This is a genomic window from Pseudomonas fluorescens, assembly GCF_902498065.1.
Classification (GTDB): Bacteria; Pseudomonadota; Gammaproteobacteria; order Pseudomonadales; family Pseudomonadaceae; genus Aquipseudomonas; species Aquipseudomonas fluorescens_BJ.
The window spans coordinates 1-57295 of the sequence record NZ_CABVIR010000012.1 but is presented as its reverse complement, the minus strand read 5'-3'; the positions used below and the strand labels follow the sequence as shown (position 1 = coordinate 57295).

General features: G+C 59.2%; 54 protein-coding genes (1 of these 54 cut by a window edge). 24 read left to right on the top strand and 30 right to left on the bottom strand.

Annotation, left to right across the window (positions count from 1 at the left end):
- The 4 genes from F8N43_RS28370 to F8N43_RS28355 all read left to right on the top strand — a co-directional run.
- On the top strand, positions 1-74 hold the 3' end of the coding sequence (locus F8N43_RS28370) for a DUF1328 domain-containing protein (protein ID WP_003177151.1). Its footprint begins 91 nt before the window's first position; 74 of the gene's 165 nt are visible here — the last part of the coding sequence; the start codon falls outside the window, past its left edge; its stop codon occupies positions 72-74.
- A 2-nt stretch (positions 75-76) separates the two neighbouring features.
- Positions 77-541, top strand: a complete 465-nt coding sequence (locus F8N43_RS28365) for an inhibitor of vertebrate lysozyme family protein (protein ID WP_150630677.1) — start codon at positions 77-79, stop codon at positions 539-541.
- Positions 542-1258: 717 nt separating this feature from the next.
- On the top strand, positions 1259-2590 hold the full coding sequence (gene gltP, locus F8N43_RS28360) for a glutamate/aspartate:proton symporter GltP (protein WP_084317807.1): 1332 nt from the start codon (positions 1259-1261) through the stop codon (positions 2588-2590).
- A 225-nt stretch (positions 2591-2815) separates the two neighbouring features.
- Positions 2816-4045, top strand: a complete 1230-nt coding sequence (locus F8N43_RS28355) for a nucleoside recognition domain-containing protein (RefSeq protein WP_150630676.1) — start codon at positions 2816-2818, stop codon at positions 4043-4045.
- Positions 4046-4101: 56 nt separating this feature from the next.
- On the opposite strand, the gene F8N43_RS28350 is transcribed toward F8N43_RS28355, so the two are convergent.
- From F8N43_RS28350 to F8N43_RS28305, 9 genes are all read right to left on the bottom strand, one after another.
- Complete coding sequence (locus tag F8N43_RS28350; RefSeq protein WP_150639390.1) at positions 4102-4725, bottom strand: ABC-type transport auxiliary lipoprotein family protein; 624 nt, start codon at positions 4723-4725, stop codon at positions 4102-4104.
- Positions 4722-5660: an MlaD family protein gene (locus tag F8N43_RS28345; protein ID WP_150639391.1), complete on the bottom strand. Its 939-nt coding sequence runs from the start codon at positions 5658-5660 to the stop codon at positions 4722-4724. The genes F8N43_RS28350 and F8N43_RS28345 overlap by 4 nt, the downstream gene beginning before the upstream one ends.
- Position 5661: 1 nt before the next feature.
- Complete coding sequence (locus F8N43_RS28340; RefSeq protein ID WP_150630673.1) at positions 5662-6465, bottom strand: ABC transporter ATP-binding protein; 804 nt, start codon at positions 6463-6465, stop codon at positions 5662-5664.
- Complete coding sequence (locus tag F8N43_RS28335; protein ID WP_150654674.1) at positions 6462-7610, bottom strand: ABC transporter permease; 1149 nt, start codon at positions 7608-7610, stop codon at positions 6462-6464. The genes F8N43_RS28340 and F8N43_RS28335 overlap by 4 nt, the downstream gene beginning before the upstream one ends.
- Before the next feature lie 54 nt (positions 7611-7664).
- Positions 7665-8693: a DUF5924 family protein gene (locus F8N43_RS28330; RefSeq protein ID WP_150654673.1), complete on the bottom strand. Its 1029-nt coding sequence runs from the start codon at positions 8691-8693 to the stop codon at positions 7665-7667.
- A gap of 138 nt (positions 8694-8831) precedes the next feature.
- Positions 8832-10208, bottom strand: coding sequence for a M16 family metallopeptidase (locus F8N43_RS28325; RefSeq protein ID WP_150654672.1), 1377 nt, complete (start codon positions 10206-10208; stop codon positions 8832-8834).
- 193 nt (positions 10209-10401) lie between these two features.
- Positions 10402-12060 carry a Na/Pi cotransporter family protein gene (locus F8N43_RS28320; protein ID WP_150630669.1) on the bottom strand — a complete coding sequence of 553 codons (1659 nt, stop codon included), beginning with the start codon at positions 12058-12060 and terminating at the stop codon, positions 10402-10404.
- Positions 12061-12356: 296 nt separating this feature from the next.
- On the bottom strand, positions 12357-13124 hold the full coding sequence (locus tag F8N43_RS28310; protein ID WP_145306420.1) for a TerC family protein: 768 nt from the start codon (positions 13122-13124) through the stop codon (positions 12357-12359).
- Positions 13125-13209: 85 nt separating this feature from the next.
- Positions 13210-14517, bottom strand: a complete 1308-nt coding sequence (locus tag F8N43_RS28305; RefSeq protein WP_150630667.1) for a CitMHS family transporter — start codon at positions 14515-14517, stop codon at positions 13210-13212.
- A gap of 431 nt (positions 14518-14948) precedes the next feature.
- Between F8N43_RS28305 and F8N43_RS28300 the strand changes: the two genes are divergently transcribed.
- Positions 14949-15350, top strand: coding sequence for a GFA family protein (locus F8N43_RS28300; protein WP_150630666.1), 402 nt, complete (start codon positions 14949-14951; stop codon positions 15348-15350).
- On the opposite strand, the gene F8N43_RS28295 is transcribed toward F8N43_RS28300, so the two are convergent.
- Positions 15351-15677 (bottom strand): DOPA 4,5-dioxygenase family protein, encoded by a 327-nt coding sequence (locus F8N43_RS28295; RefSeq protein ID WP_150654671.1) that lies wholly within the window; start codon positions 15675-15677, stop codon positions 15351-15353.
- Positions 15678-15759: 82 nt separating this feature from the next.
- On the opposite strand from F8N43_RS28295, the gene F8N43_RS28290 reads away from it, so the two are divergent.
- The gene (locus F8N43_RS28290) at positions 15760-16422 is read left to right on the top strand and encodes an NAD(P)-dependent oxidoreductase (protein WP_150654670.1); all 663 of its coding nucleotides are present in this window, start codon (positions 15760-15762) and stop codon (positions 16420-16422) included.
- Positions 16423-16458: 36 nt separating this feature from the next.
- On the opposite strand, the gene F8N43_RS28285 is transcribed toward F8N43_RS28290, so the two are convergent.
- On the bottom strand, positions 16459-17409 hold the full coding sequence (locus tag F8N43_RS28285; protein WP_150630663.1) for a choline sulfate utilization transcriptional regulator: 951 nt from the start codon (positions 17407-17409) through the stop codon (positions 16459-16461).
- A 114-nt stretch (positions 17410-17523) separates the two neighbouring features.
- Between F8N43_RS28285 and betC the strand changes: the two genes are divergently transcribed.
- From betC to F8N43_RS28270, 3 genes are all read left to right on the top strand, one after another.
- Positions 17524-19038, top strand: a complete 1515-nt coding sequence (betC, locus tag F8N43_RS28280; RefSeq protein ID WP_150654669.1) for a choline-sulfatase — start codon at positions 17524-17526, stop codon at positions 19036-19038.
- A 16-nt stretch (positions 19039-19054) separates the two neighbouring features.
- A complete protein-coding gene (choX, locus tag F8N43_RS28275) occupies positions 19055-19975 on the top strand; it encodes a choline ABC transporter substrate-binding protein (protein WP_150630661.1) in 921 nt (306 codons plus the stop codon).
- Positions 19976-20079: 104 nt separating this feature from the next.
- A complete protein-coding gene (locus F8N43_RS28270; RefSeq protein WP_150654668.1) occupies positions 20080-21648 on the top strand; it encodes a SulP family inorganic anion transporter in 1569 nt (522 codons plus the stop codon).
- Positions 21649-21749: 101 nt separating this feature from the next.
- On the opposite strand, the gene aroE is transcribed toward F8N43_RS28270, so the two are convergent.
- Both aroE and hemF read right to left on the bottom strand, forming a co-directional pair.
- Entirely contained in the window at positions 21750-22571 is an 822-nt protein-coding gene (gene aroE / locus F8N43_RS28265; protein ID WP_150654667.1) for a shikimate dehydrogenase, read from the bottom strand.
- Between the two features lie 13 nt (positions 22572-22584).
- The gene (hemF, locus tag F8N43_RS28260; protein WP_150630658.1) at positions 22585-23499 is read right to left on the bottom strand and encodes an oxygen-dependent coproporphyrinogen oxidase; all 915 of its coding nucleotides are present in this window, start codon (positions 23497-23499) and stop codon (positions 22585-22587) included.
- Positions 23500-23678: 179 nt separating this feature from the next.
- Here hemF and F8N43_RS28255 point away from each other — a divergent pair, with 179 nt between their 5' ends.
- Positions 23679-24656: an NADPH:quinone reductase gene (locus F8N43_RS28255; RefSeq protein WP_150630657.1), complete on the top strand. Its 978-nt coding sequence runs from the start codon at positions 23679-23681 to the stop codon at positions 24654-24656.
- 110 nt (positions 24657-24766) lie between these two features.
- Here the strand turns inward: F8N43_RS28255 and F8N43_RS28250 are convergent, their stop codons facing one another.
- The 3 genes from F8N43_RS28250 to F8N43_RS28240 all read right to left on the bottom strand — a co-directional run bounded on the left by F8N43_RS28250 (position 24767) and on the right by F8N43_RS28240 (position 27585).
- Complete coding sequence (locus tag F8N43_RS28250) at positions 24767-25324, bottom strand: L-threonylcarbamoyladenylate synthase (RefSeq protein ID WP_150630656.1); 558 nt, start codon at positions 25322-25324, stop codon at positions 24767-24769.
- Positions 25325-25378: 54 nt separating this feature from the next.
- On the bottom strand, positions 25379-26479 hold the full coding sequence (dprA, locus tag F8N43_RS28245) for a DNA-processing protein DprA (RefSeq protein ID WP_150630655.1): 1101 nt from the start codon (positions 26477-26479) through the stop codon (positions 25379-25381).
- Between the two features lie 80 nt (positions 26480-26559).
- Entirely contained in the window at positions 26560-27585 is a 1026-nt protein-coding gene (locus F8N43_RS28240) for a LysM peptidoglycan-binding domain-containing protein (RefSeq protein ID WP_150630654.1), read from the bottom strand.
- Between the two features lie 171 nt (positions 27586-27756).
- Here F8N43_RS28240 and def point away from each other — a divergent pair, with 171 nt between their 5' ends.
- The 5 genes from def to F8N43_RS28215 all read left to right on the top strand — a co-directional run bounded on the left by def (position 27757) and on the right by F8N43_RS28215 (position 32472).
- Entirely contained in the window at positions 27757-28263 is a 507-nt protein-coding gene (gene def / locus F8N43_RS28235; RefSeq protein WP_109627010.1) for a peptide deformylase, read from the top strand.
- A 57-nt stretch (positions 28264-28320) separates the two neighbouring features.
- Positions 28321-29280: a methionyl-tRNA formyltransferase gene (gene fmt, locus F8N43_RS28230; protein ID WP_150639396.1), complete on the top strand. Its 960-nt coding sequence runs from the start codon at positions 28321-28323 to the stop codon at positions 29278-29280.
- Positions 29277-30587 (top strand): 16S rRNA (cytosine(967)-C(5))-methyltransferase RsmB, encoded by a 1311-nt coding sequence (rsmB, locus tag F8N43_RS28225; protein WP_150639397.1) that lies wholly within the window; start codon positions 29277-29279, stop codon positions 30585-30587. The genes fmt and rsmB overlap by 4 nt, the downstream gene beginning before the upstream one ends.
- Before the next feature lie 23 nt (positions 30588-30610).
- A complete protein-coding gene (gene trkA / locus F8N43_RS28220; protein WP_017341720.1) occupies positions 30611-31984 on the top strand; it encodes a Trk system potassium transporter TrkA in 1374 nt (457 codons plus the stop codon).
- A 173-nt stretch (positions 31985-32157) separates the two neighbouring features.
- Positions 32158-32472 (top strand): tetratricopeptide repeat protein, encoded by a 315-nt coding sequence (locus F8N43_RS28215; RefSeq protein WP_008027576.1) that lies wholly within the window; start codon positions 32158-32160, stop codon positions 32470-32472.
- Here F8N43_RS28215 and F8N43_RS28210 read toward each other — a convergent pair whose 3' ends face one another.
- The 3 genes from F8N43_RS28210 to tag form a co-directional block, all read right to left on the bottom strand.
- A complete protein-coding gene (locus F8N43_RS28210) occupies positions 32473-32712 on the bottom strand; it encodes a PilZ domain-containing protein (RefSeq protein ID WP_150630650.1) in 240 nt (79 codons plus the stop codon). It abuts the gene before it with no gap.
- Between the two features lie 72 nt (positions 32713-32784).
- On the bottom strand, positions 32785-33672 hold the full coding sequence (locus tag F8N43_RS28205) for a lysophospholipid acyltransferase (protein ID WP_084317555.1): 888 nt from the start codon (positions 33670-33672) through the stop codon (positions 32785-32787).
- A gap of 40 nt (positions 33673-33712) precedes the next feature.
- Positions 33713-34270 carry a DNA-3-methyladenine glycosylase I gene (gene tag, locus F8N43_RS28200; RefSeq protein WP_150630649.1) on the bottom strand — a complete coding sequence of 186 codons (558 nt, stop codon included), beginning with the start codon at positions 34268-34270 and terminating at the stop codon, positions 33713-33715.
- A gap of 81 nt (positions 34271-34351) precedes the next feature.
- On the opposite strand from tag, the gene glyQ reads away from it, so the two are divergent.
- The 4 genes from glyQ to F8N43_RS28180 all read left to right on the top strand — a co-directional run bounded on the left by glyQ (position 34352) and on the right by F8N43_RS28180 (position 38758).
- Positions 34352-35305, top strand: a complete 954-nt coding sequence (gene glyQ / locus F8N43_RS28195; protein WP_003213601.1) for a glycine--tRNA ligase subunit alpha — start codon at positions 34352-34354, stop codon at positions 35303-35305.
- Positions 35302-37356, top strand: a complete 2055-nt coding sequence (glyS, locus tag F8N43_RS28190; protein WP_150639398.1) for a glycine--tRNA ligase subunit beta — start codon at positions 35302-35304, stop codon at positions 37354-37356. The genes glyQ and glyS overlap by 4 nt, the downstream gene beginning before the upstream one ends.
- A gap of 6 nt (positions 37357-37362) precedes the next feature.
- Positions 37363-37896 carry a D-glycero-beta-D-manno-heptose 1,7-bisphosphate 7-phosphatase gene (gene gmhB, locus F8N43_RS28185; protein ID WP_150630647.1) on the top strand — a complete coding sequence of 178 codons (534 nt, stop codon included), beginning with the start codon at positions 37363-37365 and terminating at the stop codon, positions 37894-37896.
- Positions 37897-37978: 82 nt separating this feature from the next.
- Positions 37979-38758, top strand: a complete 780-nt coding sequence (locus F8N43_RS28180) for a lysophospholipid acyltransferase family protein (RefSeq protein ID WP_150630646.1) — start codon at positions 37979-37981, stop codon at positions 38756-38758.
- Positions 38759-38951: 193 nt separating this feature from the next.
- Here the strand turns inward: F8N43_RS28180 and F8N43_RS28175 are convergent, their stop codons facing one another.
- The 11 genes from F8N43_RS28175 to dnaA all read right to left on the bottom strand — a co-directional run bounded on the left by F8N43_RS28175 (position 38952) and on the right by dnaA (position 52456).
- The gene (locus F8N43_RS28175; RefSeq protein WP_145317791.1) at positions 38952-39923 is read right to left on the bottom strand and encodes an oligopeptide/dipeptide ABC transporter ATP-binding protein; all 972 of its coding nucleotides are present in this window, start codon (positions 39921-39923) and stop codon (positions 38952-38954) included.
- Positions 39923-40906 carry an ABC transporter ATP-binding protein gene (locus F8N43_RS28170; RefSeq protein WP_047535672.1) on the bottom strand — a complete coding sequence of 328 codons (984 nt, stop codon included), beginning with the start codon at positions 40904-40906 and terminating at the stop codon, positions 39923-39925. The genes F8N43_RS28175 and F8N43_RS28170 overlap by 1 nt, the downstream gene beginning before the upstream one ends.
- Positions 40907-40908: 2 nt before the next feature.
- Positions 40909-41790: a D,D-dipeptide ABC transporter permease gene (ddpC, locus tag F8N43_RS28165; RefSeq protein WP_150654666.1), complete on the bottom strand. Its 882-nt coding sequence runs from the start codon at positions 41788-41790 to the stop codon at positions 40909-40911.
- A 1-nt stretch (position 41791) separates the two neighbouring features.
- The gene (locus tag F8N43_RS28160; protein ID WP_047535659.1) at positions 41792-42808 is read right to left on the bottom strand and encodes an ABC transporter permease; all 1017 of its coding nucleotides are present in this window, start codon (positions 42806-42808) and stop codon (positions 41792-41794) included.
- A gap of 73 nt (positions 42809-42881) precedes the next feature.
- Positions 42882-44462: an ABC transporter substrate-binding protein gene (locus tag F8N43_RS28155; protein WP_150654665.1), complete on the bottom strand. Its 1581-nt coding sequence runs from the start codon at positions 44460-44462 to the stop codon at positions 42882-42884.
- Between the two features lie 157 nt (positions 44463-44619).
- Positions 44620-45180, bottom strand: a complete 561-nt coding sequence (gene ddpX, locus F8N43_RS28150; protein WP_145317778.1) for a D-alanyl-D-alanine dipeptidase — start codon at positions 45178-45180, stop codon at positions 44620-44622.
- A gap of 29 nt (positions 45181-45209) precedes the next feature.
- Positions 45210-46070: a MurR/RpiR family transcriptional regulator gene (locus F8N43_RS28145; RefSeq protein WP_145317775.1), complete on the bottom strand. Its 861-nt coding sequence runs from the start codon at positions 46068-46070 to the stop codon at positions 45210-45212.
- A gap of 181 nt (positions 46071-46251) precedes the next feature.
- Entirely contained in the window at positions 46252-48669 is a 2418-nt protein-coding gene (gene gyrB / locus F8N43_RS28140; protein ID WP_150630643.1) for a DNA topoisomerase (ATP-hydrolyzing) subunit B, read from the bottom strand.
- A 5-nt stretch (positions 48670-48674) separates the two neighbouring features.
- Positions 48675-49778: a DNA replication/repair protein RecF gene (gene recF, locus F8N43_RS28135; protein ID WP_150630642.1), complete on the bottom strand. Its 1104-nt coding sequence runs from the start codon at positions 49776-49778 to the stop codon at positions 48675-48677.
- Between the two features lie 20 nt (positions 49779-49798).
- Entirely contained in the window at positions 49799-50902 is a 1104-nt protein-coding gene (gene dnaN, locus F8N43_RS28130) for a DNA polymerase III subunit beta (protein ID WP_017341709.1), read from the bottom strand.
- A 39-nt stretch (positions 50903-50941) separates the two neighbouring features.
- Positions 50942-52456, bottom strand: a complete 1515-nt coding sequence (dnaA, locus tag F8N43_RS28125; RefSeq protein WP_150654664.1) for a chromosomal replication initiator protein DnaA — start codon at positions 52454-52456, stop codon at positions 50942-50944.
- A 566-nt stretch (positions 52457-53022) separates the two neighbouring features.
- On the opposite strand from dnaA, the gene rpmH reads away from it, so the two are divergent.
- The 5 genes from rpmH (at position 53023) to mnmE (ending at position 56951) form a co-directional block, all read left to right on the top strand.
- Entirely contained in the window at positions 53023-53157 is a 135-nt protein-coding gene (rpmH, locus tag F8N43_RS28120; protein ID WP_003213577.1) for a 50S ribosomal protein L34, read from the top strand.
- A gap of 16 nt (positions 53158-53173) precedes the next feature.
- Complete coding sequence (rnpA, locus tag F8N43_RS28115; RefSeq protein WP_028620331.1) at positions 53174-53575, top strand: ribonuclease P protein component; 402 nt, start codon at positions 53174-53176, stop codon at positions 53573-53575.
- Entirely contained in the window at positions 53568-53813 is a 246-nt protein-coding gene (yidD, locus tag F8N43_RS28110) for a membrane protein insertion efficiency factor YidD (RefSeq protein WP_010207715.1), read from the top strand. Before rnpA ends, yidD begins: the two co-directional genes overlap by 8 nt.
- 2 nt (positions 53814-53815) lie before the next feature.
- Positions 53816-55501, top strand: coding sequence for a membrane protein insertase YidC (gene yidC / locus F8N43_RS28105; RefSeq protein WP_150639399.1), 1686 nt, complete (start codon positions 53816-53818; stop codon positions 55499-55501).
- A 79-nt stretch (positions 55502-55580) separates the two neighbouring features.
- Positions 55581-56951, top strand: coding sequence for a tRNA uridine-5-carboxymethylaminomethyl(34) synthesis GTPase MnmE (mnmE, locus tag F8N43_RS28100; RefSeq protein WP_150630639.1), 1371 nt, complete (start codon positions 55581-55583; stop codon positions 56949-56951).
- Positions 56952-57295: the final 344 nt, after the last annotated feature.

The following is a 57295-nucleotide window of genomic DNA, read 5'->3' as shown; positions in this document are numbered from 1 at the left end:
CCAAGATTCTCTTTGTCGTGTTCCTGGTGATGTTCATTGCTTCGTTCTTCTTTGGCCGTCGCGGTCGAGGTTGAAGATGAACGTTTCACTGAAAACGATGGCAGCCGCCCTGCTTCTGGGCGGCAGTGCCACCGTGATGGCGGCCAATGATGGCCAGGCGCGGGTCAACGAGTTGTTAAGCGCAGACCCGCAGTTTCACGACACCTGGCAGGGCGTGGTGAAGAAGGAAGAACGCCTGCCGGAATGGGTAATGAACCTGTCCGGCGATGCCGAGCAAATGAATGCGGTGGAAGAAGATGGCGACAAGTATCTGGTGGGGCCGCTCTGCGAATCGCATGACACATGCCTCAACGAACGCCTGATCGTGGCCGTCAGCTTCGACAAGAAGGATGCGTATGCCATGCTGGTCGAAGTGCCTGCCGGGTTGCCGGCCGACAAGTCGCCGACTCGGCACGCCGATTACCGCTTCCTCGGCAAGCCTGACCAAGGTATGCAGGACCTGTTGATGGAACAACTGAAAAAAGATCCGAACTGGTACTGAATTTGTCACACGAAAGAAGCAGCATTGCTTCTCTCCAATGCGCTACCCGAGGAAGGTAGACGCATGACCAAGGGGTCGGGACGTTCTGCCTGTTTCAGGGGCGGAGTGACCTACGGGTACAGGGAGTACCTGCGAAAGGGCCGGGTCAGGAAAAAGCTGCGACGCAAGTTCGCCGAGCCTCCAGCGCTCGACGGGCTTGCGAAGAGCTTATCCGCGCAAAGCGTTGTATTAGAGCGATCCGCTCGGTTTCGCTTCTCTACCCTCACAGGGTTACTGAGGATCACTGGAAAATACTTTTCCCGGTGTTTCTTGCGTGACCGTACATCGAGAAAAAAACGCCTGTTTTCGTAGCGATTTCTCGCCTGTCATCGTCCGATTTTTCTGAAATACCCCTCCTGCACAACTGATCAAAAAACACTCGACAGGCCCTGAAATGGCCGGTTCACGGCACTTATGCCTGCCGAAATGTCACATTCGAACCGATTGCGACGTCGGTTTCAGTAAAAAAACCTCATGCCGATTCGGCATAGGGTAGGCGTTTACGGCATTAGACGTCGCATCCTTGCATCGGAATAGTTGCGCCTTTTTTCGCCTGCCAGAGAGCCATAAATACTCGCTCCGGGGCACCTTATACGGGGGCAGATGCACAAGACTTTTTCGCCGCCGGCGTTCCAGTTGCTGCATCTGCCTGAGTCAAACGCAAGTAAGGGTAAAGATATGAAGAAGGCAAAGCTCAGCCTCGCCTGGCAGATCCTCATCGGTCTGGTGTTGGGGATTGCAATCGGTGCGCTGCTCAACCATTTCAGTGCCGAGAAGGCCTGGTGGATCAGCAACGTTCTGCAACCGGCAGGCGATATCTTTATCCGTCTGATCAAGATGATCGTGATCCCGATCGTGATCTCGTCGTTGATCGTCGGCATTGCAGGCGTCGGTGACGCGAAGAAACTTGGCAGCATCGGCCTCAAGACCATCATCTACTTCGAGATCGTCACCACGATCGCCATCGTCGTTGGTCTGGTGCTGGCCAACGTGTTCCACCCGGGCGCCGGCATCGACATGAGCACGCTGGGTACGGTGGATATCTCCAAGTATCAGGCCACGGCCGCCGAGGTACAGCATGAACATGCGTTCATCGAAACCATCCTCAACCTGATCCCGTCGAACATCTTCGCGGCCATCGCTCGCGGTGAAATGCTGCCGATCATCTTCTTCTCGGTGCTGTTCGGTCTCGGCCTGTCGAGCCTCAAGCCCGAGTTGCGCGACCCGCTGGTAACGATGTTCCAGGGCGTTTCGGAAAGCATGTTCAAGGTCACCCACATGATCATGAACTACGCCCCGATCGGCGTTTTCGCCCTGATCGCGGTGACCGTCGCCAACTTCGGCTTCGCGTCCCTGCTGCCGCTGGCCAAACTGGTCATCCTGGTTTACTTCGCTATCGCCTTCTTCGCCTTCATGGTGCTGGGCCTGATCGCTCGCCTGTTCGGCTTCTCGGTGATCAAACTGATGCGCATCTTCAAGGATGAGCTGGTGCTGGCCTACTCCACCGCCTCCTCCGAAACCGTGCTGCCGCGTGTGATCGAGAAGATGGAAGCCTACGGCGCGCCGAAAGCCATTTGCAGCTTCGTGGTGCCGACCGGTTACTCGTTCAACCTCGACGGTTCGACGCTTTATCAGAGCATCGCGGCCATCTTCATTGCCCAGCTCTACGGCATCGACCTGTCGATCAGCCAGCAATTGCTGCTGGTACTGACGCTGATGGTCACCTCCAAAGGCATCGCCGGTGTTCCGGGTGTGTCCTTCGTGGTGCTGCTGGCGACCTTGGGCAGCGTGGGTATCCCGCTGGAAGGCCTGGCGTTCATCGCCGGTGTCGACCGCATCATGGACATGGCGCGTACCGCTCTGAACGTGATCGGCAACGCCCTCGCCGTACTGGTCATCTCCCGTTGGGAAGGCATGTACGACGATGCGAAGGGCCAGCGCTACTGGAACTCGCTGCCGCACTGGCGCAGCAAGGAAAAATTGCCGGCTGGCGAGATTTCCCGCAACTGATAGCTGAACCCTGTGGAATCTGGCTTTTATGTGGGAGCCAGCCTGCTGGCGATAGCGGTGTATCAAACAACAGAAATGTTGAACGTGCCTGCCTCATCGCCAGCAGGCTGGCTGGCTCCCACAGTGACCCGAGCCAGCCACACAAACAAACCCCGGAGAAATCCGGGGTTTGTCGTTTCTGGCTACCCCGCTATCATTCGCCGCATTCTTCGGGGGATTTAACTGATGCTCAATGGCCTGTGGCTTGGCTTCTTCATCGTCGCGGCCGTGTCGGCGCTGGCGCAGTGGCTGATCGGCGGGAATGCCGGGATCTTCGCGGCGATGGTGGAAAGCATTTTCGCCATGGCCAAGCTGTCGGTCGAGGTCATGGTCCTGCTGTTCGGCACCCTCACCCTCTGGCTGGGCTTTCTGCGGATTGCCGAGAAGGCCGGGATCGTCGAATGGCTGGCCAAGGCGCTGGGCCCGTTGTTCCTGCGCCTGATGCCGGAAGTGCCAGCCGGTCACCCCGCCATCGGCCTGATCACCCTGAACTTCGCTGCCAACGGCCTGGGCCTGGACAACGCCGCCACGCCGATCGGCCTTAAAGCCATGAAGGCGCTGCAAGAGCTGAATCCCAGCGCCACCATCGCCAGCAATGCGCAAATCCTCTTTCTGGTGCTCAACGCCTCCTCCCTGACCCTGCTGCCGGTGACGATCTTCATGTACCGCGCGCAGCAAGGTGCGCCGGATCCGACGCTGGTGTTCCTGCCGATCCTGCTGGCCACCAGTTGCTCGACGCTGGTGGGTTTGCTGTCGGTGGCCTTCATGCAGCGTCTGCGCCTGTGGGACCCCGTGGTGCTCGCCTATCTGATCCCCGGCGCCCTGGCGCTCGGCGGCTTCATGGCGCTGCTGGCGACGCTCTCGGCGACCGCGCTGGCCGGCCTGTCATCGATCCTCGGCAACCTGACGCTGTTCGGGCTGATCATGCTGTTCCTGGTGATCGGCGCGCTGCGCAAAGTGAAGGTTTACGAGGCCTTCGTCGAGGGTGCGAAAGAAGGCTTCGACGTGGCGAAGAATCTGCTGCCGTATCTGGTGGCGATGCTCTGTGCCGTCGGCGTATTACGGGCGTCCGGCGCGCTGGATTTCGGTCTCGACGGGATTCGTCATCTGGTGGAATGGGCTGGTTGGGACACGCGCTTCGTCGACGCGCTGCCGACGGCGATGGTCAAACCGTTCTCCGGCAGCGCCGCACGGGCGATGCTGATCGAAACCATGAAAACGTCTGGGGTCGACAGCTTCCCTGCGTTGGTGGCGGCGACGGTTCAGGGCAGTACAGAGACGACGTTCTATGTGTTGGCCGTGTACTTCGGCGCCGTAGGGATTCAGCGGGCACGGCATGCGGTGGGGTGTGCGTTGCTGGCTGAATTGGCCGGTGTACTGGGCGCGATCGGTGTCTGCTACTGGTTCTTCGGCTAACCGAAAACCCTTGTGGGAGCGGGCTTGCCCGCTCCCACATTGGGATTGTGTTGGCTTCAAGGCCTTGGTGGCGGCGCGAGTTTCTGTCCTTGTTCCACCGCCCAGCTCACCACCTGCGCGGTCAATTGATCACTGGCCAGGCCAAACCCGGCCACCACTGCCGGCACCTGCACATCGCTCAATGGCTGGCGCACTTCGAAGCGGCGGCTGGCGAGGATGCGCTGGTCATAACCGCGAACCAACAACGCATCCAGCCGCACGACCACGCTGGCAGCCGACCCCTGATACTCAGTCTGGAACGCCTGCAAACTCCCGCCCAATTCCAGGTCCGCCTGGAAATTACTGTCGTCGGTGCTCAACAACGCAACCCGACCGTCACGCTGAAAACCATCGAGCAGGCGATTGCGCAGCAGCACCGGCGCCGGATCACTCCAGCGGGAAGCCTTGTAGCTGCTGATCAGATCGCCTTGCGGAATTACGGCGATTTGCGGGCTGTTCAACGCCTCGCTGGCCTGCGGCTTGGTCAGGCGCAAGGACCAGCGCTGCGGCGTGCCGTGGCTGGGAGAAACGCTCTGGGCCGAGGGCAACCGATACACATCGGACGGCTCGGACTTGGGCAGGATCGAGCAGGCGCTGGTCAGCGCAAAAGCGCCGAGGAGGGCGATGTGAGTCAGCTTCATGGCGTGAACTCCTTGTTCTTGTCATTGCCCAGCAAGTAACCGCTCGGGTTGGCTTCCAGGCGCTGGGAAATCGCGCGCAACGAGGTCAAGGTATCGCGCAACTCACGTACAGCGGGGGCCAGACCATTGAGGCCTTGCATGCCGCTGTTGAGCGAATCCTGATTGTTGGTCAGCAATTTGTTGATCGTCGCGCTGCTTTGCTCGAGCGACTTCATCGCCTGCTCGGCGCTGCCGAACATGTGCTTGCCCTGGTCGTTGAGCAGACCGTTGGCGTTGCGCATCAGCGCCGACGTTTGTTCCAGCATCGCACCGGCCTGCTTGCCGACCGATGCCAGTTGCTGCATCGCCTGACGGAGGTCACCGCGCTGATCGGCGATGGTGCCGGTGGTTTGTTCCAGATGTTCGAGGGTCTTGCTGATGCGCTCGACGTTCTCCGTCGAAAACATCTGATTGGCGTTGTGCATCAACACGTTCACGCCGGCCATCAGATCGTTGCTGTCATTGAGCAACCGAGCGATGGGCGAGGGTGAAGCCACAATCGTCGGCAAGTTGCCATCCCGACCCTTGAGCGTCGGGCTCTGCGGTGTACCGCCACTGAGCTGAATGATCGACGTCCCGGTGATCCCGGTCAGCGCCAGTTTGGCTTGCGTGTCTTCCTTGATCGGCGTATCGCCGCCGAGACGAATCCGCGCCAACACCCGACGCGGGTCTTTCGGGTCCAGGCGCAACGTCACCACGTCACCGACCTTGATCCCGCTGTATTGCACGGCGCTGCCCTTGGACAGGCCGCTGACCGCCTCGTTGAAGACGATTTCGTAATCCTTGAACTCGGTGTCGACGCTGGACTTGGCCAGCCACAAGCCGAAGAGCAGGGCGCCTGCCACAACAATCACCGTGAACAGGCCGATCAATACATGATGGGCTCGGGTTTCCATGTCAGACCTCATTCAACTGTTGAGCGGCTGTCAGCGCCGCGCGGCCGCGAGGGCCATGGAAGTATTCGTGAATCCACGCGTCGTCGGTTTCCGAAACCTTGTCGATGGCGTCCGCCACCAGCACTTTCTTCTGCGCCAGTACCGCCACGCGGTCGGTGATGGTGTAGAGCGTGTCGAGGTCATGGGTCACCAGAAACACACTCAACCCCAACGCATCACGCAAAGTCAGGATCAACTGGTCGAAGGCCGCCGCGCCGATGGGATCGAGGCCGGCGGTGGGTTCGTCGAGGAACAGGATGTCCGGGTCCAGCGCCAACGCACGGGCCAGTGCCGCGCGCTTGATCATGCCGCCGGACAGCGAGGCGGGGTACTTGTCCGCCGCCGACAGCGGCAACCCGGCCAACGCCAGTTTCACCGCCGCCAAGTGCTCGGCATCATTGCGGCTCAAGCCGGCGTGTTCGATCAGGGGCAGGGCGACGTTCTCGGTCACGGTCAGCGAAGAGAACAAGGCGCCTTTCTGAAACAGCACACCGAAGCGCCGTTCAATCTTCGAGCGCTCGTGTTCGGACAGCGTCGGCAGGTTCTTGCCAAAGACCTTCACCACGCCTTCGCTGGGCTGGCGCAGGCCGACAATGCTGCGCAGCAGCACTGATTTGCCGCTGCCGGAACCGCCAACCACGGCGAGGATTTCGCCCTTGTACAGATCCAGGTCGAGGTTCTCGTGCACACTCTGGCGGCCAAAGCGATTGCACAGCCCACGGACTTCGATCACCGCCTCGGAGGGCGCTCGGGGTAGACGACTCACCAGCCCATCTCCATGAAAAACAGCGCGGCCACGGCGTCGAGCACGATCACCACGAAAATCGACTGCACCACGCTCGACGTGGTGTGCGCACCCACAGATTCGGCGCTGCCACTGACCTTGAAGCCTTCAAGGCAACCAATGGCGGCGATGAGGAACGCAAAGATCGGCGCTTTGACGATACCGACCACGAAGTGCTGAACGCCGATGTCGGTTTGCAGCAGCGACAAGAACATCGCCGGCGAGATATCCAGCGCCACGGCGCAGACCACGCCACCGCCGACAATCCCCGAGAGCATCGCCAGAAAGGTCAGCATCGGCAGCGCGACCAGCAGCGCCAGCACGCGTGGCACCACCAGCAACTCCATCGGGTCGAGACCCAAGGTGCGGATGGCGTCGATTTCTTCGTTGGCCTTCATCGAGCCGATCTGCGCGGTAAACGCACTGGCGGTGCGCCCGGCCATCAGGATCGCGGTCAGCAACACGCCGAATTCACGTAGAAAAGAGAACGCCACCAGGTCCACGGTGAAGATGCTCGCACCGAAACTCTTCAGCACCGTCGCCCCGAGAAACGCCACGACGGCGCCCACCAGAAAGGTCAGCAGGGCAACGATGGGGGCGGCGTCGAGGCCGGTCTGTTCAATGTGCGCGACCATGGGCGTGATGCGCCAGCGCTTCGGGCGGAACAGGCCGCGGGCGATGGTTTCCAGAATCAGGCCGACGAAGCCCAGCAATTGCAGGGTGTCTTGCCAGACGGCGTCTACCGCGCGGCCAATGCGGGTCAGCAGTTGAATGCCGACGCCGATTTCCGCTTCCTTGATCGGTACGCAGAAGTCCGTCATCGAACAATAAACGGTCTGCAACAAGGCACGATCGGCGACAGACAAGGTGCAGTCGGGATGTTCGGCGGATTTGCCGAGGCGGTCCGAACCGAGCAATTCCACCAGCAGCGAGGCGCCGGCGGTGTCGAGCGCGCCGAGGCCGTTAAGGTCGATGTGGGTGCTGTCGTCGTATTGCCCGCGAAGCTTTTCGCTCAGGTCCTTGAGTTCGGCGTAATGGGCAAGCGTCCAATCACCCGTCACCCGCAATTGAGCGGGGGAGTGAGCGGTGTCCAGTTGGGCATTGCCGGCCATTGTGCTGCTGGTCATAAGCTCCGTGCTTGTTCGGCTGTTACACAGATCTACGTAATAGCACGAACCCCATTACTTTTCTTTGGTCGGTGTGCTGTCTGTGATCTTGAAGCGCAACACACCGATCAACTGGCCATCCTCGGTGAGTACCCGAACCTGCCACTTGCCCGCCGGGTTACCGGGGAAGTTCTGCTTGTGGGTCCAGGCGCGATAGCCTTCCTTGCGCCCGCCGTGGATATCCAGGGCGATGCGGTCGACCTCTTTGCCGTTGAACTGCCAGACATGGTAAATCCGCTCGTCCAAGCCGCGCGGGGCGTTGATCGCGGTGTAGGCGTACAGGCCGTCTCCACGGATCTGCTCGGCGCTGACTTCGTCCAGGCTTTTGCCGGGCGTGCGGTCCTGCATTTGCGTGCTGATCGCCACATCGGTCATCCACAGCGTGGCCGGCGGCACCCACGAGCGCAGCACCCAACCCACGCCACCGATGCCGACGGTGATACTCAGAATGGCCAGCGCGTTGCGCACGGTACGAATGGGGAAGATCGACGCCAGGCTCGGGAACGACAGCACGACAGCCGTGCCCAGGGCCAGTTTGAAACTCTGGGAGGTGGTCAGGTGCAGGATGACGGGCAGGGCGGTCAACAGCGCCGCGAACAGCGTCAGGGTGTGCACCGCCAGAAACGCCCAGCGCCGGGGCGCCAGCCATTTGTAGTAGAGCGGGTCGGTGATGGAAATCAGCGCGGCGATGCACAGCAGCCCGGTGAAAAACAACTGGCCGCTGTTCCACGTGGTGGTGATGAAAAAGAACGGCAGGACAAAGAACAGACTTTCCTGGTGGATCATCTGCGTGGCGTAGCGCAGCAGCGGCTGGGGGATTTCGCGCTTGAAGATTCGGGTGAAAAGCTTGGTGAGGCTGTTTTCCAGCATCAGCCAGATCCAGCTGAGCACCATGATGATGGTGATCCAGGTCGCCAGGCCTTGCTGGCGATCGACCAGCATGAAGCTGCCGACCCCGGAGATGAAACCGCCGAGCGCAATGACCCCTGGGTAGCGCTTCATCAACTCGAGGATGCGCTGTACGAACAAGGTCAGGGTAGGCATTCGGCGATTCACAATAGTCGTAGGAAATATCCCCGACAGGTTACCGCCGAGGAGGGCGGTGTGGCGAGGTCAAATCGCATTCATGGATACACACCGAACTGTAGGAGCCCGCAGACAAGCTGGCTCCCACAAAGGAGGTTATCGATTGCGATGGACGCGCCAGGCCAACAGTCCAAACACCCCTAACCCCAAGACCCCGGCAATCGCCCACATGACCTGGTCATAACTCATCAACGGCCTCTCGATCCGCAGATAACCCGGTTGCAAGAGCAATTCGCGCATGGCCTTGTTGGCTTCTGCCAGCGTGACCCCCTGGAGTTCCTTGGCCGGGTCGGCGAAACGGCCGTCTTCGTAGTCACCCAGCGCGCCCCAGTAGTAATCGGCCAACGCACTGTTGCCTTGCACGGCCCAAGCCTGCCGCGCGATGGCAGCCTGTTTGAGGCGGTTGAAGGTGTCGGCATCCAGGCCGTCCTTGAGCAACCTGGCTTTCAACTCATCCAGCACCTGCTCCGCCTCCGGCACGGTGTCGCGCTCAAGGTCGGCGTTGAGGCTCATGAAACCCACCCCGCCAAACACTTCGCGCTCGGCGGAGGGGCCATAAGACAAACCATGGGCGAGGCGCATCTGACGATAGAGCGCCCAGTCCAGATAATCCTTGAGCAGGTCGAAGGTTTCATCGTGCTGATCCTCCAGCACGGGCTCCGGCACCAGCCAGTGCAACTTCGCACCGCCACCGACGAAGCCGTGACTCAAGGTACGCTCATGTGCCGCGCTGGCCTGGATTTGCGGGAGTGGCGGGTGTTCGGTTGGGTCAATTGCGTCAAGTTTACCCCAGGCCCGTTCCAGATAACCCGGCAGCAAGCGATCGAGATCGCCGACCACGATCAGGGTCATGTTGTTGGGTGCGTACCAGGCCTTGCGTACCGTCTCCAGTTGTTCGCGGGTCAGGTGATCGACCTCGGCCCGTTCCGGGCATTTAAGCCCCAGTTCCACGGCCAGTTGATTACTCGCGGTGTGGCCCAGGTCCTGACGATCCAGCCACCGTTGCAAATGCGAGTAATGGCCGCCGTCTTCGCGCTCGACCACTTGCTTGGCGGCGTTGATGGCGTTGTCGTCGATTCGGGTCTGGGTCAACAGCGCCAACAGCAGGTCGAGGACCTTGCGCTGGTTTTTCGCCGGGGCTTCGATGACGAACGTGGTGTCGGCATTGCTGGTGTAGGCGTTCCACTCGCCACCCAGCGCCTGCATGCGCTCTTCCAGACCGCCTTCGCCGGTGGCGTCGATGCCGCTGAACAGCAGGTGTTCGAGTAGATGCGGCAGTTCTTTTTCGGCGCAGCTGAAATCATCGATGCCGACGCCGACCACCAGTCGAATCGCTACATGCCCGCGTTCGGTGCCGGGCTTGAGCAGCAATTGCAGGCCGTTGGGCAGGGTGTAACCCTCAACCTGAAATCGGTCCAGGGCAAACGAGGGCAGTGATCCGAGCAACAGGCAGGCGAACAACAGACAACGCATAGCAAGCTTCCAGGCAATCAATCGGAGATCCGTGTCGTCCTTTAGGTCGCTATCGCGGGCAAGCCCGCTCCCACAGTGATCTTTTGTGCAACTGGAATGATGTCCGACCCGGATCACCTGTGGGAGTGGGCTCGCCCGCGAAGACGGTCTTGAGGCTGAACCACTGTAAGTGACTGACCACACTGCCAGACGTTCAAGGCGAATGTGTGATGTCAGCCAAATCATCGACGACGAGCGCGCCGGTGTCAGACGTTTCCAGAACCACATAAGCGCTGCTGCAAAACAGAGAATTCAGGCGCTTCATATCGGCAATTAGCTCCAGGTGCAGCGAACTGGTCTCGATACTTTGCACGATCTTACGTTGCAACCGGCTGACGTGAGCATGGGCCAGGCGCCGTTCCTGTGCGCGAAAGCGACGTTTCTCACGCAGCAACTGGCGGGCACTTTCCTTGTCGGCGCTCAGGAACACCGACAATCCCAGGCGCAAATTGGAAATCAGCTGACTGTGCAGACCCGCCAACTCGTCCAGGCCGACCTCGGAAAAAGACCGGCGCTGCGAGGTTTTCTGTTGTTGCACCTTGCGCAACATGCGCTCGATCAGGTCGCTGGCGAGTTTGAGGTTGATCGCCAGTTCGATGATTTCCGCCCAGCGCCGACTGTCATGTTCACTCAGGTCTTCACGGGGCATCTGTGCCAGATAGAGCTTGATCGAGCTGTAGAGCGATTCCACATCATCGGTCAGGCGGCGCATTTCCTGGGTGACGGCGGTTTGCTTGCCGCGCAGTACGTCCAGCATGGCTTCGAGCATGTTGTCGATCAGATCACCGATACGCAGGGTTTCGCGGGCGGCGTTGGCCAGCGCCAGGCTGGGGGTGACCAGCGCCGTCGGATCGAGGTGCCGCGGTTTGGCCGTGCCATTGATTTCCGGGCGCTCCGGCAACAGCCATGCACACAGCCGCGCCATCACGCCGACCGTCGGCAGCAAAATCAGGCAGCGCGCGGTGTTGTAGAGCAAGTGGAAGCCGATGACCATTTCCTGGGGACTGAAGTCGAGGCTGTCGATCCAGTGCACCAACGGGTCGAGCACCGGAATGATCAGCAGCAGGCCGATCAGCTTGTACAGCAGGCTCCCGAGCGCCACCTGACGACCCGCAGCGTTCTGCATGCTGGTGCTCATGAACGCCAGAATGCCGCTGCCGATGTTCGCGCCGATCACCAGGCCGATGGCCACCGGCAAACTGATCACACTGGCACCGGCCAGGGTCGCGGTCAGCAGGACGGCGGCCAGGCTGGAGTAGGAAACCATCGCGAACAAGGCGCCGACCAGGGCGTCGAGCAGGATGTCGCCGGTCAGCGAAGCAAAGATGACCTTGACCCCTTGGGCCTGGGTAATCGGCGCCGCGGCTTCGACGATCAGTTGCAAGGCCAGAATGATCAGCCCCAGACCGATGGCCACCCGACCCATCTGGCCCAGGCGCGTCTGTTTACGCGACAGAAAGAAAATCACCCCAAGAAAGATCAGCAGCGGCGACAACCACGACAAATCAAACGTCAGCACCCGTGCCATCAGCGCGGTCCCGACGTCGGCGCCGAGCATGGTCGCCAGCGCCGGCATCAGCGCCATCAGGCCTTGGCCGACAAAGGAGGTGACCAGCATCGCGGTGGCGTTGCTGCTCTGGACCATGGCGGTCACGACAATGCCGGCGATGAACGCCAACCAGCGCTTGGACATGTTCTGGCCGATCACATGGCGCAGGTTGGAGCCGTAGACCCGCAGAATGCCGGTTCGGACGATGTGCGTGCCCCAGATCAGCAAGGCCACGGCAGATAGCAAATTGAGCAGGGTGAGCATACGGGCCCCCTGTGGTGGTAGCGCCCCAAAGGAGCAAGTTGACGGTGCCGCGCGACTTTCTACGTTGTGTACTTAAGCTGTAGTTGGCTAACGGTCTGCGCGCCAGCATCGCATAGCTAAAGAGACGATTGAAACAAAACTGTCATGAAAACAGGGCCTGACGGTCGCGCAAAAACAATGTGGGAGCGAGCTTGCTCGCGATAAGGCCATCAGGCTCAACATTGATGTTGAATGACAGACCGCAATCGCGAGCAGGCTCGCTCCCACAGGTTTTGCGTGCTCAGGAGAATCCTGGATTATTGCCCAGGAATATCCTTGCGCAGTTTCACCGGGTCTTGCTGCTTGCGCTTCTTGGCAATCGCGGTGCGCATCTTGATGTTGATCGCTTCCACCGCCAGCGAGAACGCCATGGCGAAGTAGACATAGCCTTTTGGCACATGCACGTCGAAGGATTCGGCAATCAGCACGGTACCGACGATCAACAGGAACGACAGCGCCAGCATCTTCAGCGAAGGGTGCTTGTCGATGAACTCGCTGATGGTGCCGGAAGCCAGCATCATCACCAGCACGGCCACGATGATCGCCGCAACCATGACCGGTACGTGGGAGACCATGCCGACGGCGGTGATGACCGAGTCCAGCGAGAACACGATGTCGATGATCGCGATCTGGATGATGGTGTAGAGGAAGTTGCCGCCCTTGCCGCCCGGCTCCTCGTTGGTTTCGTCTTCACCTTCCAGCGCGTGGTACATCTCCTGCGAGCTCTTCCACAGCAGGAACAGACCACCGAAGAACAGGATCAGGTCTCGCCCGGAAATACCCTGGCCGAAAACCTCGAACAGGTCTGCGGTGAGGCGCATGACCCAGGTGATCGACAGCAGCAACAGAATCCGCGTGACCATGGCCAGCGCCAGGCCGAAAATCCGGGTGCGCTGCTGCATGTGTTTGGGCATGCGGCTGACCAGGATCGAAATCATGATGATGTTATCGATACCCAGGACGATTTCCAGGGCGGTCAGGGTAAAGAAGGCAACCCAGATTTCAGGGTTGGTCAGCCATTCCATGTGTATTCCTTTGAGCGAGTGTTAAACCAGAACGGGCCCAGGCTTTAAACAGCAAAGCCTGGACCCGTTATGGTGAGTCTTGGGCTTATAGAGTGCTGAACAGTGGGAAAATCCCCATCAGCAATGCTGCAACCAGTATGCACATGCACACCAGCACTGCCCATTTCAGGGTAAAGCGCTGATGGTCACCGAAGTCGATGCCGGCCAGGGCCACCAACAAATACGTCGATGGTACCAGCGGGCTCAGCAAGTGGACGGGCTGACCGACGATCGAGGCACGTGCCATTTCAACCGCGGTTATACCGTAATGACTGGCAGCTTCGGCAAGTACTGGTAACACGCCGTAATAAAATGCGTCATTCGACATGAAGAACGTGAACGGCATGCTCACCAGCGCGGTGATCACGGCCAGGTACGGGCCGAGGAAATCCGGGATGACCGCCAGCAGGCTCTTCGACATCGCATCGACCATGCCGGTGCCCGACAGGATACCGGTGAAGATGCCTGCCGCGAAGATCAAACCGACCACTGCCAGCACACTGCCGGCGTGGGCCGCGACGCGATCCTTCTGCTGTTGCAGGCAAGGATAGTTGACGATCATCGCAATACTGAACGCCACCATGAACAACACCGGCAACGGCAGCAGGCCAGCGATCAGGGTGCACATCAGGACGAACGTCAACGCGCCGTTGAACCAGATCAGCTTTGGACGACGGGCGTCCGGGAACTGCGAAACGCTGATTTCGCTGTGGTCGATTTCGTCACCCACCAGGTGCAGTTCACCCAGACGCGCACGTTCACGCTTGCCGTAGAAGTAAGCGATGGCCAGGATGGCCACGACACCGGCAGCCATCGCCGGAATCATCGGCACGAAGATGGCCGAAGGGTCCACGTGCAGCGCACTCGCGGCACGGGCGGTCGGGCCGCCCCATGGGGTCATGTTCATCACGCCACCGGCGAGGATGATCAGACCGGCCATGATCCGCGGGCTCATGCCGATGCGGCTGTACAGCGGCAGCATGGCGGCCACGCAGATCATGTAAGTGGTCGCGCCGTCACCATCGAGGGAGACGACGAGCGCCAGTACGGCGGTGCCGACCGAAACTTTCAACGGGTCGCCCTTGACCAGTTTGAGGATCTTGCGCACGGCCGGGTCGAACAGGCCGGAGTCGATCATCAGGGCGAAGTAGAGGATGGCGAACATCAGCATCACGCCGGTCGGCGCAAGCTTGGTGATGCCTTCGAGCATCATCGGGCCGATCTTCGGCGCAAAACCGCCGAACAGGGCGAAGACGATCGGGATGATGATCAAGGCGATCAGCGCGGACAGGCGCTTGGTCATGATCAGGAACATGAACGTGATGACCATGGCGAAGCCAAGGAAAGTCAGCATGGGAATACTCCAGGCGTAGCGCGGCTAGGGAATGGGCGAACCGGGTGGGTCAGCGCAGAACGGGAAGCACGAGGCGTACGGGAGGAGTTGCAGCGAAGCGGCGGGTTGTAAAGGACATCAGGGTCACCATTGTTGTTGTTAAAGGGCTGTGCGAGCGATAAAACGCTGGCATTGGCCGACCGGTCTGTTGCCGGTAGTGGGGCGATCCTAATCGGGGAAGCTTTCACCGAGCTTTCGCTGATGAAAGCATTGACCGGATGTACAACCGGTCGTCGGACCGGGCAGAGAGGGAAACCGAGCTGAGGCCATCGCGGGCAAGCCCGCTCCCACAGGGTTTTGCGGCGAAGCTGCAGTTTGTGGCACACACAGATCACTGTGGGAGCGGGCTTGCCCGCGATGACGTCAGTCAATACACATCAGGAAGCGATGCCATGAACGAGACACACACCGGCGGCTGCCACTGCGGACATCTGCGCTATCAATTGCGCGGCCCTTTGCGCGACATCGCCCACTGTCACTGCTCGATTTGCCGGCGGGTCAGCGGCGGGATTGTGACCACCTGGATCACCGTGCCCGCATCCACCTTTGAATGGCTGAAAGGCACTCCGGCGCAATACGCCTCGTCATCCAGCTGCGTACGCTATTTCTGCCCGACCTGTGGGGCACAACTCGCGCTGGTGACACAGCTCAGTCCCGAAAGCATCGACTTGACCATCGCCACCCTCGATCATCCCGAGCAGGCTCCGGCCGAACGGCACATCTGGACAGACAGCCGTCTGCCGTGGCTGCACCTGGACGAGCACTTGCCGGGTGAAGCCGAAGAGACCCTGTGATCAAAAAACAGACAGGTCCAGTGGCCGGATCGCGCCCATCCAGATCGCATGTTCGGTGTGGTCAAGCAGATCGTCGCCGGTGTCCGGGTGCAGGAACACCACCAAACCCTTGCGATTGAGCGCCAGCCACGGCAACACGTCGCCGATGAGTTCCGGCCCGAATGCCAGTTGGCAACTCCAGTCCGGGTGCGGGCCGACCGGGCGCTCATGTACCCGCCCCATTTTCACCGCAAACAACTGGGCCGCCCGCTCACACAAGGCGCGCGCCTGATCGATGGTGCTGGTGTCGAAATACACGTGGGCGTGATAGCCCTTGATCTGTTGCATCTGAAACCCTCTGAATCCCAGTCGAACCGTCGCCGTTTCCCACAGGTCTCACGCTATACACGTAGGAAAACGGAGCTCAGCCATGAAAAATGCCGAAACCCCGGTAGTAAAGGTGGTGCTTTATGGTGCCATGAGTAGCCTGGGCAGTGCGCTGATGGCCGAAATGCTGCGGCGCCAACATGAAGTGATCGCCATCCTCGACGACTTGACGGCGCTCGCGCCACGTCCGGGTTTACGGGCCAAGACGGGCGACCTGTTCGAGGCCGAACGCGTGAAGCAAAGCGTCGCGGGCTCTTCAGCCGTCATCTGTCTGTTAGACGCACCAGGCTTGCCGTTCAACAGCGAACACGTGGAAAAAACCGTTGTTCCGGGCCCGGTCGAACAGGTGCTTGCCGTGGATGCGCTGATAGACGGCATGCAGGCTGCCGGCATTGCCCGGCTGTTTTTGGTGGGTGATTTCGAGGTGCTCGACGATCCGGAGATCGAGGATCAACTGCAGCGCCACGCCGCCGAAGAAATCCGCGAAGCCCTGCAAACCAGCGCATTGCACTGGACGCTGGTCAATGCGCCACGCGGCGTCGCGGGGCTGACGATCGAGCATTTCAGTCACGTCAGCAGCAGCCTGGAACCGGGGCTGGCCGAACCACTGGAGCGCTTGAACCGCGTCGCGAGAGGGATTGCTGATGAATTGCACTTCAACCTTCACGTTGGTGAACACGTGAATTTCGTGGCGACTTCTGAGTAGCGAAAGAGCGAGCCGCGCTCGGACGACGTGTTGCTTTCACACCGCAATCGAAGGCAAAGGCAGGCCATTCAGCGATTGCGCACTGCTGGCCTGCTCGTGCATCAACCAATCCACGAACTGTTGAATCAACGCCCCGCGCCGTTTGCGTTGAGGCAGAACCACGTAATAGCCCTGGCGGGACATCACTGTTTCAGCAATTGGCCGACACAGTAATCCTTGCGCCAGCAAGTTATCCACAAGGTGCCGCCAGCCAATCGCCACGCCCTGGCCGCCAATCGCCGCTTGAATCAACAACGTGTAGTTGTCGAATCGCAATTGCCCGGGTGCCGGCGCCGAAGTTATCCCCAACTCGCGGAACACGCCGCTCCAGTCGAACCAGTTGCTGCTGTTTTCGCCGCGCAGGTGCAGCAGCGGAAATTCCAGTAACCCCTTGGCCGGCAATGGCAGGGGACGATCTTTCAACAACAGGGGGCTGCACACCGGGAACACTTCCTCGCTGAACAGCCAATGGCTTTCGCCCTGTTTAAAACGTCCATCACCAAACAGCACGGCGACATCGATATCGGTGCGCAGCATGTTGAGACTGCGTTCACTGGTGACCAGGCTAACGTCGACGTGAGGATTGGCCGCGTGAAAACGATGCAATCTCGGCATCAGCCAGTAAGCGGCAAAGGCAAAATCGGTGGCGACCTGCAATACCTCATGCTGATGCTGTGCACTGATCGCACTCAATCCTGCGTCGATATTCTGCAAACCGAGCTGAACCTGTTCGAAAAGAATGGCCCCGGCCTCGGTCAGTTCGATCCCGCGATAAATGCGATCAAACAGCCGCGTGCCGAGTTGATCTTCCAGCCGTTTGATCTGCTGACTGATGGCCGGTTGCGTCGTGCCGAGCTCCACCGCAGCGGCCGTGAAGCTGCGCTGGCGAGCGGCCGCTTCGAAGGCGCGAAGCAAATCCAGAGACAAATCACCGAGGGCGTCATACATAAGCTGTGCTTATCCTAGTCATTGCCTGGCATGGGCTTTACCACAAACTGCATGGGCTACATGCTCGATCGCAGCACTCTCGCATAAATATTCACTATGGAATGCCGCGATCACATGAAGCGCAAGAATATTCTTTTCATCATGGCCGATCAGATGGCCGCGCCAATGTTGCCGTTCTACGGCGCTTCGCCAATCAAATTGCCCAATCTCAGTCGCCTCGCCGCCGAAGGCGTGGTGTTCGACGCCGCTTATTGCAACAGCCCACTGTGCGCGCCGTCGCGTTTTACTCTGGTCAGCGGTCAGTTGCCGAGCAAGATTGGCGCTTACGACAACGCAGCCGATTTCCCCGCCGATGTGCCGACCTATGCCCACTACCTGCGCCGCCTCGGCTATCGCACCGCGTTGTCCGGCAAGATGCACTTTTGCGGCCCCGATCAGTTACACGGTTACGAAGAACGCCTGACCAGCGACATTTATCCGGCCGATTACGGTTGGGCGGTAAATTGGGACGAACCGGACGTGCGTCCGACCTGGTATCACAACATGTCGTCGGTGCTGCAAGCCGGGCCGTGCGTGCGTACCAACCAACTGGATTTCGATGAAGAGGTGGTGTTCAAAGCCCAGCAATACCTGTTCGACCACATTCGCGAAGAGGGCGATCAGCCGTTTTGCCTGACCGTGTCGATGACTCACCCACACGACCCGTACACGATTCCCAAGGCTTTTTGGGACATGTACGACGATGCCGACATCCCGTTGCCCGACACCCCGGATCAAACCGAACTCGATCCGCATTCCCGGCGCTTGCTCAAGGTCTACGACCTGTGGGACAAGCCGCTGCCTGTGGATAAGATCCGCGATGCGCGCCGGGCTTATTTCGGTGCATGCAGCTATATCGACAGCAACGTCGGCAAACTCCTGCAAACGCTCGAAGAAACCGGGCTGATCGATGACACGATCATCGTGTTCTCGGGTGACCACGGCGACATGCTCGGCGAGCGCGGGCTCTGGTACAAAATGCACTGGTTCGAAATGGCCGCGCGCGTCCCCCTGTTGATAAGTGCTCCGGGGCAGTTTGGCGCCGGACGGGTCAGCGCAGCGGTGTCCACCGCCGACCTGTTGCCGACGTTTGTCGAGTTGGCCGGCGGCTCGCTGGAACCGGGTTTGCCACTGGATGGCCGCTCGCTGGTTTCGCACCTGCAAGGTCAGGGCGGTCACGACGAAGTCTTCGGCGAATACATGGCCGAAGGCACTATCAGCCCATTAATGATGATTCGTCGCGGCGCCTACAAATTCATCTATAGCGAAGACGACCCGTGCCTACTCTTCGACGTACACAACGACCCGCGCGAGCAGGAAGAACTCAGCCGTTCGCCGCAACATCGGCCACTGTTCGAAGAATTTCTGGCCGAAGCACGGGCCAAATGGAACATCCCGGCGATCCACCAACAAGTGCTCGCGAGCCAGCGTCGCCGGCGATTCGTCGCCGATGCGCTGACCATCGGCAAGCTGAAGAGCTGGGATCACCAGCCGCTGGTGGACGCCAGTCAGCAATACATGCGCAACCACATCGATCTCGACGACCTGGAGCGCAAAGCACGTTATCCACAACCCTGCCAAAACCAATAATGTTAAGGGGAAGTCCATGCAAAAGTTATCCACAGTACTGACGGTCGGGCTGCTGGCCCTGGGCAGCGCGTCGGCGTATGCCGATCAGAGTTGCGAGACGGTGAAAATGGCCGACCCTGGCTGGAGCGACATCGCCGCAACCAACGCCATCACCGGGTTTCTGCTGGACGGCATGGGCTACAAGCCCAAAGTCGACACCCTCGCGGTGCCGATTACCTTTGGCGGCTTGAAGGATGGCCAGGTCGACGTGTTCCTCGGCAACTGGATGCCGGCGCAACAGGGCTTCTACGACAAGTTCGTGGCCACCGGCGATGTCACGCAACTGGCGAAGAACCTCGACGGCACCGAGTTCACCCTGGCTGTTCCGGATTACGTGTGGGACGCGGGTGTGCATAACTTTTCCGACCTGAACAAGTTCGCCGACAAGTTCGACAAGAAGATCTACGGTATCGGCTCCGGCGCTCCGGCGAACATTTCGCTGCAAGAGATCATCAAGAAGAACGACTTCGACATGGGCCAGTGGAAACTGGTGGAGTCCAGCGAACAGGCAATGCTGGCCGAAGTCTCTCGCGCGGTGAAGAAACAGAAATTCGTGACCTTCCTCGGCTGGACGCCGCACCCGATGAACGTGCAGCTGAAAATGCATTACCTTAAGGGCGGCGAGAAGTATTTCGGCGACACCGGCAGCGTTCATACCCTGACCCGCAAGGGTTACGCCGAGGCCTGCCCGAATGTGGGCAAGCTGCTCACCAACCTGAGTTTCACCCAGGAAATGGAAAACAGCATCATGGCGGATGTGGTGAACAAGAAGATCAGCAACGCGGATGCTGCCAAGGCGTGGATCAAGGCCAATCCGGCGGTACTGGATAAATGGTTGGAAGGTGTGAAGACCGCAGACGGCAAGGATGCGTTGCCAGCGGTAAAAGCCAAGCTCTGACCCCTTGTACACAAGGGCCTGAATGACTACCAGTAGGAGCCGGCTTGCCCGGCTCCTACTGGTGTTCCTGTTACCCTTGTGCAAATTCCCGACCGAGAGGACCCATGGCCCTTCCCAGCCGCCATTCACTCTTTCCCTTCCTAACCTGGTTGCCCCGGCAGACCCGCGCCAGCGTCGGTCGTGATCTGCTTGTCGGTCTCAGCGGCGCGATTCTCGCGTTGCCGCAATCCATTGCCTACGCGCTGATCGCCGGTCTCCCACCGGAATACGGCTTGTACGCCGCCATCATCCCGGTGCTGATCGCCTGCCTCTGGGGTTCGTCATGGCATTTGATCTGTGGGCCGACGGCAGCGATCTCCATCGTCCTGTTCGCCAGTATCAGTCCTCTGGCCGTTCCCGCGTCCAAGGACTACATCACGCTGATCCTGCTTCTGACACTCCTCGCCGGCATTTTTCAGTGGTTGCTGGGTATTTTGCGGTTCGGCGCGCTGGTGAATTTCGTCTCGCACTCGGTGGTATTGGGCTTCACCCTCGGCGCCGCAGTGGTGATTGCCATCGGTCAAATGCCCAACCTGCTGGGGCTGGACTTGCCCAGCCAGGCCACCGCACTGGACAGCTTTTTGATGCTGATGCGCAACCTCGATGCTGTGGATAAGCCCTCGCTCGTACTGGGACTGGCGACCGTCATCGTCGGCATCATCCTGAAAGGGTCGCTGCCTCGCTGGCCCACGCTGTTGATCACCCTGATCCTGGCCGGGTTGCTCGTTTGGCTCTGGCCATCGATGTTCGGCCACGTGAAGCTGGTGAGCGCGTTTGTCGGACGGTTGCCGCCCTTCAGCCCGTTGCCACTGGATCTGGACATGATTTTGCGATTACTGCCGAGCGCGGTGGCGGTGGGGATGCTCGGGCTGGTGACGAGTCTCTCGATTGCCCGTTCCTTGTCCGCTCGCTCGCAGCAATTGCTCGATGCCAATCAGGAAGTCCGCGCTCAGGGTTTATCGAACATTGTCGGTGCGTTTTTTTCCGGTTCGCTGTCAGCCGGTTCTTTTACCCGTTCCGGCCTCAGCTACGACGCGGGCGCCTGTTCGCCCATGGCGGGTGTGTTTTCCGCGTTGTGGGTAGCGTTGTTTGCGATTTTCGGCGCGGCGCTGATCTCGCATATCCCGATCCCGGCCATGGCCGGCAGCATCCTGTTGATCGCCTGGGGCTTGGTCGACCATCGCGGGATTCGCGCGTTGTTGCGGGTCAGCCGTGCGGAGTTCGTGGTGATGGCGCTGACCTGCGTTGCCACGCTGTTACTGGAATTGCAGACAGCGATCTATGCCGGGGTGCTCGCGTCGTTGTTTTTCTACCTCAAGCGCACGTCACAACCGCGGGTGCAGCATTGGCGCGACGGCGATGAAGACATTCTGCGAGTCGGCGGCTCGATCTTTTTCGGCGCCAGCCATTACCTGCAAGTGCGTTTGCAACGCATGCACGGCGCTCGGGTGGTGATCGAGGCGCAGCACATCAACTTCATCGACTATTCGGGAGTGGAAATGCTGCACCAGGAAGCGCGGCGACTGCGCAAGCAGAACCGTAGCCTTACCTTGCGCGGGGCGCGGCCGCCGGTGGTAGAGGAGTTGCGAAAGCTGGAAGGCGCGGAGAAATGCCCGATCCATTTCGAGGATTGAAACAATGCCCTGCAGGAGCCGGCTTGCTGGCGACAAGGGCCCCGCGGCGTATCAGGCACACCGCGTAATCGTTGGATCGCCAGCAAGCCGGCTCCACAGGTTTATGCAGCCAGTTGGCGGCGCAGTTCGGCCAGCACCGGCGCGGTGTCCGGGCGCACACTGCGCCACAGGAAGAAAGCTTCTGCCGCTTGTTCGGCGAGCATCCCCAGGCCATCCATCGACACTGCCGCGCCATGTTCAGTCGCCCAACGGCAGAACGAGGTCGGCTCCTTGCCGTACATCATGTCGTAGCAAACGGTCTTGCCCGGCGCGATCAAACTGCTGGCAATCGGCGGCACATCGCCTGACAAACTGGCCGATGTCGCGTTGATGATCAGGTCCACCGACTCCTGCAACCAGTCGAAACCACTGGCCGACACCGGCCCCAGGTCTGCAAACAACTCCGCCAGCAGCTCGGCTTTTTCCACCGTGCGGTTGGCGATGACCACCGAGGCCGGATGCTCGGCCAGCAACGGCTCCAGCGCACCGCGCACCGCGCCGCCAGCACCGAGCAGCAGGATGCGTTTGCCCTTGAGGCTGAAACCGGCGTTGACCGTCAGGTCCCGCACCAGCCCGGCGCCGTCGGTGTTGTCGCCCAGCAACGTGCCATCCGCGAGTTTGCTCAGGGTGTTCACCGCGCCAGCCCGTTGCGCTCGTTCCGTCAGACTGTCGGCCAGACGAAACGCCTCTTCCTTGAACGGCACCGTCACATTCGCTCCGCGCCCCTCAAGGAAAAACGCCCGGGCAAAGTCGGAAAAGTCGTCGAGCGGCGCCAGCGAGGTGCTGTAGTCAAGATGCTGAGCGGTCTGCTCGGCAAACAGACGATGGATCAACGGCGACTTGCTGTGGCCAATCGGGTTACCGAATACGACGTAACGGTCCATCAGGATTCCTCGTTCAGGCATTGGCCAACCAATCGCGGTCTTGCAGGAAGTAATCGGTCAGGCGCGCTTCTTCGCTGCCGGGCTCGGCTTTCCAGTCATAGCTCCAGCGAACTTGCGGCGGCAACGACATGAGGATCGACTCGGTACGCCCACCCGATTGCAGGCCAAACAACGTGCCACGGTCGTAAACCAGGTTGAACTCAACGTAACGGCCACGGCGGAACTCCTGGAATTCGCGCTGTTTGGCGGTGAATGCATCGTTCTTGCGCCGCTGCACGATTGGCAAGTAAGCGTCGATGTAGGCGTCGCCGATGGCACGCATGAAGGCGAAGCTGGTGTCGAAATCCCATTCGTTCAAGTCATCGAAGAACAGGCCGCCGATACCGCGCGGCTCGTGACGATGCTTGATGTGGAAGTAGCTGTCGCACCAGGCTTTGTAGCGTGAGTAGACGTCCGGGCCGAATGGCGCGCAGGCCTGCTCGGCGACGCGGTGCCAGTGCACGCAGTCTTCTTCATTGCCGTAATACGGAGTCAGATCGAAGCCGCCGCCGAACCACCAGACCGGCTCTTCACCTTCTTTTTCAGCGATGAAAAAGCGTACGTTGGCGTGGGAAGTCGGCACATGCGGGTTGTGCGGGTGAATCACCAGCGACACGCCGAGGGCTTCAAAACCACGCCCGGCCAATTCCGGCCGATGGGCGCTGGCGGACGGTGGGAGACCGCTGCCGAAGACGTGGGAAAAGTTGACGCCGCCCTTTTCGATGACCGCTCCGTTCTCGATCACGCGGGTGCGACCGCCACCACCGGCAGGCCGGGTCCAGGCGTCTTCGACGAACTGCGTGCCGCCGTCTTCGGCTTCCAGGGCAGCGCAAATGCGATCTTGCAGGTCGAGCAGGTAGGCTTTTACGGCCTCGGTGCGGGTCGTCATGTCTTCACCTTGAATCGGGCAAAACTACGCGGCGCTCCATTGGAACGGGGGCCGGCGCAAATGGGCGCGTAGCATAACATTGCAGATGGACTCGCCGCAGTTGACGGGGATCAAGCTTGGGAGTTCGATAGTGGGCTTGGCGCTACAAATCCAAAAGCTAAGACCTATGGAGAGTTCTGATGGCAAAGCGTATCCAGTTCCGCGCCCATGGCGGCCCCGAAGTGCTCGAATATGTGGATTACCAGCCCGCCGAACCCGGCCCGCAGCAGGTCCGCGTCACTAACAAGGCCATCGGCCTGAACTTCATCGATACCTATTTCCGCAGTGGCCTCTATGCGCCGCCGGCCTTGCCGTCTGGCCTGGGCGCTGAAGGCGCGGGTATCGTCGAGGCAGTGGGCAGTGAAGTCACGCGCTTCAAGGTCGGTGATCGCGTGGCGTACGGCAGCGGCCCGCTGGGCGCCTACAGCGAAGTTCACGTCTTGCCGGAAGCCAATCTGGTGCACCTGCCGGACGCGATCAGCTTCGAACAGGCCGCCGGGGTAATGCTCAAGGGCCTGACCGTGCAATACCTGCTGCGTCAAACCTATGAACTCAAGGGTGGCGAAACCATTCTGTTTCACGCCGCTGCCGGGGGTGTCGGTTCGCTGGCCTGCCAATGGGCCAAGGCATTGGGTGTGAAGTTGATCGGCACGGTCAGCTCGCCGGAGAAAGCCGCGTTGGCGAAGGCCAACGGCGCGTGGGCGACCATCGACTACAGCCACGAAAACGTCGCACAACGCGTACTGGAATTGACTGACGGGAAAAAAGTCCCGGTGGTGTACGACGGCGTCGGCAAAGACACCTGGCTGACTTCGCTGGACAGCGCGGCGCCTCGGGGTCTGGTGGTGAGTTTTGGCAACGCATCGGGCGCGGTGGACGGGGTGAACCTGGGGATTTTGGCGGCGAAAGGGTCGTTGTACGTGACCCGGCCGACGCTGGCGACTTATGCCAACAACGCCGAAAACCTGCAGCGGATGGCGGATGAGCTGTTTGAGATGATCATCAGCGGGAAGTTGAAGGTGGATATCAGTCAGAAGTATTCACTGGCTGATGCGGCGAAGGCGCAGACCGAGTTGTCGGCGCGGCGGACTACCGGTTCGACTGTTCTGCTGCCTTGAGAACGCCATCGCGGGCAAGCCCGCTCCCACAGGTCCAAGTCGTACAAAAAATGTTCAAACGACTCGAACCTGTGGGAGCTGGCTTGCCAGCGATGAACGATGACTCGGCCTCAATCCGGGCGGATGACGTTCCCGGTCGCCAGATCGCGAATCACACTCGGATTCTTGCGCCCACCGAGGTTGCCTCCGAGGATGAAATCAATCTGCCCGCGGAAATACTGCTCCACGCGAATCCGCGTCCGCGCCGCCGGCCGTCCTTGAGGGTTTGCCGAGGTCGACACCAACGGCCCGACCACCGCGCACAAATCCCGCACCAACGGGTGATCGCTGACCCGCAACGCCACCGTTTCGTGCACGCCGGTAATCCATTGCGGCAACATATTCTGATGCGGCACCAGCCAAGTGTTTGGCCCCGGCCAGGTGCTGGCCATGCGGTCCATCCACAGTTCGGGGAAGTCTTCGAACAGGAAGTCGAACTGGCGAATGTTGTCGGCGACCAGAATCAGGCCCTTTTCCACCGACCGCCCTTTGAGCATCAGCAGACGCTCTACCGCCTCTTCGTCCCACGGGTCGCAACCCAGGCCCCAGACCGCCTCGGTTGGATAGGCAATCACCGCCCCTGCGCGAATGGCTTGCGCGGCTTGTTGCACACGCCAACTATTGACCATGAAAAACTCTCCGGAATAAGGCTCTGCGCAGTTTACCGATCTTCCTTATAAAACCTAGCTCACCCGCGCAAACCAGCGCCCGCTTTCGCAGACCGCCCGGCCGTCCATTTCAAGCTCAGTCAGCGCCGCCAGCACTTTGGGCAGCGCCCAGCCGCTGGAGACGGACAACGCTTCAGGGGTATGCGGTGCCGCGTGCAGCAGTAGCAGCAGCGGATGCGTCACCGACGGTGCCTGCATGGCTAGCGGCAACTGTTGCCAGCCGCGCAACGCTTCGAGGATATGTTCAATGGTTTCCACCAGCATCGCGCCGTCGCGAATCAGTTGGTGACACCCCTTGGCGCCGGGATGATGGATCGATCCCGGAATTGCATACACCTCACGACCTTGCTCCGCCGCCAGCCTCGCGGTGATCAAAGAACCGCTGGCGATACTGGCCTCCACCACCAGCACACCGAGAGACAAACCGCTGATGATGCGATTGCGTCGCGGGAAGTTGCTGGCCGTAGGCCCGGCGTCCAGCGGGAACTCTGAAAGCACCGCACTTCCCGACGCAATCATGGCCTCTGCGAGCCTGCGGTTGCGCTGTGGATAAAACTTTTCAAGTCCCGTGCCAAGTACGCCGACCGTTCGCCCGCCCACGTCCAGAGCGGCTTGATGCGCGGCGGCATCAATACCCAGCGCCAGACCACTGGTGATGACGAAACCGGCGCCAGCCAGACTGCGCGAAAACGCAGCGGCGGTGTCCATCCCCGGGCGGGAAGCACGTCGACTGCCGACCATCGCCAATTGCGGTTTTTCCAGAATGCCCGGATCGCCCGCGACGAATAACAGCGGCGGCGCATCGCTGATTTCCGCCAGCAGTGCCGGGTACTCAGGCTGGTCCCACATCAGTAAATGCTGGCCCGGACGCTCTAACCAGGCCAATGCGTGGCTGGCGCCGTCCCGGACATCATCGGCCCGGCGAGCCTCGGCACAAGCAAGCGGCAAGCCCAGCGAACGCCAGGCACTGGCCGGCGCACTGATGGCTTTGGACGCCGAGCCGAAGGCCTCGAGCAATTTCCTGAAACGCGCAGGACCGAGCTCCGGCAAACGATGCAGACGTAAACGGGCTTCCAGTTCCGCAGGGGAAACCGGTGTAAGAGTAGAAAGCGACATGGATCATCCTTGATCGTTATGAGCCCCGTTCAAACGGGAATAAGCTGTGGATAACTCTGTTGGTAACTTGTGGAGCCTGCTTACGGATTCCGCACCTTGTCCATCACTGCCAAGGAGCGCGATGCGGTGAGCACCAATCCGTAACTGAGTTTGTCGTAGGTGCGGAATACCATCAGCAAACCGGCGCGTTCATCGGGAATTTTCAGCGGTTGCCCGGAGACCCGGTCACGCACGGTTTCGCCGGTTTTCATCACCACCAGCACGTTGCCTTCGGCGAGACCGTCGCGTTGGCCCCTGTTCAGCGTGACGACATCCATCGCGCCGATCTGGGTAACCCCGCGCGGTACGTCGATGATCAGGCCGTTGATCTGGGTTTTTGGCGCACTGGGCATGAAGGTCGAGTTGATCGATCGCTCTTCGCCGCTGAACAAGCGATCGCCGAGGCGCACTTCCTGAGTCGTGCGTTGCAGCGCCAGCGTCGCGACATCACCCTCGGTAGCGACAATTTCACCACCGCCGATGTCGTCGGCATTGATCCCCAGAAACTCCTTGCTCTCGGGGTCGGTATAAACCTTGCCCTGGCGGAAGATGCCATAGACCGGTTGATTGGGATCGAAATGACCGCGAGCGAAAATCCGGTCGCCTGTGCCGCTGAGCACCCGCTCGGCATCGCCGGCAACGATGTAAGGCGCCTTGTCGAAATCCTCAACCTTGTCGACGATGCGGTTGCTCAGCAGAAAACTGTTGATCGACTGCAACGGAATGCTCGGGATGGCGTCGGCCACCGGCGAACTGCGCACCCGTGGCGAGAGCTTGATGGTGCCCCGGGAAGCCCCGCGATTGAGGGTCAGACGCGGCTGACCGTTGACGTAGACCAGCGACAGCAAATCACCGGGGTAAATCAGATTGGGGTTCTGGATCTGCGGATTGACCTGCCAGAGCTCGGGCCACTTCCACGGCTCACGGAGGAATTTCCCGGAGATGTCCCAGAGTGTGTCACCCGCCACCACTGTGTATTGCTGTGGAAAACCTTCCCTGAGTTGCACTTGCCCATGCGCCAAACCGGCCGAGGCCAGAAGGAGCAAGGCGAGTAGTGATTTCCTCATGCGGTGAATCCCTTTATTATGTGCGTTCGCGTGAAACGCCAGAGCCCTCGTGGCTCGCTCCCGACTCTTCACTGAAAAGAAAAGGAGCTACGCTTCACAACGGTAGCCTGCATCTTCGGACCTGCCAGGCCATCGACCCGACTTTACCTCACACGTGCAGCAATTAAGCTTATGGCCATTTTAGACATCCTCGAATTCCCCGACTCGCGCCTGCGCACTATCGCCAAACCTGTGGCCGTAGTGGACGACGAAGTGCGTCAGTTGGTCGATGATATGTTTGAAACAATGTATGAAGCGCCAGGCATCGGCCTCGCCGCGACCCAGGTCAACGTGCACAAACGTATCGTCGTGATGGACCTCTCCGAAGACCGCAGCGAACCGCGGGTGTTCATCAACCCCGAGTTCGAGTCCCTGACCGACGAGATGGAGCAATACCAGGAAGGCTGCCTCTCGGTGCCGGGTTTCTACGAAAACGTCGATCGTCCGCAAAAGGTCAAGGTCAAGGCCCTGGACCGCGACGGCAAGCCGTACGAACTGATCGCCGAAGGCCTGCTCGCGGTGTGCATTCAGCATGAATGCGACCACCTCAACGGCAAATTGTTCGTCGACTACCTGTCGAACCTCAAACGCGACCGAATCAAGAAGAAACTGGAAAAGCTCCATCGCCAGAACGCTTGATGCCCTCCTTTCAAAGGCTTGCTGCGGCAAGCCTTTTTCTTTTCAGAGATTGCTCCCATGACTGAGCCACTGCGCATCGTCTTTGCCGGCACCCCGGAATTCGCCGCCGAACACCTCAAGGCCCTGCTCGACAGCCCTTACGAGATCGTCGCGGTCTACACCCAACCGGACCGTCCGGCGGGTCGCGGGCAAAAGCTGATGCCGAGCCCGGTCAAGCAGTTGGCGCTGGAAAACAACATCCAGGTGTTGCAACCGCCAACCCTGCGCAATGAAGACGCTCAAGCCGAACTGGCCGCGCTGAAGCCGGACTTGCTGGTGGTGGTCGCCTACGGCCTGATCCTGCCGCAAGTGGTGCTGGATATTCCGCATCTGGGTTGCATCAACAGCCACGCGTCATTGCTGCCACGCTGGCGAGGGGCGGCGCCGATCCAACGCGCCGTTGAAGCCGGCGACAGCGAAAGCGGCGTGACCGTGATGCGCATGGAACTGGGTCTCGACACCGGGCCGATGCTGCTGAAAGTCGCCACGCCGATCAGCGCTGAAGACACCGGTGGCAGCCTGCACGACCGTTTGGCGAAAATCGGTCCACCGGCGGTGATTCAAGCCATCGCCGGCCTCGCCGCCGGCACGCTGGAAGGCGAAGTGCAGGACGACAGCCTCGCCACCTACGCACACAAACTGAACAAGGACGAAGCGCGCATTGACTGGAATCGCCCGGCCGTTGAGCTGGAACGTCTGGTCCGCGCCTTCAACCCATGGCCGATTACCCACAGCACGCTGAACGGCGAAGCGCTGAAAGTGCTGGCCGCGAGCCTCGCTGAAGGGCAGGGCGCACCAGGGCAAATCCTCGGCGCCAGCAAGGACGGTTTGATCGTCGCCTGCGGTGAGCAAGCCCTGTGTCTGACGCGTCTGCAATTGCCCGGCGGCAAAGCACTGAACTTCAGCGATTTGTTCAACAGCCGTCGTGAGAAATTTGCCGTCGGCACCGTCCTCGGTCAAACGGCGGATGCGCAATGAATCCACGTCTGGCCGCCGCCAAGGCACTTGCTGCCGTTCTTAACGGAAAAGCCTCACTCAACAGCTCGCTGCCGACGCAAATGGACAAGGTTGAAGACCGCGACCGCGGTTTCACTCAGGACCTGGCGTTTGGCACCGCACGTTGGCAGCCGCGTTTGTCGGCACTGGCGGCCAAGTTGCTGCAGAAGCCATTCAAGGCTGCGGACGCCGATGTCGAGGCGCTGTTGCTGGTCGGCCTCTACCAATTGCTTTACACCCGCGTCCCGGCCCACGCCGCCATCGGCGAAACCGTGGGCTGCGCCGACAAACTGAAAAAGCCATGGGCCAAAGCGTTGCTCAACGCCGTGTTGCGCCGCGCCCAACGTGAAAGCGAAGCGCTGCTGGCCGAATTGGAACATGACCCGGTGGTGCGCACCGCTCACCCGCGCTGGTTGCAAAAATCCCTGAAAGCCTTCTGGCCTGAGCAATGGGAAACCATTTGCGCGGCGAACAACGCGCACCCGCCGATGATTCTGCGGGTCAACCGTCGTCATCACAATCGGGATGCCTACCTGGGGCTGCTGACCGAAGCGGGCATCGCCGCCACGCCGTGCGTTTACAGCCAGGACGGCATCATTCTCGACGCTGCCGCCGATGTACGCAGCCTGCCGGGTTTCGCTGAAGGCTGGATCAGCGTGCAGGACGAAGCGGCGCAACTGGCCGCCGACCTGCTCGACCTGGCGCCGGGCCAGCGGGTGCTCGACGCCTGCTGCGCACCGGGCGGCAAGACCTGCCACATCCTCGAAGCCGAACCGGCACTGGCCGGCGTTGTTGCCGTGGATCTGGAAGCCAAGCGGCTGGTGCGTGTGCGAGAAAACCTCGCACGCCTTAGCCTGAGCGCCGAACTGATCGCCGCCGACGGCCGCGACACTGCCACCTGGTGGGATGGCAAACCGTTCCAGCGCATTCTGCTGGACGCGCCGTGTTCGGCCACCGGGGTGATCCGTCGTCACCCGGACATCAAGCTGACGCGCCAACCGGATGACATCGCGGCGCTGGCGGTCCTTCAGGGCGAATTGCTCGACGCCCTGTGGATAACGTTGGAAGTCGGCGGGATTCTGCTTTATGCCACTTGCTCCACGCTGCCGACCGAGAACACCGAAGTCATCGAAGCCTTCCTCGCTCGCACACCGGGCGCCCGTGAGCTGGACCTCGCCACCACGGCGGGCATCAAGCAGCCACACGGTCGCCAGTTGCTGGCACAGGAAGGCGGCCATGACGGGTTCTACTACGCCAAACTGATCAAGATCGCCGCCGCGCGCGGTTAACCGGATTCCAAGGGAGTGACTGGATGAAAATCATCATCCTCGGCGCAGGGCAGGTCGGCGGTTCGCTGGCGGAGCACTTGGCCAGCGAGGCCAACGACATCACAGTGGTCGACACCGATGGCGAACGCCTACGCGACCTCGGCGATCGGCTGGACATCCGCACGGTGCAGGGCCGCGGCTCGCTGCCGACGGTGCTGCGTCAGGCCGGCGCGGACGATGCCGACATGCTGGTGGCGGTGACCAACAGCGACGAAACCAACATGGTCGCCTGTCAGGTCGCCCACACCCTGTTCCACACCCCGACGAAAATTGCCCGTGTCCGCGAAGCGGCGTACCTGACGCGTTCCGAACTGTTCGATAACGAAGCGATTCCGGTGGATGTGCTGATCAGCCCGGAACAAGTGGTCACCAACTACATCAAGCGCCTGATCCAGCATCCGGGCGCGTTGCAGGTGATCGACTTCGCCGAAGGCAAAGCGCAGCTGGTCGCAGTGAAGGCTTACTACGGCGGACCGCTGGTGGGTCAGCAACTACGTCAGTTGCGTGAACACATGCCGAATGTCGAAACCCGCGTTGCAGCGATTTTCCGCCGTGACCGGCCGATCCTGCCCCAGGGCGACACGGTGATCGAGGCCGACGACGAAGTGTTTTTCATCGCCGCCAAGGCGAACATTCGCGCCGTGATGAGCGAAATGCGCCGCCTCGATGAGAGCTACAAGCGCATCGTCATCGCCGGGGGCGGGCAGATCGGCGAGCGTCTGGCCGAAGCCATCGAAAGCCGATATCAGGTGAAGATCATCGAGATGAACCCGGCCCGCTGCCGCCATCTCTCCGACACCCTCGACAGCACCGTGGTCCTGCAGGGCAGTGCCTCCGACCGCGACCTGCTGATGGAAGAGAACATCGCCGACGCCGACATCTTCCTGGCCCTGACCAACGACGACGAAGCCAACATCATGTCGTCGTTGCTGGCCAAGCGCCTGGGCGCGAAAAAGGTGATGACCATCATCAACAACCCGGCCTACGTCGATTTGATCCAGGGTGGCGACATCGACATCGCCATCAGCCCGCAACTGGCGACCATCGGCACCTTGTTGGCGCACGTACGGCGCGGCGATATTGTCAGCGTGCATTCATTGCGGCGTGGTGCGGCAGAGGCCATCGAGGCGATTGCCCATGGTGATGCGAAGTCGAGCAAAGTCATTGGCAAGGCCATCGAGAACATCGGTTTGCCCCCGGGCACCACGATTGGCGCGATTATTCGTGATGAAGAAGTGATCATTGCCCACGACGACACGGTGATCGAGGCGGGTGACCATGTGATTTTGTTCCTTGTGGATAAAAAGCATATTCGGGATGTGGAAAAGTTGTTCCATGTGGGGCTTAGCTTCTTTTGATCCGCATTTGCGGTGGCCAGACCGGCCTCTTCGCGGGCAAGCCCGCTCCCACAGGTTCTCGGTCATGCACAAGTTTTATGTTCACTGAAGATCCCGGTGGGAGCGGGCTTGCCCGCGATGCGATCTCAAAAACACACCGGCATATCTGAATAACTTCGGTAAGGAATCCACCCATGATCGAATCCCTGGAAAAAATGCTCGCCAAGGGTGTGGATAACTCATTGCTGCGCTTCGGCCTGGGCAAGGGCTACCTGGATCTTGGGGAGAACGCCAAGGCCGCCGAGCATTTCCAGCGTTGCGTCGAGTTCGATCCGAAGTATTCAGCGGCGTGGAAGCTGTTGGGCAAGGCGCATCTGGCGCTGGCGGACTATCCGGCCGCGCGTCAGGCCTGGGAGCAGGGTCTGGAAGCGGCTCGTGCTCACGGCGACAAGCAGGCGGAGAAGGAGATGACGGTGTTTCTGAAGAAGCTCGAGCGTCAGGCGCACTGATCAAAGATAACGCAGGCCAATGCCGTCGGCGTCCACCAACACCACTTCCATGCGAACCCGCGGCGCGCCTGCGGGTAAACCCTGTACCTGCCCATAGACCACCGCGCCCTTGGGCAACGTCGACAAGCCCGGATGCTTGACGTAGACGCCCGTGGTCGAGAGATTGCGGGTCTGGCCGAGGCATTCGCCGAAGCTTTCATGACTGATCTTGATGCGAAACGATTTACGGTGTTCGGACATCTTCTGCGCCCTTTCTTGAACAGTTGTGGATAACCCTGAACCCAAGGTTATCCACAGATCATGCCAATCAACTCAATACCAGCGCTCTTCGCCAGGCGGACGCTTCTTGAAGCGTTTCATGCTCCACATGTACTGGCTCGGGTAGGCCCGCACGTAGCGCTCGACCACCTTGCTCATGGCCGCGCAGGACGTCTCGGTATCAGTGCTGTACATGGCCTCTGGCGCCGCTTCGAGGATCACTTTGTAGCCCGAACCGTCCGGCAGCCGCAGGGCGTGCAGGAACACGCCGACGGCTTTGCCGCCCGCCAACATGTTGGGCACAAACTTGCTGGTCAGCGCCTGAGTGGCGAAGAACGGCACGAAGATCCCGGCGGATTCGGCCGGTTCCGGATCAGCGGGAATGCCCACTGCACCACCTTTGCGCACTTCCTTGATGACGCTGAGGATACCTTCCTTGGTGGAGGCGGCGACCTTGTTACCCAGTTGCACCCGCTGCTTGCGCAGCAATTCATCCACAGCCTTGAGCTTTGGCGGACGATAGAAAATGATCGGTTTGCACTGGCTGCAGTAGAAGTGATTCAACACTTCCCAGTTGCCGAGGTGGCTGGTGATGCCGACCACCCCTTTGCCGGAGGCGAGGGCGTCCTTCAAGACGTCGAGCCCTTCGACTTCGCGCACCAGATCGATGGAACGCTGCGCCGGCCAGATCCACGCGCAGGCACTTTCGGTCAGCGACTTGCCGATGTCTTTCAGGCTCTGGCCGACCAGACGCTCGCGCTCGGCAGGGTCCATCTCGGGAAAGCACTTGGCCAGATTGATCCGCACCACGTCGCGGGAACGGTTAGGGGTTTTCCACATCACCCAGCCGATGGCCGAGCCAACCGCCTGCACTGCTCGCCAAGGAAGCAGGGCAAACAGCCTCAGAGCGCCTACCAGCAAGGCGCCTTTCAACTTATCCACAGGTCACTCCTGATCGTGTGCTGTACGCGAGGCGGCTATTCTAACCGCCGTTCGTCAACGTCGCGTAGCGATCGCAATCCCGAGTGTGGTCCATGACCATCCCCGAGGCCTGCATCAGCGCGTAGCAAATGGTCGGACCGACGAAGGTGAAGCCGGCTTTTTTCAAGCCTTTGCTCATTTCCACGGCGACTGGCGTCACCGCCGGCACTTCGGTGCGATCCTTGAAATGATTGATCACGGGCGTACCGCCGACAAAGGACCAGAGAAACTCGACCGGGTCTTCGAGCGCCAGCCAGGCCTGCGCATTGCGCCGGGCCGCGTTAAGTTTGAGGCGATTGCGAATAATGCCGGGATCGAGCATCAATTCATCGATTTCGGCGTCGCTCATTTGCGCCACGCGCTGTACGTCAAAGCCGAACAACACCTCGCGATAACGCTCACGTTTGCGCAGCACGGTGATCCATGAGAGGCCGGCCTGGAACCCTTCGAGCAAAAGCAACTCGAACAATCCCTGCGCATCGCGTAGCGGCGTGCCCCACTCCTGATCGTGATAAGCCATGTACAGCGGATCTTCGGAACACCAAAAGCAGCGTGGCATAAGGCTCCAGGGGGCGTGCGCAGCAACGAATCGGGTATACTCCCGCTCTTTAAATCGCAGCCCAAGAAACAGGTGAATTTCGTGAGCCAGCCTACGCCAGCCGTGCGTACCTTCCAAGACTTGATCCTCGCCCTCCAGCAATACTGGGCCGAGCAAGGTTGCGTGGTACTTCAGCCCTACGATATGGAAGTAGGCGCCGGGACTTTCCACACTGCCACGTTTCTGCGCGCCATCGGCCCGGAAACCTGGAACGCCGCTTATGTGCAGCCCAGTCGTCGCCCGACTGACGGCCGCTACGGCGAAAACCCGAACCGTCTGCAGCACTACTACCAGTTCCAGGTAGTCCTGAAGCCGAACCCGGACAACTTCCAGGAACTGTACCTGGGCTCCCTCAAGCATGTCGGCCTGGACCCGTTGGTCCACGACATTCGCTTCGTTGAAGACAACTGGGAATCGCCGACTCTGGGCGCCTGGGGTCTGGGCTGGGAAGTCTGGCTGAACGGCATGGAAGTGACGCAGTTCACTTACTTCCAGCAGGCGGGCGGCATCGAGTGCTACCCGGTGACCGGCGAGATCACCTACGGCCTCGAGCGTCTGGCCATGTACCTGCAAGGCGTGGACTCGGTCTACGACCTGGTCTGGGCTGACGGTCCGTTCGGCAAAGTGACCTACGGCGACGTGTTCCACCAGAACGAAGTGGAGCAGTCGACCTACAACTTCGAACACGCCAACGTCGAGAAGCTGTTCGAACTGTTCGACTTCTACGAAAGCGAAGCCAAGCGCCTGATCGAACTCGACCAGCCGCTGCCATTGCCGAGCTACGAAATGGTGTTGAAGGCTTCCCACACCTTCAACCTGCTGGATGCGCGCCGGGCAATTTCGGTGACTGCGCGTCAGCAATATATTCTGCGTGTCCGCACCCTGGCGCGTTCCGTTGCGCAAGCCTACCTGCTGGCTCGCGCCAAGCTGGGCTTCCCGATGGCGACCCCGGACCTGCGTGATGAAGTACTGGCCAAGCTGGAGGCTGCACAATGAGTGCTCAAGATTTTCTGGTTGAACTGGGCACCGAAGAACTGCCACCCAAAGCCCTGAACACCTTGGCCGAGGCGTTCCTGGCCGGTATCGACAAGGGCCTGCAAGCCGCTGGCCTGAACTACGAGACCAAAACCGTCTACGCCGCGCCACGTCGTCTGGCGGTGCTGATCACCTCGCTGTCCACCCAGCAACCGGATCGCAGCATCAACCTCGATGGCCCGCCACGTCAGGCCGCGTTCGATGCCGAAGGCAACCCGACTCAAGCGGCATTGGGTTTCGCCAAGAAATGCGGCGTCGACCTGAGCGAAATCGATCAGAGCGGCCCGAAACTGCGTTACAGCCAAAGCATCGCCGGCAAGCCGACCGCGAGCCTGCTGCCGACCATCGTCGAAGATTCCCTGAACGACCTGCCGATCCCGAAGCGCATGCGCTGGGGCGCTCGCAAGGAAGAATTCGTTCGTCCGACCCAATGGCTGGTGATGCTGCTCGGTGACCAGGTCATCGACTGCACCATCCTCGCCCAGAAGGCCGGCCGCGATTCCCGTGGTCACCGCTTCCATCACCCGGAAAGCGTGCGCATCACCTCGCCGGCCAACTACCTGACGGACCTGCGTGCCGCTTATGTCCTGGCGGACGCCAATGAGCGTCGCTCCATTATCAGCAAGCGCACCGAAGAACTGGCGACGATGCAGGAAGGCACGGCGATCGTTCCACCAGCCCTGCTCGACGAAGTGACCGCGCTGGTTGAATGGCCGGTGCCGCTGGTGTGCTCGTTCGAGGAGCGTTTCCTCGACGTGCCGCAGGAAGCGCTGATCACCACCATGCAGGACAACCAGAAGTATTTCTGCCTGCTGGATGCCGACGGCAAGTTGCTGCCACGTTTCATTACCGTGGCCAACATCGAAAGCAAAGACCCGCAGCAAATCATCGCCGGTAACGAGAAAGTGGTTCGCCCACGCCTGACCGACGCCGAGTTCTTCTTCAAGCAAGACAAGAAGCAGAAACTCGAAGACTTTAACCTGCGTCTGCAGAACGTGGTGTTCCAGGAAAAACTCGGCAGCGTCTACGACAAGGCCGAACGCGTTTCCAAACTGGCTGCTTTTATCGCGCAACGCATTGGCGGCAACGCGGCATGGGCTTCCCGTGCCGGCCTGCTGTCCAAGTGCGACCTGGCGACCGAGATGGTCGGTGAGTTCCCGGAGATGCAAGGCGTCGCCGGTTACTACTACGCCCTCAACGACGGCGAGCCGGAAGAAGTCGCACTGGCGTTGAACGAGCAGTACATGCCCCGCGGTGCCGGCGCTGAACTGCCGACCACCCTGACCGGTGCGGCCGTGGCCATCGCCGACAAACTCGACACGCTGGTCGGCATCTTCGGTATCGGCATGCTGCCAACCGGTAGCAAAGACCCGTATGCCCTGCGTCGTGCTGCACTCGGCGTGTTGCGCATCCTGATCGACAAGAAGCTCGACCTGGACCTGAACGATGCCGTGGCGTTCGCCGTGAATGCGTTCGGCGCCAAGGTCAAGGCGGCTGGCCTTGCCGACTCGGTACTCGAATTCGTATTCGACCGTCTGCGTGCCCGTTACGAAGACGAAGGTGTGGACGTTGGGACTTATCTGTCGGTTCGTGCCCTGAAGCCGGGTTCGGCGCTGGACTTCGATCAGCGCGTACAAGCGGTGGAAGCGTTCCGCAAACTGCCCGAAGCGGCGGCCCTCGCTGCAGTGAACAAGCGCGTTTCGAACTTGCTGAGCAAGGTTGAAGGCTCTGTTCCATCGGTCGTTGAAGCCAAGTATTTCGACAACGCCAACGAATTCTCCCTGTACTCGGCGATTCAGCAGGCAGACCAGGCTGTTCAGCCAATGGCCGCTGCGCGTCAGTACAGCGAATCGCTGGCACGTCTGGCTGCCCTGCGCGAGCCTGTGGATGCATTCTTCGAAGCAGTCATGGTCAACGCTGAGGATGCCAAGGTCCGTGCCAACCGCTATGCGCTGCTGGCACGTCTGCGTGGCTTGTTCCTCGGCGTCGCCGATATTTCGTTGCTGGGGTAAGACTGTTTGAAACTGCTGATTCTCGATCGGGACGGGGTGATCAATTACGACTCCGACGCTTACATCAAGTCGGTGGAGGAGTGGAATCCGCTCCCCGGTTCGATCGAGGCCATCGCGCAGTTGAGCAAGGCCGGCTGGACGGTTGCGGTCGCTACCAACCAGTCAGGCATTGCTCGCGGCTATTACGACGTCGCGACCCTGGACGCCATGCACGAGCGCTTGCGCTCACTGGTGGCGGAGCAGGGCGGTGAGGTCGGGCTGATCGTCTATTGCCCGCACGGGCCCGACGAAGGCTGCGATTGCCGCAAGCCAAAACCCGGAATGCTGAAAACCATCGCCGCGTATTACAACGTATCGCTGACTAATCTATGGTTCGTCGGCGACAGTCTTGGTGACCTGGAAGCCGCCAAAGCCGTCGATTCTCAGCCAGTTTTGGTAAAGACCGGGAAAGGCGAAAAGACTTTGGGCAAAACCCTACCGGTAGGCACCTTGATTTTTGACGATCTCGCGGCGATTGCCGCAGAACTTATCCACAATTAGAGCGTTTTCGAGATTCCTGACCAAGGATTGATCGGGAGTGCGCTTTATATAGACGGGCAGAGCCCGCACGGTAAACGTCGCCATGTCGATACTGCAGGCCATCAGAACCTTCCTCTTTTACCTGCTGCTGGGCACCAGCTCCTTGCTTTGGTGCAGCCTGAGCTTTTTTATCGCGCCTTTTCTGCCGTTCAAGGCGCGCTATCGTTTTATCAACGTGTACTGGTGCCGCTGCGCCTTGTGGCTGAGCAAAGTCTTTCTGGGCATCAGCTACGAAGTGAAGGGCGCCGAGAACGTGCCTGACCAGCCCTGCGTGATTCAATCGAACCACCAGAGCACTTGGGAGACGTTCTTCCTCTCGGCCTACTTCGAGCCGTTGAGCCAGGTACTGAAACGCTCATTGCTGTTTGTGCCGTTCTTTGGCTGGGCCATGGCCATGTTGCGACCGATCGCCATCGACCGCGACAACCCGAAGGCCGCGCTCAAACACGTAGCGAAGAAGGGCGATGAACTGCTGAAGGATGGCGTCTGGGTGCTGATATTCCCAGAAGGAACGCGAGTTCCTTACGGCACCATCGGAAAATTCTCACGAGGTGGTACGGCGTTAGCCGTCAATGCTGAACTACCGGTGCTGCCGATTGCGCACAATGCCGGCAGATTCTGGCCAAAAACCGGTTGGGCAAAGAAGCGGGGCGTCATCACGGTGATCATCGGCGAACCGATGTACGCCGAAGGGAGCGGGCCCCGCGCGATTGCCAACCTCAATGACCGGGTTCAGGCCTGGAACGAGCAGATGCAACGGGAAATGGGTTCGCTTCCACCCGCTTCACAAGCCCCGGCAGCCAGCGATCAAGTGGCTGTCTGAATTCTGTGGATAACCTGTGTGCCGTTTTGCTGAAACACGCCGTGTTTTGCTTTTAAGACTATGATTTAACTATATATTTCTTAAATTCATAAAAGTCAGAAAAATGTGCATAGGTTTTCCCTAAGGTCAAAAAAAACCGGCTAACAAAGCCGGTTTTTTTATGCGCCACAACACGCTCTCTGCCGACAGGACATCAGCCTTGTAAATGACACCGCGCCCGCTGCTGCTCGTCTCCCTGCAGGACCTGAGGTTTGTCACAGCCAACGGTGCACAGACTGCAACGTTCCCGAAAGAAGCAGCCAGTTGGCAGATGACGGTTACCCGGCAATTCGGTAGGCGCCGCCACCTGCTCTTCATGCAGCGCAGCGCCCAGTCGCGGCACCGCGTCGAGTAACAGGCGGGTATAGGGATGGCGTGGCTGGTCGAGCACTTGGGCAGCCTGGCCAAGCTCGACGATTTGCCCCAAATACATCACCGCTACCCGGTCTGCCATATGACGCACGACGGATACGTTATGGGAAATGAGGATGTAGGTCAGGTTGCGGGCTCGTTGCAGCTCTGCGAGCAGGTTGAGGATCTGCGCCTGAACCGAGATATCCAGCGCCGATGTGGGTTCGTCGAGGACGATAATGTCCGGGTCGGAGGACAGAGCCCGCGCAATGGCAATCCGCTGACGTTGGCCACCGGAAAACTGGTGGGGAAAGCGGTCCAGGTATTCCGGGCGGATACCGACCTGGGACGCGACCTTGGCTGCCACCTCGCGCATCTGTGCTCGATCGGCATGACCCCGGGCGTACAGCGGCTCGGTGATGATCCTCCAGATCGGCAGACGCGGGTCGAGCGAAGACTGGGGGTCCTGGAACACAATCTGCACGTTGTTACGGCCTTCGCTGCCAGTACGACTGGCCCAGTTCAAATCGCCGCTGCTGGGCGCAATCAAGCCCATCAACAGCTGCGCCAATGTGCTTTTTCCACAGCCTGACTCACCCACGATCCCCAGGGTTTCGCCCGCTCGTACCTGAAGATCAATGCCATTCAGGGCGTGAGCATAGCCTCGCGGCCGACCCAGCCAGTCGTTGCTCACGGGGAAACGCACACGAACATCGTTGAGTTGAAGAATCGGGGGAGCCATGTCGATAGCACTATGAAGGACGGCATTGTTCATCACGAAAGCTCCTTGACGGGCAACCAGCAAGCGCTTTTACGTTGGTCGTTAATGGCATTGAGGGTAGGGCGTTTGGCACAGACAGGCATGGCGTATGAGCACCGCTCCTGAAAGGTGCAGCCCTCGGGTAAAGAAGCGAGGTTGGGGACTTGCCCGGGAATGGTCAGCAACGGCTGGCCCGGTTCCACCATTTCCGGAAGGCCGCTGAGCAGCCCACGGGTGTAGGGGTGTTGCGGATTGTTCATCACGTCGACGGTGCGGCCTTCTTCGACCACAGCGCCGGTGTACATGACATACACCCGGTCACAGAACTGCGACACCAATGCCATGTCATGGGTAATGAGCAAAATAGCAGTCCCCCGTTGCCTGGCCTTTTCTCGCAGCAGCAACAGCACCTGGCGTTGCACCGTCACGTCGAGCGCGGTGGTCGGCTCGTCGGCGATCAAAAGTTGCGGTTCACAGGAGAACGCCAGCGCAATCATCACCCGTTGGCGCATGCCCCCGGACAGTTCGAACGGGTAGCTCTCCAATACGTGCTCGGGGCTGGCGATGTGCATGTCACGCAACAGGGCAATCGCCTTGAGTCGTGCCTGGGCAGCACTGATTTTCTGGTGATGGATGATCACATCAAGCATTTGTCGACCGATGCGTCGGGTCGGGTTCAGGGCGGTCATCGGCTCCTGGAAAATCATCGCCGCATCGCGCCCGCGAATCTGCAGCAGTTCCTTTTCAGGCGTTGTCAGCATGTCGCGGCCGAGCATGCTGAGGCTGCCCGCGGTAATCCGATAGCTGCGCTCGGGCAGCAAACGCATGCTGAGCATGGCCGTGACCGACTTGCCCGACCCGGACTCCCCCACCACGCCGACGATTTCGCCGGGATTGACGTGCAACGTCACGCCGTTCAGGGCTTTCACATTGTTTTTGTAAGCCGGGAATTCCAGGCTCAGGTTGTCGATGGCCAGCACTGGGCTCGAAGTCTGCATTGTCATTTCCCCTGTTGCCGTGGGTCGAGCAGGTCGCGCACACCATCGCCCAGCAGGTTGAAACCGGTGGCGGTGATCAAAATCGCCATGCCTGGAAAGGTCGAATACCACCAGTTATCGAGGATGTAGTTGCGCCCGGTGGCGACCATTGCGCCCCACTCAGCGGTTGGCTGCTGTGCACCCAGGCCGATGAATCCAAGGGCCGAGGCCATGAGGATTGCGCTACCGATATCCAGACTCAGTTGCACCAGCAAGGGCGGCATTGCGTTTCGCGCCACGTGCCAGTGCACCACGTGCCAGCGTCCGGCCCCGAACGTATGGGCTGCCTTGACGTAACCCATCTGTCGAATGCTCAAGGCCTGGCCACGGGCCAGTCTTACGTAGGATGGGATTCGCACCAGGGTAATGGCCAGCATTGCGTTGAACAGGCTCGCGCCCACTGCGGCCGCCAATGCCATGATCAGTACCAGTGACGGGACTGAAAGCATGATGTCCATCAGGCGCATGATGCATGCGTCGAAACGCCCCCCGATCACCCCCGAAAAGCACCCCAACAGCCCGCCAATGAAACAGGAGGTAAAAGCCACGAACAGGCCGACACCCACCGACTGCTGGCTGCCGAACAGCACCCGGCTGAACAAGTCGCGGCCCACTTCGTCGGTGCCGAACCAATGGTCGGCAGATGGCGGCGCCAGGCGTTCGCCGAGGTTCAGTGCATTCGGGTCGTGGCTGGCGAGCCAGGGCGCGAAGATCATGCACAGCAATACGATAGAAGTGATCAGCAGGCCCGCCATGGTCAGCGGGCTCCGGCGGATCTGGTATGCCAGGTAGGCGAGTTTTTCAGCCCTGCGCAGGCCATGTGCCGCCGTCAGAGTCACGGACATTTCAATTCACCTCGCCGATGCGTGGGTCGATCACGCGATACAAAAGGTCGATAGCCATGTTCAACAGGACATAGATGAACGACACCAGAATGGCAAAGCCCATCACCGCCGGGAAATCCAGCGACTGGATCGACTTGACCACATAGGCACCCATTCCTGGCCAGGCAAATACGGTTTCGGTCAGTACCGCGCCGTACAACAAATCACCCAGGGTCAACCCGAGGACGGTCACCGAAGGGATTAGAGCGTTAGGCAAAGCATGACGCAGGATCACTGTCCACCGCGAAAGGCCATAGGCGCGCGCGGTGCGGATGTAGTCTTCGCCCAATTGATCCAGCATGGCCGAGCGGATCTGCCTGGCGACAACCCCCAGGGTCACGAAACCCAGCGTTGCGGCTGGAAGAATCAGGTGCTCGGCCGCATCGAGAAACAGTCGGACATCCCCCGCCAGCAGCGAGTCGATCAGATAAAAACCCGTGATCGTCGGTGGCGGCGAGAGTCCTTCAGATAACCGGCCACCACCGGGCAGCCAGCCCAGATGACCGTAGAACAGCACGATTGCACCCAGGCCGAGCCAGAAGGCCGGCGTGGAAATACCAGTGACCGCCAGGGTCCGGGCAATCTGATCGATCAGCCGGTTGTGGTAAACCGCTGACAACACGCCCAGCGGCACACCGACCAGAATCGCCAATGTCAGTGCGACCAGCGCCAGTTCCAGTGTCGCCGGGAAGAACGCTTGCAAGTCTTCCAGGACGGGACGGTTGGTGCGTATCGAGGTTCCCAGGTCCCCGTGCAACAGATCCATCAGGTAGCGACCGTATTGTTGATACAGCGGCAGATCCAATCCCAGTTGATGACGGATGCCGGCGACGAGAGCGTCGCTGGCGCGGTCACCGGCGATCAATCGGGCAGGGTCGCCCGGGATCAGGTGGGAAATTGAAAAGGTAATCAGCGAAACACCGAACACGACCAACATCAAGCCGAGCAGGCGCTTGCGCAACAATGTCAGGAAGGCCATCTGGCACCTCAGTTACACGAGCGACGAAATCAGAAGCCGCGCCAACCACCGGGGCTGGCGCGAAGGAGCATGTTTACTTGCTCATGCTTCCCAGGTTGAACACCTGTTCGAGCATGGGGTTGAACACGTAGCCCTTGACCGAATCACGCATCGGCAGGGAGTAGCTCTTCTGATAGAGGTAGGCATAGACGCTGTCGTCGAGCACCTTTTTCTGCGCAGTCTGGTAAAGCTCGATGCGCTTGGCGGTGTCGCTGACAGCGGCCGCTTCACGAATCAGCTTGTCGACTTCCGGGTTGCTGTAGAACGAGCGGTTGCCTTGCAGGCCCTGCATCTTGGAGTCGAACCAGAAGTTCATGAACATGTACGGGTCAGCGAAGTCCGGGCTCCAGGTCCCCACCGCGATGTCGTAGTCGGCCTGGCCAACACGTTCACGCAGGGTGGCGTTGGCGGTTTTCTCCAGTTTGAGGTTGATGCCCAGGGGTGCCAGGGCCGCCTGCAAGGTCAGGCCGATCGGTTCCCAGTTGGCGTCCTTGTCCGAATACATGTAGTTCAGGTTGGTGATCTTCTGGGGTGCCTTGGCCAGGCTGTTCTTCGCGGCGGCCATGTCCTGCTTCATCACTGGCAGCGAACTGTCGTAGCCCCACATGCCATCCGGGATCGGCCCGTTCAGCAGCTTGGCCTTGTCCTTGAGAATGCCCTTGACGATACCGTTGTAGTCCACCGCTTCGGTGATCGCACGACGGGCGTTGACGTCGGTCAGAGGACCCTTCTTGTTGTTCAGGTACAGATAAGTGACGCGCAGCGAAGGAAAATCCCTGACCACTACGCCCGGCTTGCCGCCCAGTGCACCCAACTGGTCTTCGGGCATGTCTTCGATGATATCCAGGTCCCCGCGCTCCAGTTGCAGCCGACGCACCGAGGGCTCCGCAATAGTCTTGAGGATCACGGTCTTGAACGCAGGCTTGGGACCGGCGAAGTAGGGGTTCGGCTCCATCGTGACGGACTGGCCCTTTTGCCAGTTGGTCAGGCGGAAAGGACCGGAGCCTGCGGTGTGGCTGGACAGCCAGGCATTGGTTTCGGCACCCTTGTTGGCCACCAGCGGGTTAACGATCGAGGCGCCGTTATGGGCCAGGGTGAACAGGAAAGGGGCGAACGGCGTTTTCAGCGTAAAGCGGATGGTCTGCGGGTCGATCACCGCCACCACCATGTCCTCCGGGAATGCACCGGACGGCCCTTGCTTGAGGGTCATCAGGCGATCGAAGGAAAACTTCACGGCGGCGGCATCCACCGTGGTGCCGTCATCGAACTTGTTTCCGGGCTTGATCTTGAACTCCCACACCAGGTTGTCCGGCGACACGGTCCAGCTTTCCGCCAGATCCCCTGTCACTTCGGTGCTGCTCTTGTCACCGTCGGTTTTGTAGCTCACCAGGCGCTGATAGGACGGGTAGGTGATGGTCCAGTCGTTGTTATCGAAGGTTACCGCCGGGTCGAGCGTTTGCGGGTCGGCGGGCTTGCCGATGACCAGAGTGTCTTGAGCCGTCGCCGCCGAAGCGGCTTGCCAGGCGCCCAGGCTCATCGCGCTGCACAGTAGACCAAGCAGCAGCTTGCTGGTGCGTGGAAAGGTATTGCGGGTCACGGTGTTCATTGGGGTCATGCCGGTTTCCTTAATCATTCGATGTATGGAAGTACGTCAGGTTTTTTATAAAAGCTATAACCGGGCAGTTGCAGGTGAAGCAGGTAACGCGGACTTGTTGTTATCGTGTTGCATTGGTTTCGAAACTCTTTGGTTTCGTTATCGGTTTGTTGCGGTTTTAGTTGTTCGAGAACGTGGTCTGGTTGTCTTCCAGCAGGGGGTAATCATCGGCATCCGGAAGTTCGTAATGCCACCACTCAGTGGGAATTGCGCAGAACCCGGACGCGAGCATGATTCCCAGCAACAGCAGACGATTGCGTTGCACGTGAACGGGAAGGTCGGGGTAGAACTGATGGGACTTCTCTTCCATGGTGTCGAAGGCGCTGCCCATATCCAGCGGCTGTCCATCACTCCCCACCAGAGTCAAATCCACTGCCACGCCACGGCTATGGTGGGAACCCAAATGGGGATCGCGCACGTAGTTGCCGTCAGGCAACGCCTCCCACAATAGAAACTGGGCGAAAGGTGGACGGTAGGCGTCATAGATGCGCAGCGTGTAACCGGCCAGCCGTGCCAGTTCACTGGCCTTGCCCAGGCACTCGGCTGCTTGGCGATGCAGCAGGCAACGGGCACTGGGGTAAATCACCTTTCCTGCCAGATTGTCGGCACTGGCGTAGATCAGATCGATTTGCACCTGATATCGCTCGGCATCAATCTCTACAAGGGGGCTGTTGTTCACGCAAAAACTCCAGTTGGGATTGGATGGATCTAGCCTTCGAACTGGCCGAAAGCTTTTTGCAATTGTCGATTTTTGCTCAGACGTTCATCGAGGCGATCGCCGTACTTTTCCGCAACGGCCGACACCATCAGGTTCAACAGGCAGGCCAGCGGGGCAGGGGAGTCCCAGAACTGCCCGACATCGGTTTTGAGTTGCAGCAGATCCAGCGGGTAGTCACGTGCCCATGGGCATTGCAGATCGGTGATCAGGGCCAAGGGCAGATTGCTGTCGATGGCGGCGTCGCAGAAGGTCCGGGTCACACTGGAATAGGCCCGGAAATCCGAAATGATTGCGTAGGGATTGGCAAAGCCGGAATTCAGGGTTTCGGCATATATGCCGGACAAGCCGTCGACGTAGTAGACCTTGGCCCGAATGTATTCGAGGTGACTGTGAAACGCGGTGAGAATCCCGCGCGTCGACTGGATACCGAGAATGAATACCGCATCGGCTTCGTAGATGCGCTGCACGATCTCAGCGAAGGCACTGCTTCGCGCCAGGCCATAGACGTGCCGGATGGCCTCGATCTCGCGACTCATGGAGCGGTCGAGCGCGTCTTCTAGAGTGCTTTCGGTGCGAAAGGCACCGATACGGTCGGTGATCAACCAGGACGCCGGCGCTTCGCCGCGCAGACTCTGTTTAACCTCATCAATGTTCTGATAACCCAGCGAACGGAAAAAACGCCCCACGGAAATGCCGGTGGTGGAAGCCTGCTGCGCGATGCTGTCGGCCGACTCGAACGGTAGCTGATCCGGGTTCCCCAACAGGTAGCTGGCAATGCGTTTGCCGGTCGGAGTCAGGTTGGAGAACTCTTGCTCGAGCAACTGAAGGAAGCTGTTCTTTTCTGTAGGCATGTCAGCGCACCGATCGAGGAACTGTTATCTAGATGTCATTATAGTCAGCTATGTTATATGTATAACATCTATCATCAAGACAACACCACGTTTTTTTCAGGCGCTTCACGCCGAATCCCGAAAAAATCCGAAAAAAAAACCAGCGCAATGCGCTGGTTTTTTGTTTGGCAAATCCTCTGGATCAGAAGTCCAGGTTGGACACCGCCAAGGCATTGCTTTCGATGAAGTCACGACGAGGTTCGACCGCATCACCCATCAGGGTGTTGAAGATCTGGTCCGCGCCAATGGCGTCTTCGATGGTCACTTTGAGCATCCGGCGCTGGCTTGGGTCCATCGTGGTTTCCCACAGCTGATCCGGGTTCATCTCACCCAGACCTTTGTATCGCTGGATGGTGTGACGCTTGGTACTTTCAGTCATCAGCCATTCAAGGGCTTCCTTGAACTCGGTAACCGGCTTCTTGCGCTCCCCACGCTGGATGTACGCGCCTTCGTCCAGCAAGCTGCTCAGTTGAGCGCCCAAAGAGACAACGGTCTTGTAGTCATTGCTACCGAAGAAGTCGCGGTTGAACGTGACGTAGTTCGACAGGCCGTGGGAGATCAGTTCGACCTCTGGCAGCCAGACGTTACGTTCACGGTCTTCACGCAGGCTGGCTTTGTAGACCAGTCCAGACTTCTCGACGGTGCGCAGGCGAACTTCGTACTTGGCCAGCCAATCCTGCATCGCAGCGTGATCGGACAGCTGCTCCATACTCACCGCTGGCAGGTAAATGAAGTGCTCGGTCAGCTCCTGTGGGTACAGACGCGACAGACGCTTGAGAGTCTTCATCACCAGACGGAAGTCGTTCACCAACCGCTCAAGGGCTTCGCCGGAGATACCCGGGGCCTCCTCGTTCAGGTGCAGGCTCGCATCTTCCAGGGCCGACTGCGTCATGTACTCTTCCATGGCGTCGTCGTCTTTGATGTATTGCTCTTGCTTGCCTTTCTTGACCTTGTACAGCGGTGGCTGAGCGATATAGATGTAGCCACGCTCGATCAGCTCCGGCAACTGACGGAAGAAGAACGTCAGCAGCAGGGTACGGATGTGCGAACCGTCGACGTCAGCATCGGTCATGATGATGATGTTGTGATAACGCAGCTTGTCGATGTTGTACTCGTCGCGGCCAATGCCGCAGCCCAGCGCGGTGATCAAGGTGCCCACTTCCTGGGAAGAGATCATCTTGTCGAAGCGCGCCTTCTCGACGTTCAGGATCTTGCCCTTGAGAGGCAGGATGGCCTGGGTGCGGCGGTTACGTCCCTGCTTGGCAGAACCGCCAGCAGAGTCACCTTCCACGAGGTACAGTTCGGACAGGGCAGGGTCTTTTTCCTGGCAGTCAGCCAGTTTGCCCGGCAGGCCGGCGATGTCCAGCGCGCCTTTGCGGCGGGTCATCTCACGGGCTTTACGTGCAGCTTCACGGGCACGGGCCGCGTCGATCATCTTACCGACGACCAATTTGGCTTCGTTCGGGTTTTCCAGCAGGAAGTCGGAGAAGTACTTGCCCATTTCCTGTTCGACGGCGGTCTTCACTTCGGAAGAAACCAGCTTGTCTTTGGTCTGGGAGCTGAACTTCGGATCCGGCACTTTTACCGAGATAATCGCGGTCAGGCCTTCACGCGCATCATCACCGGTGGTGGCAACTTTATGCTTCTTTGCCAGACCTTCAGCTTCGATGTAGGTGTTGAGGTTACGCGTCAGTGCGGAACGGAAACCCACCAGGTGAGTACCGCCGTCGCGCTGCGGAATGTTGTTGGTGAAGCACAACAGGTTCTCGTTGAAGCTGTCGTTCCACTGCAGGGCGATTTCCACGCCGATGCCGTCTTCGCGCTGGATGTTGAAGTGGAACACCTGATTGACCGGGGTCTTGTTGGTGTTCAGGTATTCAACGAACGCACGCAGGCCACCCTCGTACTTGAACAGCTCTTCCTTGCCGCTGCGCTCATCCTTGAGGACGATGCCGACACCGGAGTTGAGGAAGGACAGTTCACGAATCCGCTTGGCCAGGATGTCCCAACTGAAGTGGATGTTCTTGAACGTCTCAGCCGATGGCTTGAAGTGAATCTGGGTACCTGTGGTTTCGCTCTCGCCAACGATCTTCATCGGCTCTTGCGGCACACCATGGATGTAAGTCTGTTCCCAGATCTTGCCACTGCGGCGAACGGTCAGAATCAGTTCTTTGGACAGTGCGTTAACAACCGACACACCTACACCGTGCAGACCACCGGATACTTTGTAGGAGTTGTCGTCGAACTTACCGCCGGCGTGCAGCACGGTCATGATGACCTCGGCTGCCGATACGCCTTCTTCTTTGTGCACGTCTACCGGGATACCACGACCGTTGTCGCGAACGGTGATGGATTCGTCCGGGTGGATGATGATGCTGATGTCGTCGCAATGGCCGGCCAAAGCTTCGTCGATCGAGTTATCGACCACCTCGAACACCATGTGGTGCAGACCGCTGCCATCGTCGGTGTCACCAATGTACATACCGGGACGTTTGCGTACGGCATCCAGGCCTTTCAGCACTTTAATGCTCGTTGAGTCGTACGTATTTTCTTCGCTCAATGCCTTCACTCCCGATGGTCGTGGGTCTGGGTGATACGGCCCTGTTCCACGTGGAACAGAGCGACTGGCGTTTCCGTCTGCCAGCCTTCCCTCAATAATTCGTGATCTACACAGGTGATAAACACCTGGCAGCGTAAGTCTTCCAGCAAGCGGCAAAGCGCGCGACGGTGGTGCTCGTCCAGCTCGGACGGCAAGTCATCCACCAGATAAATACACTGGCCGCGTCGGGCCTGGCTGACCAGGTGCCCTTGGGCAATCCGCAACGCACAAACCACTAACTTCTGCTGACCACGGGACAAGATGTCCGCGGCGTTATGTGCGCCCAATTTGAGACGCAAATCAGCGCGCTGTGGTCCGGCCTGGGTATGACCCATTTGCTGGTCCCGCTGAACGGACCCAGCGAGCACGGCACTCAATTCGCGGTCTTTGTCCCAGCCTCGGTAATAGCTGAGCGTCAAACCTTCAAGCTCAACCAATTCGCTCAAGGTCTGTTCAAAGACTGGTTTCAAGGCTTTGATATAGGCACGGCGGTATTCATCAATTTCAGCGCTGGCCTGGCACAGTTCCCTGTCCCAAACCGCTTGCGAAACGGCGTCAAGTGTACCATGCCGCAGCCAAGAGTTTCTCTGGCGCAGGGCCTTCTGCAAGCGCTGCCAGGTGGACATGAATCGCGGTTCCACGTGGAACACGCCCCAGTCGAGAAACTGCCGGCGAATCTTCGGCGCACCTTCAAGCAGACGGAAGCTATCAGGGTTGATCAGTTGCAGCGGCAGAATTTCCGCCAGCTGCGCTGCACTGCGCGCGTTCTGCCCATCAATACGGATCTGGAATTCGCCTTGGCGGTCCCGCGATATCCCCAATGCGCTATGCCCGCCCTCGGCCAATTCGACCTGGCCAAACACTGTGCAGGCCAATTGTTCGTACTGAATAACCGGCAAAAGGCGGGTACTACGAAACGAACGGGCAAGCCCCAGCAGGTGAATGGCTTCCAGAACACTGGTTTTGCCGCTGCCGTTGGCGCCGTAAAGAATGTTGATTCGGGGGGAGGGGGAGAAGGTCACCGGGTGCAGATTGCGCACCGCGGTGACCGAGACGCGACTTAATGACATCTAGCTTCTGCTGAGCATGATTACAGACGCATCGGCATGACAACATAGGCCGAGTCATCGTTGTCGGACTCTTGCACCAGCGCACTGCTGTTGGAGTCGGACAGGATCAGGCGAACTTGCTCAGTCGTCATGACACCCAGCACGTCGAGCAGATAGCTCACGTTGAAGCCGATTTCCAGATTGCCGCCGTTGTACTCAACGCCCACTTCTTCTTCCGCCTCTTCCTGCTCCGGGTTGTTGGCCTGGATCTTCAGCTGACCGTTGGCCAGTTGCAGACGGATACCACGGTACTTCTCGTTGGACAGAATCGCGGTACGGCTGAAGGCTTCACGCAACGCCTGACGATCGCCGAGAACCAGTTTGTCGCCGCCCTTGGGCAGAACACGCTCGTAGTCCGGGAATTTGCCGTCGACCAGTTTCGAAGTGAAGGTGAACTCGCCCGTGGTAGCGCGGATGTGATGTTGACCCAAAACGATGCTGACGATGCCGTCCGGCTCGGTCAGCAGACGTGCCAGCTCGAGGATACCCTTGCGCGGCACGATGACCTGGTGGCGATCCGGCTGACCAATGTCGGCTTGCATCGAGCACATGGCCAGACGGTGACCGTCAGTGGCCACGGCGCGGATAATCCCGGCTGAGACTTCCAGCAGCATGCCGTTCAGGTAATAACGCACGTCCTGCTGGGCCATGGCGAAGCTGGTGCGTTCAATCAGACGACGCAGTTTGCTTTGCTCAAGGCTGCAAGTCAGCGAACCCGGGCCTTCTTCAACAGTCGGGAAATCGTTCGCCGGCAGGGTCGACAGGGTGAAGCGGCTACGACCAGCCTTCACTACCAGTTTCTGCTCGTCGACCTTGATGTCGATCAGTGCGTCGTTCGGCAGGCTTTTGCAGATGTCCATCAGCTTGCGCGCAGGCACAGTGATGGAACCTGGGTCAGCAGGCTCTTCGAGCTGTACACGACCGACCAGCTCGACTTCCAGGTCGGTACCGGTCAGCGACAGTTGCTGGCCTTCGACAACCAGCAGCACGTTGGAGAGCACCGGCAAGGTCTGTCGGCGCTCGACGACGCCTGCGACCAGTTGCAGGGGTTTCAACAGGGCTTCGCGTTGAATGGTGAAATGCATGGTCTAGTCCCTTGCCTTAATAAGCTGCGCTGGTGTTCATCAAGTGGTCAGTGTACGCAGCAGGTTCTTGTAGTCCTCGCGGATGTCCGCGTCGGATTCCTTAAGTTCGTTGATCTTGCGGCAGGCGTGCAAAACGGTCGTATGGTCGCGGCCGCCAAACACATCGCCGATTTCCGGCAGGCTGTGGTTAGTCAACTCTTTGGACAGGGCCATGGCAACCTGACGCGGACGAGCGACCGAGCGAGAACGACGCTTGGACAGCAGGTCAGAGATCTTGATCTTGTAGTACTCGGCGACAGTGCGCTGAATGTTATCCACAGAGACCAGTTTGTCTTGCAGCGCCAACAGGTCTTTCAGGGATTCGCGAATCAGCTCGATGGTGATATCGCGCCCCATGAAGTGCGAGTGGGCGATCACGCGCTTGAGCGCGCCTTCCAGCTCGCGGACGTTGGAACGAATGCGTTGGGCGATGAAGAACGCAGCGTCGTGGGGCAGATCGACTTTGGCCTGGTCGGCCTTTTTCATCAGGATCGCGACGCGGGTTTCCAGCTCCGGAGGCTCGACAGCTACCGTCAGGCCCCAGCCGAAGCGGGATTTGAGGCGCTCTTCAAGGCCTTCGATTTCTTTCGGGTAGCGGTCACTGGTGAGAATGACCTGCTGGCCACCTTCGAGCAGGGCGTTGAAGGTGTGGAAAAACTCTTCCTGCGAACGTTCCTTGCGAGCGAAGAACTGAATGTCATCGATCAGCAACGCATCCACCGAACGGTAGAAGCGCTTGAACTCGTTGATCGCGTTCAGTTGCAGCGCCTTGACCATATCGGCCACGAAACGCTCCGAATGCAGGTACACAACCTTGGCATTCGGGTTCTTCTTTAATAGGTGATTACCCACAGCGTGCATCAAGTGAGTTTTACCCAAGCCGACGCCACCATAAAGGAAGAGCGGGTTGTAACCGTGCTTGGGATTGTCCGCCACCTGCCAGGCCGCAGCCCGGGCCAGTTGGTTGGACTTACCTTCGACGAAGTTCTCGAAGGTGAAGGTGCGATTCAGGTAACTGGTGTGCTTGAGGGCACCTTCTACCTGGACAGTGCGCTGTTCGGAACGAACCGGGGCCTGTTGAGAACTGGCGCCAGCCATCGGATCGAAACTGTCGCGCGATGGCTCTTCACTGACCTCGGCAACTTTTTGCGTCGAACGCTTGGGCGCCGAGGGGGTAGGTACCGGGGCACTGACAGGCGCTTGAATCGCCTGAGCCTGTGATGCAGCAGCGGCCAGCGGCGCATTGGGTGCAGCGCGCGGTGCCGAACTGCGTTTGCTGCCTATTAATAAGGACAGCACCGGTGTCATGCCATTGCCATGCTCATCAAGCAGTTCAAGGACACGGCCCAGGTACTTTTCGTTGACCCAGTCGAGAACAAAACGATTCGGTGCGTAGACACGCAACTCGTCGCCTTCGGCTTCGACCTGTAGTGGACGGATCCAAGTGTTGAATTGTTGGGCAGGCAGCTCATCGCGCAAAAGCTCCACGCACTGCTGCCAAAGTTCCACTGACACGGATATCCCCTAAGTTGAAAGCCGGTGAGGCAAAAACAAGCGGCCATTGTAGCGACCAGACGCCGACTTATCCACACGAAGGTTGTTCACCAACCAAGAACAATCAACTGTTTATACGTAAAAAAGACGACCAATGGTCTGTGCATAAGGTCTGTGGATAACCGCCCCTGAGGTCGTTGCACAAGTGGGGGCGAAACTCGGTGGATAACCTGCCTGTGGATAACAGGCCCTTTCACACACAGCTTATCCGACAGTGCAGCACAGGCTGACCACCGTTTTCCACTGTAGTTGTCATTCTCTGTACAGCACGTGATAAAAGGCCTTAAGGCAGTTATCCACAGATGATCGGTGCCCTAGCTTTTATAAGCTTTACAGAAAAGCTTTAAATACTTTCCTTCTTTATTTTTATATTTGGCAGGAGGCGAGGGCGAGCAAAACGTCTGCAGATCTATTTATAAGGAAACGCTGGTTGGAAATTGACCTAGAGGCTTGCTTTCTCTAGAATCCCCGGTCTCTTAAAACGGGGGCCATTCCGGCCCGTTGTGGACGAACCAGGTAACACGACAATGAAACGTACTTTCCAACCAAGCACTATCAAACGCGCTCGTACCCACGGTTTCCGTGCTCGCATGGCTACCAAGAACGGTCGTGCCGTTCTGTCGCGTCGTCGCGCCAAAGGTCGTGCGCGTCTGGCAGTTTGATAAGCCGGCACTGGAGGTGAGTCAGGACTTCAGTCGGGAAAAGCGTCTGCTTACTCCCCGGCATTTCAAGGCAGTCTTTGACTCCCCTACCGGCAAGGTTCCGGGGAAAAATCTCCTGCTCCTTGCGCGCAACAACGATCTTGATCACCCCCGTCTAGGGCTGGTTATCGGGAAAAAGAGCGTAAAGCTCTCCGTAGAGCGCAATCGCCTCAAACGTCTGATGCGCGAATCGTTCCGTCTGAACCAGGATTCACTGGTCGGTTGGGACATCGTTATCGTCGCGCGCAAAGGTTTGGGTGACGTAGAAAACCCCGAATTGATTCAGCATTTCGGCAAACTCTGGAAGCGTCTGGCACGCAGCACGCCGGTACCAGCAGTCAAAACCGAAACTGTAGGGGTAGACAGTCCCGATGCGTAAACTGGCACTCGTTCCGATCCAGTTTTATCGCTATGCCATTAGTCCCCTGATGGCCAGTCACTGTCGTTTCTACCCCAGTTGTTCCTGCTACGCGTTAGAAGCCATAGAAAATCATGGCCTTCTGCGCGGTGGCTGGCTGACCTTTCGTCGTTTAGGTCGCTGTCATCCGTGGAATCCCGGTGGTTATGACCCGGTTCCACCTATCCCTACCTCCCGTTCTTCTTCGATGGCCGAGTAATCATGGATATCAAACGCACGATCCTGATCGTCGCCCTGGCAATCGTGTCCTACGTTATGGTTCTTAAATGGAACCAGGACTATGGCCAGGCTGCCCTGCCGACTCAGAATGTTGCTTCCAGTACTACCGCACCGGGCTTACCGGATACGGCGACTGGCAATAATGCTTCTGTCAGTGACGACATTCCCCGCGCCGCAAGCGATACCAGTGCCACTGCACCTGCTGAATCACCAGTAGCTGCAAGCAAAGACCTCATCCAGATCAAAACGGATGTGCTCGACCTGGCGATCGATCCACAAGGTGGCGATGTTGCCCAGCTGAAATTGCCGTTGTATCCACGTCGCCAGGACCATCCGGAAATTCCATTCCAGTTGTTCGACAACGGTGGTGAGCTGACTTATCTGGCTCAAAGCGGTCTGATCGGCACCAACGGCCCGGACGCAAGCCCGGCCGGTCGTCCGGTTTACTCCTCGGAGAAGAAGACTTATCAACTGGCTGACGGTCAGGACCAATTGGTCGTGGACCTGAAGTTCAGCAAGGATGGCGTCAACTACATCAAGCGTTTCTCTCTGAAACGTGGCCTGTATGACGTAACCGTTTCTTACCTGATCGATAACCAGAGCGCTCAGCCCTGGTCGGGTGCAATGTTTGCGCAATTGAAGCGTGACGCCAGCGCCGATCCTTCTTCCACAACGGCTACCGGCACCGCGACTTATCTCGGCGCTGCCCTGTGGACAAGTAACGAGCCTTACAAGAAAGTGTCCATGAAGGACATGGACAAGGCCTCCTTGAAAGAAACCGTGAACGGTGGTTGGGTTGCCTGGTTGCAACACTACTTCGTGACCGCATGGATTCCGGCTAAGGGCGAAAACAATGTCGTCCAGACCCGTAAAGACAGCAAAGGCAACTACATCATCGGCTACACCGCCCCGGCAATGACTGTTGCGCCAGGTGCTAAAGCCGAGACAAGTGCCGTTCTTTACGCAGGTCCGAAAAGCCAGGCTGTATTGAAAGAGTTGTCCCCAGGTCTGGAATTGACTGTCGACTACGGCATTCTGTGGTTCATTGCCCAGCCAATTTTCTGGTTGCTGCAACATATCCACGCGCTGGTCGGTAACTGGGGTTGGTCGATCATCTTCCTGACCATGCTGATCAAAGGGATTTTCTTCCCGTTGTCGGCTGCCAGCTACAAGTCCATGGCCCGCATGCGTGCAGTGGCACCGAAACTGGCTGCGCTGAAAGAGCAACATGGCGATGATCGGCAGAAAATGTCGCAAGCCATGATGGAGCTGTACAAGAAAGAGAAGATCAATCCGCTGGGTGGTTGCTTGCCAATCCTCGTGCAGATGCCGGTATTCCTTTCGTTGTACTGGGTTCTGCTGGAAAGCGTTGAAATGCGCCAAGCGCCATTCATGCTGTGGATTACTGACCTTTCGATCAAGGACCCGTTCTTCATTCTGCCGATCATCATGGGTGCAACCATGTTCATCCAGCAGCAGTTGAACCCGACTCCTCCGGATCCGATGCAGGCCAAGGTGATGAAGCTGATGCCAATCATCTTCACCTTCTTCTTCCTGTGGTTCCCGGCTGGTCTGGTGCTGTACTGGGTAGTGAACAACTGCCTGTCGATCGCCCAACAGTGGTACATCACTCGTAAGGTCGAAGCGGCTACTAAAGCAGCTGCCTGACTTACACTGTGGATAACCACTCAAAACGCCCCCTAGTGGGGCGTTTTGCTATCTGTCACTTTTGTCTGGATACCGGTTTATGAGCGTTCCTCGTGAAACCATCGCCGCCGTCGCCACCGCTCAAGGTCGTGGTGGTGTAGGCATCGTCCGTATTTCCGGGCCACTGGCGAGCGTAGCGGCCACGGCCTTCAGCGGTCGTGAGCTCAAGCCACGGTTCGCCCACTACGGCCCGTTTTTCGATAAAAATGAAGAGGTGCTGGACCAGGGCATCGCCTTGTATTTTCCGGGACCGAACTCGTTCACCGGCGAAGACGTGCTGGAACTCCAGGGTCATGGCGGCCCGATTGTTCTGGACATGCTCCTCAAGCGTTGCCTTGAACTCGGGTGTCGATTGGCACGGCCAGGTGAATTCAGCGAACGCGCATTCCTCAACGACAAACTCGACCTGGCACAGGCCGAAGCGATCGCGGACCTGATCGAGGCCAGTTCTGCACAGGCTGCCCGCAATGCACTGCGTTCCTTGCAGGGGGCATTTTCCGATCGTGTGCATAACCTCACCGAGCAGCTGATTGGCCTGCGCATCTACGTCGAAGCGGCCATCGATTTCCCGGAAGAAGAAATCGACTTCCTGGCTGACGGTCACGTACTGACAATGCTCGATAAGGTGCGCGACGAATTATCCACAGTGCTTCGCGAAGCCGGGCAGGGTGCGTTGTTGCGCGACGGGATGACCGTGGTCATTGCCGGCCGGCCGAATGCCGGCAAGTCCAGCCTGCTGAATGCGCTGGCCGGGCGAGAAGCTGCGATCGTGACCGAGATTGCCGGCACCACCCGGGACATTCTTCGTGAACATATCCACATCGATGGCATGCCGTTGCACGTGGTCGACACGGCAGGTTTGCGAGATACCGATGACCACGTGGAAAAAATTGGCGTCGAGAGGGCATTAAAAGCCATCGGCGAGGCTGATCGTGTGTTGTTGGTGGTCGATGCGACGGCTCCTGAGGCAGTTGATCCGTTCGCGTTATGGCCCGAATTCCTGGAAATACGCCCGGATCCGGCAAAGGTTACGCTGATCCGTAACAAGGCTGACCTGACGGGAGAAGCGATTGCCCTGGAAGTCAGCGATGATGGCCACGTCACCATAAGCCTCAGTGCGAAATCCGCCGGCATGGGCCTGGAACTGCTACGCGAACATCTCAAGGCCTGCATGGGCTACGAGCAGACCTCGGAAAGCAGCTTCAGTGCACGCAGGCGTCACCTTGAGGCACTGCGACATGCCAGCGCATCCCTTGAACATGGCCGTGCACAGTTGACCTTGGCGGGCGCCGGTGAACTGCTGGCCGAAGATTTACGCCAGGCTCAGCACTCTTTGGGTGAAATCACCGGTGCATTCAGCTCCGATGACCTGCTGGGGCGCATTTTTTCCAGCTTCTGCATCGGTAAATAGTCCGTCCGTTGTCCACAGACAGGCCATTCGCGCCTGTCTGTTCCCTCTCTTCTCTTAGATCTTCCTTCAGGCTGAGCAGATTCTTTCTGCTTGAGTGGTTTTTTCGTGCGCGGAATTCGCTCGATCAGCACTTTTCTGTGGATTAAGCCCTGTGAGTAACTGCCACTAAGGGCAGTTGATAACAGGGCCTGAAAACTGAAGATAACCACCCCTGTGGATAACCACCCCTTTCATCCACAGGCTTAAACCGGTTATCCAAGGGCCTCCTTGGCACATGACCACAGGGTTTTGAATCTCTGTACATATTGAATATAAAGGCCTGTAGAGATCTATCCACAGAAATG

Coding starts and splice junctions, on each gene's coding strand:
- F8N43_RS28175 (WP_145317791.1), bottom strand. CDS start 39,923: ATGAACAATGCCGTCCTTCATAGTGCTATCGACATGGCTCCCCCGATT.
- hemF (WP_150630658.1), bottom strand. CDS start 23,499: ATGACGACCCGCACCGAGGCCGTAAAAGCCTACCTGCTCGACCTGCAA.
- def (WP_109627010.1), top strand. CDS start 27,757: ATGGCCATTTTAGACATCCTCGAATTCCCCGACTCGCGCCTGCGCACT.
- F8N43_RS28240 (WP_150630654.1), bottom strand. CDS start 27,585: ATGAGGAAATCACTACTCGCCTTGCTCCTTCTGGCCTCGGCCGGTTTG.
- F8N43_RS28325 (WP_150654672.1), bottom strand. CDS start 10,208: ATGCGTTGTCTGTTGTTCGCCTGCCTGTTGCTCGGATCACTGCCCTCG.
- dprA (WP_150630655.1), bottom strand. CDS start 26,479: ATGTCGCTTTCTACTCTTACACCGGTTTCCCCTGCGGAACTGGAAGCC.
- F8N43_RS28330 (WP_150654673.1), bottom strand. CDS start 8,693: ATGCCTACCCTGACCTTGTTCGTACAGCGCATCCTCGAGTTGATGAAG.
- F8N43_RS28305 (WP_150630667.1), bottom strand. CDS start 14,517: ATGCTGACTTTCCTTGGCTTCGCCATGGTCATCACGTTCATGTTCCTG.
- tag (WP_150630649.1), bottom strand. CDS start 34,270: ATGCCACGCTGCTTTTGGTGTTCCGAAGATCCGCTGTACATGGCTTAT.
- F8N43_RS28170 (WP_047535672.1), bottom strand. CDS start 40,906: ATGCAGACTTCGAGCCCAGTGCTGGCCATCGACAACCTGAGCCTGGAA.
- gltP (WP_084317807.1), top strand. CDS start 1,259: ATGAAGAAGGCAAAGCTCAGCCTCGCCTGGCAGATCCTCATCGGTCTG.
- rsmB (WP_150639397.1), top strand. CDS start 29,277: ATGAATCCACGTCTGGCCGCCGCCAAGGCACTTGCTGCCGTTCTTAAC.
- F8N43_RS28355 (WP_150630676.1), top strand. CDS start 2,816: ATGCTCAATGGCCTGTGGCTTGGCTTCTTCATCGTCGCGGCCGTGTCG.
- F8N43_RS28310 (WP_145306420.1), bottom strand. CDS start 13,124: ATGGAATGGCTGACCAACCCTGAAATCTGGGTTGCCTTCTTTACCCTG.
- recF (WP_150630642.1), bottom strand. CDS start 49,778: ATGTCATTAAGTCGCGTCTCGGTCACCGCGGTGCGCAATCTGCACCCG.
- betC (WP_150654669.1), top strand. CDS start 17,524: ATGAAGCGCAAGAATATTCTTTTCATCATGGCCGATCAGATGGCCGCG.
- F8N43_RS28285 (WP_150630663.1), bottom strand. CDS start 17,409: ATGTATGACGCCCTCGGTGATTTGTCTCTGGATTTGCTTCGCGCCTTC.
- glyS (WP_150639398.1), top strand. CDS start 35,302: ATGAGTGCTCAAGATTTTCTGGTTGAACTGGGCACCGAAGAACTGCCA.
- F8N43_RS28320 (WP_150630669.1), bottom strand. CDS start 12,060: ATGCTCACCCTGCTCAATTTGCTATCTGCCGTGGCCTTGCTGATCTGG.
- F8N43_RS28145 (WP_145317775.1), bottom strand. CDS start 46,070: ATGCCTACAGAAAAGAACAGCTTCCTTCAGTTGCTCGAGCAAGAGTTC.
- fmt (WP_150639396.1), top strand. CDS start 28,321: ATGACTGAGCCACTGCGCATCGTCTTTGCCGGCACCCCGGAATTCGCC.
- F8N43_RS28160 (WP_047535659.1), bottom strand. CDS start 42,808: ATGGCCTTCCTGACATTGTTGCGCAAGCGCCTGCTCGGCTTGATGTTG.
- ddpC (WP_150654666.1), bottom strand. CDS start 41,790: ATGTCCGTGACTCTGACGGCGGCACATGGCCTGCGCAGGGCTGAAAAA.
- F8N43_RS28335 (WP_150654674.1), bottom strand. CDS start 7,610: ATGACCAGCAGCACAATGGCCGGCAATGCCCAACTGGACACCGCTCAC.
- F8N43_RS28155 (WP_150654665.1), bottom strand. CDS start 44,462: ATGACCCCAATGAACACCGTGACCCGCAATACCTTTCCACGCACCAGC.
- aroE (WP_150654667.1), bottom strand. CDS start 22,571: ATGGACCGTTACGTCGTATTCGGTAACCCGATTGGCCACAGCAAGTCG.
- trkA (WP_017341720.1), top strand. CDS start 30,611: ATGAAAATCATCATCCTCGGCGCAGGGCAGGTCGGCGGTTCGCTGGCG.
- F8N43_RS28295 (WP_150654671.1), bottom strand. CDS start 15,677: ATGCAACAGATCAAGGGCTATCACGCCCACGTGTATTTCGACACCAGC.
- F8N43_RS28180 (WP_150630646.1), top strand. CDS start 37,979: ATGTCGATACTGCAGGCCATCAGAACCTTCCTCTTTTACCTGCTGCTG.
- yidC (WP_150639399.1), top strand. CDS start 53,816: ATGGATATCAAACGCACGATCCTGATCGTCGCCCTGGCAATCGTGTCC.
- dnaN (WP_017341709.1), bottom strand. CDS start 50,902: ATGCATTTCACCATTCAACGCGAAGCCCTGTTGAAACCCCTGCAACTG.
- F8N43_RS28250 (WP_150630656.1), bottom strand. CDS start 25,324: ATGGTCAATAGTTGGCGTGTGCAACAAGCCGCGCAAGCCATTCGCGCA.
- yidD (WP_010207715.1), top strand. CDS start 53,568: ATGCGTAAACTGGCACTCGTTCCGATCCAGTTTTATCGCTATGCCATT.
- F8N43_RS28345 (WP_150639391.1), bottom strand. CDS start 5,660: ATGGAAACCCGAGCCCATCATGTATTGATCGGCCTGTTCACGGTGATT.
- F8N43_RS28270 (WP_150654668.1), top strand. CDS start 20,080: ATGGCCCTTCCCAGCCGCCATTCACTCTTTCCCTTCCTAACCTGGTTG.
- F8N43_RS28300 (WP_150630666.1), top strand. CDS start 14,949: ATGAACGAGACACACACCGGCGGCTGCCACTGCGGACATCTGCGCTAT.
- F8N43_RS28365 (WP_150630677.1), top strand. CDS start 77: ATGAACGTTTCACTGAAAACGATGGCAGCCGCCCTGCTTCTGGGCGGC.
- F8N43_RS28215 (WP_008027576.1), top strand. CDS start 32,158: ATGATCGAATCCCTGGAAAAAATGCTCGCCAAGGGTGTGGATAACTCA.
- mnmE (WP_150630639.1), top strand. CDS start 55,581: ATGAGCGTTCCTCGTGAAACCATCGCCGCCGTCGCCACCGCTCAAGGT.
- rpmH (WP_003213577.1), top strand. CDS start 53,023: ATGAAACGTACTTTCCAACCAAGCACTATCAAACGCGCTCGTACCCAC.
- choX (WP_150630661.1), top strand. CDS start 19,055: ATGCAAAAGTTATCCACAGTACTGACGGTCGGGCTGCTGGCCCTGGGC.
- F8N43_RS28350 (WP_150639390.1), bottom strand. CDS start 4,725: ATGAAGCTGACTCACATCGCCCTCCTCGGCGCTTTTGCGCTGACCAGC.
- F8N43_RS28255 (WP_150630657.1), top strand. CDS start 23,679: ATGGCAAAGCGTATCCAGTTCCGCGCCCATGGCGGCCCCGAAGTGCTC.
- F8N43_RS28210 (WP_150630650.1), bottom strand. CDS start 32,712: ATGTCCGAACACCGTAAATCGTTTCGCATCAAGATCAGTCATGAAAGC.
- F8N43_RS28290 (WP_150654670.1), top strand. CDS start 15,760: ATGAAAAATGCCGAAACCCCGGTAGTAAAGGTGGTGCTTTATGGTGCC.